Here is a 57,356-nt window from a genome sequence, read left to right on the forward strand (position 1 = left end):
CTCTCAGGCCGGTTATCCGTCGTCGCCATGGTAGGCCTTTACCCCACCATCTAGCTGATGGAACGCAACCCCATCTCCAAGCGAAATTCTTTAATCACGGAACACGATCCGGGATCACATTCAGAATTAGCGTCTCTTTCGAGACGTTATGCTGAACTTGGAGGTAGGTCAGTTACGCGTTACTCACCCGTGCGCCACTAGAAGAGCAAGCTCTTCCCGTTCGACTTGCATGTCTTAAGCACGCCGCCAGCGTTCACCCTGAGCCAGGATCAAACTCTCCATATAATGGTTTCAAACACGTTTTGCGAGCAAAACGAAGTTGATAAGTTTGCCTTTGCTAGTTCTCGCAATGGCTTGAGTCCGTAGACTCGTTTTGCATCCGAGGATGCGTATTTGCTTTGAGCGGCTAAGGCTCTCAGCTATTTTACAAGTCTGGAGTCTTTTCGGGGGAAAAGACCGCTTGTATTGCCCTGTCAGGCAACCCTGCTCTCTCACTCATCTCGCTTGTCATGCTTCCCGCCTCACTCGGAGGCTCAGAAACAATACAGCCCAACTGCGTATCTGTCAACCCTGAGCTGAGGCACTTTTCCAGCGGTGCGGGACAGTAGCACCGGAAACGTCTCGTTGCACCCTCTTCGGGCCCACTCCATAAAGGGTCGGATGTGCTTAGATTCGCCCGTCGAAGGGGGTTTACTTCGCTCGCTTGTCCCCTCTATATCCCCTATGAAGAGGAAAGTCGAGAAAGCCAATTCAACTCGTTGGAATCCAGCCGTTGAGCGGCTGAGCGCCAAGAGCGGCCAACATTTCCTTTTGAGCTTTGGCTTTGCCACTACACTGAGCTTCATGCCTGCCCCAGTCCCCTCCTTCGCCGCTATGGAAGCGTTTTTGCGCGACACCTTGGGCAGCGGAGTGGCACTTTTGCACGAGGACACGCCTGCGCTGGCCAACACCGTGAGGGCCAACGAGCTGGGATGGTCGGCGGCCTTGCAACGGGGCTTCGGCTTTGGTGAGGTATTTAGCCACCAAGCCGAAACGTACCGCCGCCTCAAAACCGGAGAGCACGTCATCGTGACCACGCCGACGGCCAGCGGCAAGACGGGAGCCTTTTTTCCAGCGGTGTTCGAAGCGCTCGAAGAGGATCGGCAGGCCACCGCGCTGTTCGTTTATCCGCTGGTGGCGCTGGGGCAAGATCAGCGTGAGAAGCTGCTGGCCTTCAAGCAGCGCGGCGGCTACGACTGGGACGTGGCTTCGTTTCAGGGCAGCGCCCAACCGGATCAGGTATTTTTACCAAATGTCAGGATGGTGACGGCCACGCCCGACAAGCTGCATTGGAGCCTAACCCATCCACGGATGCGGGCCTTTTTGAGCAAGCTCAGGTTCGTGGTACTCGACGAGGCCCACAGCTATAGAGGCGGCTTTGGCAGCGAGGTGGCGGGGATGCTCCGGCGGCTGCTGGACTTGTCGCGGGCGCTGGGTGGGCAGCCGCAGGTGGTGCTGAGTACCGCCACCATTGGCAATCCAGCACAGTTTGCCCGCGAACTCAGCGGCGTGGACGTGACCGAGGTGCGCGAATCCGGCGCGGCGCGGCACGGCAAGCGCTACTACCTGGCCGACCACAAAGGGCAGCCGCGCCGCTTCTGGGACGCGGTGATGTCGGCGGCCAGCAGCCGCGACCTCAAGGTGCTGTCGTTTTTTCGGGGACGCAGCCGAGCGGCGCGTCTCTATAGCACTTACCGGGCGCATCCCGTCTACCAGCAGCAAGCCCACCTGTATATGGCCGGAACCAGTGACCGCGAGGGCCGCCTCAGCGACTTCCGGCGGGCCAGCAGCGGGGTGATGTTTGCCACCAACGCGCTGGAAGCTGGCGTGGACATTGGCGACCTCGAAATCGTGATCGTGGACGGCTATCCCGGCTCGCGGATGGCCTTTCGGCAGATGTCGGGCCGGGCCGGGCGAATCGCGCCGGGGATCGTGCTGTATATGCCCTCGCTGGATGACCGGGGCGTGCCGCTGGCAGTGGACGCCTTTTACAGCAACCAAGGCAACTTCAATGAGCTGCTGACCGGGCAGATCGAGAAAGCGGTGGTGGAAGCCGCCAACCCCTACCTCGCGCCGCGCCACAAGGAACGTGAACAGGAAGAACTGTACTTGGCCGGACTCAACTTCGAGCGCCAGCCAGGTGCACCGACCAAATATTGGAACCTGCGCGGCGAGGGCAGCGCCAAGTTCGTGGTGATTGAAGAGGACGAGTGGAACAAACACGGTGAACGGGCTCTCCTTACTCCGCTGGAAAGCCCCAGCCACCACTACGCGCTGATCGAGAAGCATCAGGAAGCGGTGTTCAGCCTCGACGGGCAAGGCTACAAGGTCAAGAGCTGGCTGCCGACTTCGGAAGCCACTGCCATTCTGGTCGAGAAGTACGACAACCAGCGCACCTTTACGCGGGGGCTGCACTCCACTCTGGTGACACCGCGTGAAATGGGCGCGTGGCAAAAACGCGGAGCGCTGGCCTACCGCTTCGGCACCGTCACCATTCAGCGCCAGTACGGCGGCTACCTGATGATGCGTGAGGTGTTCGAGCGGGCGTGCAGCAGCTGTGACCGCGAGCCGGGGCTGGCCGAGCGTACCTGCCGCCACTGCGGGGGGCGCATTCAGGACAAGATGCAGGCCAACAAGCTCAGCGAACACCTCTACGACACGCCGGTTCAGACCACGCCCTTTCAGACGGCGGCGATCGAGTTAGGTTTGGACGCCCGCGCCACCGAGCAGCCTACTGCCGTGGCGCACACGCTCAAGCACCTGTTGCAAAAGCTGATTCCCGAACGGGTGGCCTGCGACGAGGGCGACCTAGCTGGAGTGTTCCGGGAGGGCCGCGACAACTATTTCTTTTTGTACGACGATTGGCGGGGCGGCCTAGGCGTGGCGCGGCGGGCCTACGAGCAACTCGACGACCTGCTCAAACGGGCGCTGGAACTGTGCCGCAAACCGTGCTGTCAGAAGGGCTGCTTTGAGTGCATCGCGGTCAGCCGCTGCTTCTCACCGTTTCTGGCCAGCGGGGAGCGCCGCCCCACAGACAAGGCCGCCACCCGCGCTTACCTCGAAGCCTTGCTGGGCGTGCCGCCGCAGGCTGCCGACACCTTCGAGCCGGAATTGGTGCCGCTGGTTGCCGTGACTGAGAGTCTACCTTCAGGCCCGATCTCTTGGGCGGCTCAGGCCCGCGAACTGCTCGACTTGCAGGGCCTGTCACTGCCGGAAGTTAGCGCCCGCCTCGGCATTCCCAGCCGCGAGATTCAGAAGGTGGTGGCCAAAACCAAACCGTTGCGGCTGAGGCACGCCAAATTCGGCGACGGGGTATTCACTCAGGGCTTTCACCAGGGCGACAAGCGTGAAGTGTTGGTGTACTTTCCGGGCGTGGGGCAAAAACGCCTGATCCTGAAATACGCGGGGCTGACGGTGCTGGAAGAAGTGGCGGGCTAAGAGGTCCGCTCAGCACGGGTTAGCGGCAATCCAAGAAAGCGCGGCTCCCGAAGGAACCGCGCTCTTACTTTGAACGTCAGGCTTATTCTTCGCTGACAGGTTTGCCGGAGCCGTCGCCCTCGGCTTCTTCCTTGGCCATCGCTTCGCTGGCTTCGGACTTGACGTCCTCCAGGGTGGCCTCGCCTTCCAGAACAGCTTCGGCGGCGGCTTCGCTGAGTTCGCCGGACGCGACCATACCCGCAACCTGCGCGGCCTGGGTTTCGGCTTCGGCTTCCTCGGCGCTGAGGCGCGGCGGCAAGACGCTGATGATCATGATGCTTTCGTCGACGGCCAGCTTGACGCCTTCAGGCAACTTGAGGTCGCCTGCGGTGATGTGATCGCCGATGTTAAGCTTGCTGACATCCACCACGATTTCTTGGGGAATGCGGCGCGGGCCGGGGGCGATGATGCTGAGGCTGTGGGTGACGATATCCACCAAGCCGCCCATGACTTCACCCTGGCTCTTGCCTTTGATGTGAACCGGCACGCTGGCTTCAATCGGCTGGCCGTACGTGACCATGAAAAAGTCGACGTGCTGCGCGACGCGCTTGCGCTTATCCATCTGCACGGCTTTGACCAATGCGGGGAAGGTTTCGCCGCCTTCGATGGTGATGTCGAACAAGCCCGCCGTGCCCTGAGCGCGGAAAGCCCGGTCAAAGGCTTTGAGGTCAATGGTGAACGAGACATTGTGCTCTTTGTTGTAAGCGACGGCGGGGATCATACCCTCCGGCAGCTTTTCCTGGGTGGTTCTGGGGGTAGCTTTCAGTTCCATAGTGTATTTCTCCCTCTGGGACGGGTTTGCCGCTCGCGTTTTGGCACCTGCGCTTGGTGAGTTGGGTTCAAGCTGGCAGGGCGGGGCGGCAACCGTGCAACTTTAGCAGTGTAGCAAAGAGGGGGCGGGTTCTGGAAGGGGTAAACAGGGAGCAGCGTGAACAGCCCTGAGTGTGCCCAGCTCCACCAAGCTCCGGCTTACCAGGACCTGAGCTTTTCCCTCTCCCCTGTTCCCACTGTCTCTAGCATTTGCATCAGTTGCACGAACGCCTGAGCCGTCACCTGCACGTCCCCGAAGCTGCGGTGGCGGCCTCCCGGGGCAAATTCTAGATTGAGGCGCTGGGCCAAGACGCCCAGGTTGTGTGCCCGCTCACGGGGGAAGGCGCGGCGTGAGAGCTGCACCGTACACAGCTCGTGGGTGGGGGTCCAACTCAGGCCGTGCCGACGGGCCGCCACCCGCATGAAGCCGCCGTCAAAGGAAATGTTGTGGGCCACCACTGCCGCGCCGCCCACGAAAGCCAGAAAGTCAGGCAGCACCGCGCCCAGCAGCGGCGATTGAGCCACCATCTGGTCGCTGATGCCGTGAACGCGCTGGGCCTGCCAGGGAATCGGCATAGCCGAGCCGTCGGCCCGCTGCGGGCGAATGAGCGACTCGAAACGCTCACTTTCCCGAACTTGGCCGTCTCTGATTTTGAGTGCGCCGATTTCTACGATGGCGTCTTTTTCGGGACTCAGGCCCGTGGTTTCGAGGTCAAAGACCACATATTCGTTTAACACCCCTGTATTTAACACCACCGCGCCCGCTCTCTATTGTCACCGACTGCCTGAATTCAATCACCTCAACCTGCCGCCGGGTGCTCCACTTTGGAGGCGGTGCTGAACAGCAAAGCCGCGCCGATCACTAGCGCCGCACCGAGGAGAGCCGGAGGGCTGAGGCGCTCGGCAAACAGCAGGGCGGCCAGCACAGACGCCACCACCGGCTCCAAGCTGGCAATCACGCTGGCGCGGGTGGGATTGAGCCGCCGGAGGCCCAGGCTGTAAGCGGTGTAAGCGGCGAAGGTGCACAGCAGGGCGATGCAGCCCAGATTGAGCCAAGCGGCGGACGTTTTGGCAGCAAAAGGCACGAACGGCAGCAGGCCCAGCGCCCCCACGGGCAGCGCCACCGCGTAGAGCGCCTGCGGATCGTAACGCTCAAAAAAGACCCGCCCATAGAGGTAATACAAGCTGTAGGTCAGGCCCGCCGTGAGGCCCCAGCCCAGCGAGAGCGCCGACACCTGCACGCCCGAGCCGCCCCCCAGCGAAATCAGCGCCACGCCGCCCAGCGTGAGAGCCACCGCGCCGAGTTCACGCGGCCCGAGGCGCTCTTTCCAGAACAGCCAACCGGACAGCGCCACGAACGCCGGAGCGGTGTAGAGCAATACTGATGCCAGACTCGCCCCGCCTGCCCGCACCGCCAGTTGGTAGCTGCCGTAAAAGATACTGACGCCTGCCAAGCCGAACAGCACCGTCAGAAGCAGATCGCGCCCACGCGGCAAGCGGGAGCGGCGCAGCCCGGCGCTGAGGGCAAAGCAGCCCCCGCCCAGCAGCGCCCGCCAAAACGCCACTTCCAGCGGGCCGAGGCCCTGGGCCTGCGCGAACTTGCCGAAAATACCCAGTAGACCCCACAGAAAAGCCGCCAGCAGCACCCAGCCCGCGCCGTTTTGAGCATTCTTGAAACTTAGCTTGCCAAGCCTCAAGCGCCGCGCCGCCACGCCAGTACGCTCAGCACAGCCGCCGCCAGGAGTCCGGCAATGGCCAGCCCCAGCAAAATCACGGAGCGGGTGTCACGGATTTGACCGACAGCGGGCAAAACACCAGTCGCGTAGACCTGTTTTTGATCGCCGCTGAGCAGCACGTCCACTGGAACGGGCGTGCCTTCTCGGGCGCTCCGAAGACCGCTGGCCGAAGTGTCGCCGCCGGGCCGCAAAAGCCCGTCGGGACTGAAAGGGCTATAAACGCTGCTGGTCACCCAGTAGCTGTATTCGCCTGCATTAAGGTCAGTGTCCAAGATCAGCTCGGTGCCTTGCAGCGTGACTCGCGGCGCGTCGGGAGCCAGAACGGGGCGAAGAGGTTGGCCAGCGGCTTGGTCGGCCTGCGGCGGAGCGCTGAAATGCTGAACTTGAAAACCGTCGAGGCGGTAATGCTCCTGCCAACCCGACGACCCCGCCACCCGCAGGCCCAGGCCCGTCAAGTCACTGATACCACCCGGAGCCGTTTTGACAAAAATGTCCAGCACCGCGCCGGAATAGCCCGCTGGCGCGTTCCAGGGATTGCCGATGGCCCCGAACGACACGCTCAGGCGCAATTTTCCGCTGACGTTTTCGGCCTTAAACAAGCGCAGATCGAGTGCCGAAGCGCTGATGGCCGGGCGGGTGGGCAATTGGTAACTGCCGTCGCCGCTGGCGTCCCCTGCCGGATCGGGCACACTCAGCAGCAAGGCCGGCGGCGGAGCAACGGCCGCAGCGGGGAGAGGCAGGAGGAGGGCGGCAAGCAGCGAAAACACGCCGGTCAGTATAGCGGCGCGAGCTGAGGCGGCGGCTAGCCAGCAGATGAGCGGGCGGCAGCGACCTTGGTGACCTTAGCGACCCTGATCGGTTGACTCTGATATGCTGACAACAGAATGAACGCCGCCGATCCCACCCAGCAACACTTGACTCCCCAAGCTCAGCATCTGCGGGTGTCGGGCAGCGTCAACAAAGTCCGTTACCGCGCCGACAGCGGCTTTACCGTGCTGTCGGCGACCCTCAAAAACGAGGAAGGCGAGGACGACGACGCCACCGTGGTGGGCTTGATGCCGCCGTTGGACGTGGGCGACAGCTTCACCGCCGAAGTCAGCATGGAAGAGCACCGCGAGTACGGCTATCAGTACAAGGTGCTGAATATGGTGCTGGAAGCCGCGCCCAGCGACCTCACCGAAGAAGGCGTGGCGGCCTACCTGGAAGCCCGCGTGGGCGGCGTCGGCAAAGTGCTGGCGGGGCGCATCGCCTCGCACTTTGGTTCCGCCACCTTCGAAGTGCTCTCGGAGACGCCGGAAAAAATGCTGCAAGTGCCGGGCATCACTCAGGCGACCCTCTTCAAGATGACCCAGAGCTGGAGCGTTCAGGGCGGCGAGCGGCGCTCTCTGGCGGCGTTGCAAGGGCTGGGCCTGAGCATCTCGCAGGCGCAGCGGGCCACCAAGCACTTTGGCGATGCAGCTGCCGAGCGCCTCAGCGCCGACATCTACGCCCTGACCGAAGTGGAGGGCATCGGCTTTTTGACCGCTGACAAGCTAGCGCAGGAGCAGGGCATCACGAGTGACGACCCGCGCCGCCTGACCGCCGCCGCCGTCTACGCCATTCAGCAAGCCGCTCAGCAGGGTGGGCACAGCTTTTTGCCGCGCACCCGGGCTGAAAAAGGTGTCGGCCACTACGCCCGCGTCTCACCGGAGCAGGCGATGCTGGCACTCGACAACGCCATCGAGCTGGGCCGTCTCAAAGACGACGAGGGCCGGATTTATTTGCCGCCCGTGCTGCGGGCCGAGCGGCGGCTGGCAGGCGTGATCCGCACCCTGATCGCCACGCCGCCCACCGGTGAGTGGAATGTGCCCAAAGGGGCTGACAAGGGACTCTCGGCGGAGCAGGCCACCGTGCTGCACCTCTTAGAAGACAACCGGCTGGTGGTGCTGACCGGCGGCCCCGGCACTGGCAAAAGCACCACCACGCGGGCGGTGGCCGACCTCGCCGAATCGCTTGACCTGGAAGTGGGATTGTGCGCTCCCACCGGCAAAGCGGCGCGGCGGCTGGGCGAGGTCACAGGACGCAGTGCCAGCACCATTCACCGCTTGCTCGGCTATGGGCCGGAGGGCTTCCGGCACAACCACCTCGAACCTGCGCCCTACGACCTGATTATCGTGGACGAGGTGAGCATGTGCGGCGACGCTTTGATGCTGAGCCTCCTCAACGCCGCAGCGCCGGGAGCGCGGGTGCTGCTGGTGGGCGACACTGACCAGCTCCCGCCAGTGGACGCCGGATTGCCGCTGCACGCCATCACCCAAGTCGCGCCCACCATTCGGCTTTCGCAGGTCTACCGGCAGGCCGCCAAAAACCCGATTATTCAGGCGGCGCACGGTCTACTCAGTGGCAAAGCGCCGGAGTGGGGGCCAGCCGAGCTGCACCATGTCGCCACCGACGCCGACGTGGGAGCGCGGCGGGTGGCGCTGCTGGTGCGCGAACTTGGCGGCCCCGGCAAAGTACAGGTGCTGACCCCCATGCGAAAGGGGCCGCTGGGAGTGGAGACGCTCAACCACCATTTGCAGGGCATCTTTAACCCTGGAGTGGGCGGCGTCCGGATTGCCGACGGCGAAGCGCGGGCGGGTGACATCGTGGTGCAGACCAAAAACGATTACCAGAATGAAGTCTTTAACGGCACGCTGGGCACCGTCTTGCGCGAAGACCGGGGGAAGTTACAGGTGGACTTTGACGGCAACGTGGTGGAACTCGCCGGGGCCGAACTGTTCAATTTGCAACTCGGCTACGCGCTGACCGTCCACCGCGCTCAGGGCAGCGAGTGGGACACGGTGCTGGGCGTGCTGCACGAAGCCCACATGCCGATGCTCTCGCGCAACCTCGCCTACACCGCCCTGACGCGGGCCAAAGAAAGATTTGTCAGCGTGGGGTCGCAGAGCGCCTGGGTGAGGGCGGCGAGCAAGCAAAAAGATGAGCGGTATACAGCGCTGCTGGAGCGGATTCGGGGGTAAAGTCGCTCCAGCACAGGACGAACTTCATTTTCTGGGGGGAGAGACAAATCACCTGTTTGTTTTTCGGTCCACCCTCCCGAGTGAATTGACCTGTCTTCACAATGAGAAGCCTGTAAGATGGCACACGTATACTGAGGCCAATGCCTCGCCGCTCTTTCTTCTTTTGTGTGGGCCAACGGCTCTGCCGGACACGGCAAGGGAGGCGGACTTGAAATCTACCCTCGTCAAGTCTGCGGCCCCGAATCGGCACCGCTCCTCCGGGCCGCACCGTCCCAAGCCCGGTGTGGAGGCGCAGACGGTGGTGCTGCTGGCCCAGTCTTCCGAGGATGTCTTCCGGCGCTGCGTCAGTCTGGCGCTGCAAATCACGCGGGCCACCACCTCGATGGTGCTGCTGTACCGGCCCGGGCTGGACGTGCTGGAAGTGGTCGCCGCCAGCGGCCATCTGGCCGAGGAGGCCACTGGACGGCAGCTGAGGCGCGGCGAGGCGCTGGGCTGGCGGGTCTTTGACTCGGGCGAAGTGCAGAGCGTTGAGCGGGCGCAGGACATAGCCGAGGCGTATTTCGTCTCTGGGCGTGCTCAGCCGGGCATGTACCTGGGAGTGCCGCTGCTCGACCCAGAAGGTCAGGTGCTGGGCGTGCTGTCTGCCGATACCACCGACAGCCCTGAGCGGCTGGACGCGGCAGACGCTCAGGCGCTGCTGCTGCTGGGACAGGCGGCTGGAGTGGCCTACAGCCGCTGGCTGGCGCTCGAACACGCTCAGGTCACCGCGCGGCAATTCGAGCGCCTCGCCACCCTGACGCCGGAGCTCGACCGCCTGACCCGGCCTGAAGAGATTGCCCGGCTGGCCTTGCAAGCGCTTATCGAGGTGAGTGGGTTTACTTCCGGAGCGGTGTTCGGCATCGATTCCCAGGGGCAAGCCACCTTGACGGTGCTGGAGGGCGAAGAGTATGAAGGCCCACCCAGCGCTGCCCAGTTACGTGAGCCGCATCCACCGGCGGGCTTGGTGGCGGAGGTGTTGCGAACCGGCAGCCCGCAGTTGGTGCCCGATTACATGAGCTGGAGCGGCGCACGTGTACACAGCATTTACACCGCCGCCGCCGCGCCGCTGCGTTCACGCGGACAGGTCGTGGGCGTGATCGGCCTGATGCATACCCGTCACCGTCACGAAGCCCCCGGCGAAATCATGACCCTGCTCGGCATGGTCGCGGCCCGCATCGATCAAGCGCTGGAACGCGCCTCCGGACTCGAATATCTGCATCAGACGCGCGAAGCGGCTTTGCGGGCGCTGGGACGGGTACTCGAAGGCCGCGACGGCGACACCTTCGGCCACACCGACCGCGTCACCACACTGGCGCTGCAACTGGGCGAAGCGCTGGGACGGTCGCCGGAAGACTTGCAGCATCTGCGCTGGGGCGCGTACCTGCACGACATCGGCAAGGTGGCGGTGGGCGACGACGTCCTGCGTAAGCCCGGTGAATTGACGGCGGCGGAGCGGCGGCTGATGCAGCGCCATGTGGTGGTCGGAGACGACATGCTCCGTGACGAGGTGTTTGTGCCGCGTGCGGTCAGGGAGGTGGTGCGCCATCACCATGAACGCTGGGACGGCTCAGGGTATCCGGACCGGCTGGCAGGCGAGGCAATTCCGCTGCTGGCCCGCATCTTCAGCGTGGTGGATGTTTACGACGCGCTGGTCAGCGAGCGGCCCTATAAACGGGCCTGGCCCCAGTCGGAAGCGCTGGCCGAGCTTGAGCGCTGCGCGGGCAGCCAGTTTGATCCGCAGATCGTGGAGGTCTTCGTGAATTTGGAGAAAGCGTGTTCGGTGTTGCTGTGATGCGGAGTCGCTACGGCGCTGCGGGGCGGCGGGCGTGAGCGGCAGCATGTCGGCCCGCTTAATGGCCTTGTCCCGGCGCACAGCCCTGCAAGAGGTGGAGAAGAAGCTCACCCAGTCGGAGATCAGTGATGCCGAGCGTACTCTGCTTCACCGCGACGCCGTTTACATTGCTATCGATCTGGGAGAAGCCGCCTGCGCTATGACGCACGCTCTCAGTGCGCTGGAGCTGGCTCGCGCTTGCCAAGACGGGCCCTTGCAGGTCAAGGCGCATGTAGCCCTGGCGCTGGTGCAGGCCGAATCCTACGACGACTTGGGAGCGAGCGTGCAATTTGCGCTGGCGGATGAGCTGGCCCGCGAACATCACGATGACCGTGGAGTGGCATTGGTCGCCGTGAATACCTCGCACTACGAACTTGAGCGCCGCAACTACGCCGAGGCGGTGCTGGTGCTGATCCGGCTGCTGCGCTCCGAGCACGTCCGGGGACTAGCGCTGCCCGAGTCGGTCGGTCTGCTCAACACCTTCCACATCAACTTTGTGGTGGGAGCCGCCGAGGCGCTGCTGAGCAATCAGCTTCCGCTGGCCGAGCAACCAGAGGCGGCGGAGCAACTACGGCTCTCGGCGGCGTTCCTGCGCGGCATGGAGCGTGAGGGCAATGACGTATCTTCACTGGAAACCACCGCCGTTCTGGACGCCCTGACCCGCTACGCGCTGTGGCAGGGCGACCTGACGGCGGCTCAGCAACTCGCTGACGAACATGTGCGCCTGACCGGGCAGGCCGACGTGCCGGTGCTCTATGGCCGTGCCCTGCTGGACCGCAGCCGGGTGCGCGGGCAGATCGGCGATTTGGAGGCGGCCATTGGTGACGCTCAGCAGGCCATTGAGCACTTCAAGGCGGCGGCCAACGGCTTGTGGGAGACACGCGCCCGCGAAACACTGGCCGAGGCTTACGCCCACGCCGGACGCTTTGAGCAGGCGTTCGAGACGCAGCGGGCAGTGACGCGCGGGGTGGAGCGACTGTTTCGCGATTACCACCAGCAGCGTGCCCTGGTCGGTCAGATCGCGCAGCAGGCCCGTGAAGCTAAGGTCCATGCTCAGGCGATGGCGCAGGCGGCCCTGAGCGATCCCTTGACCGGCATTCCCAACCGCACTCAGGCGATGCAGGTAATGGCACGACTGCGTGACCGGACGGCGAGCGGCGGCCCGGTCAGCGCCATCGCGCTGATGGACCTCGACCACTTCAAGCGTGTCAATGACCTGTACGGGCACATCACCGGAGACGCCGTGCTGATCGAGGTCACCCGCCTGCTGACGGCGGAGTTGCGCAGTGATGACATGCTGGCCCGGTTGGGCGGCGAGGAGTTTGTCGTGATCCTAACGGGAGCGCCGCTCGATGAGGCCGTGCGCCTCTGCGAGCATCTGCGCGACACCCTACACCGCGCCAACTGGGAACACATCGCGCCAGGACTGAATATGACCGGCAGTTTCGGAATCACCGTGCTGAGCGGCGAGCTTGATCTGACGGCCACGTTGCAAGCCGCAGACCATGCCCTTTACGCGGCCAAGGCGCTTGGGCGCAACGCTGTGCAGGTGGCCCCTCAACTGCAATGCGTATGAGATGAAGTGTGAAGCGCTCGCTGCCAGACTGATGAAGGGAGCGGCTAAAGACTAAGTAAAACGACGTCTAGCTTTGGATAAATCGGGCGGAGCAGGCAGGCCTGATAGGTGCCGCTTCGCCCAAGAGGTGCTCCCGTGAAAGAGTGGCATCCTCAAAGAGAGGAATGGCCTCTAACGGTAGCCTGATTGTACTCAGGGGGCAAGCTGCGCCCGCAGACTGTCCACATCTGCCCACGAGCTGCCCGGCGAGGCCGCACCGTTGCCCACTGTGCCGCCGACGCTGATACCGCCAAAACCCAGCGAGCCAGTGATATTGATGGCCAGCGTGTTCCAACCTGCTGAGGCGTTGACGTTGACCTGCACGGTGGTCGGGTAGCCGGTGGCCACCGCGCAGTTGAGTTGGCCTTGCAGGGTAGTGGTCTTGTCGGCGTAGATGTAAGCGCGACCTGTCAGGGTGCGGGTGGTCAGTGTTTTGGACACCGCAGCATCGGCAAACTCTTTTCCCGCTGTCAGGGTGGCAAAGGCGTACCCTTGAGCACTAGGATCGCCAAGCGTCAGCGCCCCCGTGCAGCCCAGATCGGCCAACAAGCCCGCTGACAGCGAGGTTTTAGAGTCGGTGAGCTGATCAGAGGTGGGCAGGGTCAGAGTGAAATTGCCCCCCACGTCTACTGAAGTCGAGGCCAGGGTCTTGCCGCTACTGCGGAGAAGAACGATGGTGTTGCTCGCACCGACCAACCGCCCACTTAACACAGGCGTCACTTCGGCGGGCGTGGGCGCAGGTGCGGGGGTGGAGCTGTTGCAAGCGCTGAGCAGCGCGGCGGAGCAGCCCGCCAAAATCAGTAAACGAAGCGAAGTCATGGCTCAAGTTACCGCTTCAAGTCGGCGCGAACCTGATGACGGCCTGATGGCAAGCGGGGCGCTCCGAGCTCAAGCAACCGCCTTCACAGACTCCAGAGGGAAGCGCCGCCTTGGCCGTCTCTCCACATCAGACCAGCTAAACTGGATGTCAGCAACTCAGCCACAACCCACCTCGGAGGTTTCAGCATGATTCTTTCACACGGCACTTTGACGTTTCCGGCGGCCCACCTCGATACCGCCCGCAGCATGATGCGCGACCTCGCCGCTCAGACCCGCACCGAACCGGGCTGTTTGCTTTATCAGGTTTCGGAGAATCTCGAAACGCCCGGCGGATTTATTATCAGCGAGCAGTGGGAGAGCATGGACGCCATGCAAGTTCACCTGAATCAGCCGGAAGTCGGTGAGTTGGTGGAGAAGGTCAAGGGAATGGGCGTCAACGATCTGAGCATCACCGCCTGGTCAGCGGGTGAAGCGACAAAAATCATGTAGGGAACGGCTGACGCACAAACCCGCCCTCAGCGGCAACCGGCATGGCACAATAAAAGCCGATGTGCTGCTGAGCGGCTTCTGTATAGCTGACCTTTGCGTGAGATTGTTCGCCTCAACTCCGCTTCGTTTCATCCGCTCTCCTGCCCAGAGGTCACTATGATGCCAGTGCCTACTCACCCTTCGCCTGCCAATACCCCGCTGCCGCCTCACACCGCCCGCCCCGAAGAATTCACTTATGATCTGCTGGTGATCGGCTCTGGCCCCGGCGGGCAGCGGGCAGCGATTCAGGCAGCTAAACTCGGCAAAAAAGTGGCGGTGGTCGAGCGTAAGGCGGTCATCGGCGGGGTGTGCATCAACACCGGCACCATCCCTTCCAAGACCTTCCGCGAGGCGATCATGCACCTGAGCGGCTACAACGAGCGCGGTCTGTACGGCTCCGCCTACGCGGTCAAAGACGACATCACCGTGCAGGATCTGCTGCTTAGAACCAGTAGCGTGATGTCACACGAGCTGGACGTGGTTCGCAATCAACTGCACCGCAACCGGGTGGAGAGCATCAACGCCGAAGCTTCATTCATGGGCCCGAATACCGTGCGGCTGCGCGACGTGCGCGGCCACGGCGACGGCTGGCGCGACGTGACCGCCCACACCATCGTCGTGGCGGTGGGCACCAAAGCGGCCCGCGACCCCAAAATTCCCTTCGACGGCCAGAGCATCATCATCAGCGACGACATTTTGGATTTGCAGAACTTGCCGCGCACCGTCACGGTCATCGGCGGCGGCGTCATCGGCTGCGAGTACGCCAGCATGTTCGCTGCGCTGGGGGTGCGCGTCACGCTGATCGACAAGCGCCCGCGCCTGCTGGAGTTCGTGGATCATGAGATCACCGACGTGCTGGCGTACCAGATGCGCCAGAACCGCATGACCCTGCGGCTGGGCGAAGCGGTGAAAGTGGTGGAGAAGGTTCAGGACCGCCTCGGCGAGCGGGTCAAGGTGACGCTGGCGAGCGGCAAGGAAATTCTGAGCGACATGGTGCTGTACGCGATTGGCCGGGTGGGGGCCACCGAGCGCCTCAACCTGGAAGCGGCGGGCCTCAGCGCCGACGAGCGGGGCCGCATCAGCGTCAACGGGCACTATCAGACCAGCGTCAGTCACATTTACGCGGTGGGCGACGTGATCGGTTTTCCGAGTCTGGCCAGCATCAGCATGGAGCAGGGGCGCTTGGCGACCTGCCACGCCTTCGGCATCCCGACTCAGAGCGTGCCGGAATTGTTTCCCTACGGCATTTACACCATTCCTGAAATCAGCACCGTGGGCAAAAATGAAGAGGAGCTGACCTCGGCGGGCGTGCCTTACGAGATCGGCAAGGCCCAGTACCGCGAAATTGCGCGGGGCCAGATCATCGGCGACGAACAGGGCACCCTCAAGCTGATCTTCCACCTAGAGACACGGGAACTGCTGGGCGTGCATATCATCGGCACCGGAGCCAGCGAGCTGATTCATATCGGGCAGGCGGTGATGGCGTTTGGCGGCACGGTGGATTACTTCGTCAACACGGTGTTCAACTACCCCACGCTGGCCGAGTGCTACAAGACCGCCGCCTTTGACGGCATCAACCGCCTGGGCAGTGCGCCCTTGCTGGAGCCGAAACTGGAACCGGCCAAGGAAGTGGGGGAAGTGATCTAGGCTTCTGGCCAGATAAACCCCTCGCTCCACGCCTCGCCTCGCCGCAGAAACGGCACCTTCGTCCCCAGCACCCGGCTCCCTCCTTTGACCGCCGCCCGCACGATCAGGCGGGGGTCGAGGTTGGCATGAATGCGCCGCGCTGCTAGGGTTTCGTCAAAGATATTCAACGTTTCGCCGCTCGCCACGCTATCGGTGCCAAGTGCCACGTCCACACCTGCCGCCACGAAAGCCGTCCAGCGGAAGGTGCCGCACTCCAGATTGGCATTGCTGCGCGGACAGGTGACGACGTTGGCTCCAGCCTGCGCCACCGTGCGGATGTCCTCATCGGTGACGTTGACCATGTGAATCAGGGTGGGTTTGGCGTCCAGCACGCCCAAGTCAGCTAGGTAAGAGACGGGCGTCAGGTCTGAACTGGGAGCGCGGCCCAGCACTTCCGGCAATGTCAGGCTAGGTGAGGTAAATGAAATCATGCGGGCAAAGCTCTCGGCCAGTGGGCCAGTACCACTTTGAAACAGCTCCACTTCACTTGGATGCTCGGCCACGTGGATTTGCAGCGGCAAGCCCTCGCGCCGGGCAAAGTTGGCCAGGAGGCGATGCAATTTGTGCGAAACAGTGTGGGTGGCGTGCGGCGACAGGCCCAGCCGCATCCCGCCGGGGCGTTCCAGTTTGCGGAAACGCTGCACATCTTGCACCACCTGAGCGAAGGTGGCCTCGGCGGTGGCCGGATCGGGGTCAAGCACTTCCCAGTAGGCCACTCCGCCGAGTTCAGCCTCGCTCAGCAGGTAGTCCATGACTTCCGGGGTGCCGGGCCAGACTATGTCGCCCAGAGCCGCCGCACCGCTTTGCTGGACTTGGGCCAGACCTTTTTTGGCTCCGGCTAGACCGCGTGAGAGCCGCCCAGCGATCACCACTTCAGGAATCCACTGGAAATACGGCAGCGCCTGAAAAGCGTAATCCGACATGTCGAGGTGCGCGTGGGCATTGACAGGCGGCGGGGCAATCACGCCCACTGTGCGGCGCAGCTCGGCCTGCGGGTACTGGCGGCGCAGGGTGTCCAGATCGCCCGCCGCCGCAATGGTCTGGCCGCCCATGACCACCGCGCCGTCCCGAATGGGAAGACCCATGCCGGTGTAGAGAATGTCGGCGTGAATCAGTTCCAACTCGCTCATACGGGTTCCGGCGTGTTGACCATCGCGGCAGCAGTACGGGTCAGTGCGGCAAAGAGTTCGGCGGCAGCGTCGGGCGCGAGGTCGGGAGTTTCGTGTATAGCCGTATTCATGCAGGCCAGCCACGCTCGCGCCCGCGTCGGGGTGATTTCAAACGGCAAATGCCGCGCCCTCAAGCGGGGAGGCCCGAACTCCTGATGGTAAAGCGGCGGCCCACCCAAAAAGCCGCTCAGGAAGGCTTCCTGCTTGCGGGCGGTAAGGCTCAGGTCGGTGGGAAAAATGGGAATCAGGTCGGGGTGTTGGGCGACGTGGCCGTAAAAGCAGGTCACCAGATCGTGAAGCACCTCAGGGCCGATACGCTTGTACAGCGTGTCTTCGGGCGAGGCGGCCAGTTGTAGGGGAGCGGTCATACTCTGAGGGTAGCGCAGGGAGCCGGGGCCGTTTGGGAGTGCTCCAACCAACAGAGCCTCAACTGCTGGCACTGGTGTAACTGCCCAGCGCACGCAGCCAGAACACCCGGCACAGCACCAGCAACACTAGCGCCACCAACGGACTGAACAGCGCCGCCTGCCCCAACTCGCCGCGCAGAGCCTGAGCTGGAATGGTCGTAATGAAGGCCACTGGGATCACAAAAGTCAGCACCGGGCGAATCCACAGCGGCAGAGCTTGCAGCGGATAGCGGCCCGCGCTGAAGACGCCCTGAAACAGCTCGGTGACATTTTGGACGTTGACCAGCCAGAAGGCCGAGGTGTTGAGAATAAACCAGATCGCGTAGACCATCGCCACGGCACTGAGATAGAGCACGGCGGCCAGCAGCGCCCCGCCGAGCGTGACCGTGCCCAGCGCCGCCGCCGACCAGATGATCAGGCCAAAACCCAGCAGCATGTCGGGCAGCCGCAGCAAATTGAGATTGCGGGCCGAGAGCTGAAACTGCGCGTCCACCGGCTTAAGCAGTAAAAAGTCCAGCGTGCCGGTGCGGATGCCTTCGGAGAGCTGGGTGAGGTTGGGCCGCAGCCAGACGCTGATCAGGCCCTCAGTGAGTGTGAAGAAACCCACTACCATCAGCGCTGCCTCCAGATTCCAGCCGCCAAGCTCCTTGATTTCGGGACGGCTGTAAAACAGGTACACGCCCAGCAGGCCGGTGGCGAGGTTGGCAAAGCTGCTCAGCAGGGCCGCGAAGAAGTTGGCGCGGTAAGCCAGTTGCACGCTGAGACTGGCAGAAAGGTAGATTCGCAGGAGGCGGAAGAATCTCATTTCATACCCTTGAGGAGAGGAACTTCACCATGTTCACCACGCCTCACGCTCCCACTGCTCCGTATTTCCGCACGCCGCGCCGCCACAGCACCGCCTGCAGGACCGCAAACGCCAGTGTCCAGCCCAGCAAAATCAGCCAGCCGCGCAGAGCGTCGCCCAGATCGGCCTTGCCCGTCAGGAGGTTGCAGGGCAAGCTCAGCATGTAGGGAAACGGCGTGGCGTAGGCGATCATCTGCACCGCCGCCGGATACAAACTGATCGGAGCCAGCAGCCCGCCCAGCGCGGCGTAGAGCACCCAGACGAGTTCCTGAAAGTTCTCGGCGGCCTCGAACCAGAAGGCCAGCAGGCCGATGGAATATTCCAGCAAGAATCGCAGAGTGAAGGCCAGCGGCACCAGCATCAGGTACGCCAGCCAGCGCGAAACGTCAGTGGTGTAGTGCGCCCCGGTCAGCAGGGCGAAGATGACCAGCAGCACGAACATCAGCGGCAGACGGACGATGCGCTCGGCCCAGTGACCGACGTAGTGCATCCAGAACGGATCAATCGGGCGCAGCAACTTGGGGGATAAGGTGCCCTGCCGCACGTCGAAACTGAGTTCCCAGGCCACCCACACCACCAGAATCTGCGCCGTGCCCCAGGTGGCGATGAAGTAGGAGGCAAAATCCTGGGCCGTGTAGCCGCCGATTTCACCGTTGGGTGACGAAGCCGCCTGCTGCATCCAGATCAGACCCATAATCAGGCTGAGTGTGCCCGACAGCATCCAGATCACGATTTCAGCGCGGTAGACGGTCATGTGGGCAAACTGCACCGCCATCAGCACTTTGAACTTTCGCCAGATATGGTGCGCGGAAGAAGAGTTCACGCCAGTTCCCTGACGGGTTCGGCTTTCTTCTCGCTTCTGAACAGTTGTCCGATTACCTGCTCAATCGGCGGGTCTTCCACGGTCAGGTCGGCCACCTCGAAATGGGTCAGCAGGGCGGCGGCGCGGGCGCTGACTTCGCTTCGGGGCACGGTCAATTCAGCGTCCAGACCGTCTAAGCGCACCACCTCACCGTAGCGGGCCAGCTCCTCGGCGGTGGCGGGCCTACTGAGTTGCAGACGCACGGTTTTGCGGGCGTCGGGGCCGGTGGTCAGGCCCGCCAGATCGCCGTCAAAGACCAGTTCGCCGCCGTCGATCACCAGAATCCTGCGGCATAGCGCCGTCACGTCGGCCATGTAGTGACTGGTCAGCATCACGGTGGCGTTGAAGCGGGCATTGTACTCGCGCACGAACTCACGGATACGCTCCTGCATGTTCACGTCCAAGCCGATGGTGGGTTCGTCTAGAAACAGGACTTTAGGGCGGTGGAGCAGCGCGGCAGCCAGCTCGCACTTCATCCGCTCGCCCAGGCTCAGTTTGCGAACCTGCTTGCTGAGAATGCCCGACAAATCCAGCACCTCGTCAAACTCGCGCATGGTGGCTTTGTAATCGCTGTCAGAGATCTCGTAGATCGCTTGATTGACCAGGAAGCTGTCCTGAGCGGGCAAATCCCAGATGAGTTGCTGCTTTTGTCCCATCACCAGCGTGATCTGTTTAAGAAAGGCTACCTCGCGCTTTTGCGGCGTGTGGCCCTGCACGCTGGCCGCGCCGCCGGACGGGTGCAGCAGGCCCGAGAGCATCTTGAGTGTGGTGGTTTTGCCCGCACCGTTGGGGCCGAGAAAACCCACCATCTCGCCGCCGGTCAGCTCGAAGCTGACTCCCCTGACCGCTTCCACCGTGCGCGTTTTGGGCCGCACGAAGGCCCGCAAGCTGCCCAGAAAGCCCGCTTCCTTTTCGGTGACGGTGTAGGCTTTGCGGAGTTGATCGGCCCGCACCGTTATGTTTGGGTCGGAACGATTAGACATCATGGTGCGTTACAGCTTAGCGGGTCGGGGAAGGGATGGCAGTAAGCATGATGGCTCAGCCGGGCAACGGTAACAAAGTGGCCGCCAGCTTGCGCCACTGATCCAAAGCTCACTCACCCAGCAAAAACGCCGCCGTTGCCTTATACAGCGTCTCAGTGCTTTCCAAGCTCTCGAAGGTGTGGGTGCCGTTAGGGATAGCAATGCAGTCGCAGCCGAGCGCCTCGGCGTAGCGCACACCGTACTCCGGCGGACAGGTTTTATCGGCGTCCCCGTGAAAGACGCGGGCCTGCCCACCAAATTGCCCGGCGGCTTTGAGCGGATTCAGGCGCGGCATTTCCAAAAAGAACTCGCGGCCAATCGGCCAGCCGCCCTGATCCATGATGGCGGGCGGCACAAACCCGCCGGGCAACATTTTGAGCCACAGCTCGGGCAAGGCCGGTGCCCACAGCGCCAGCCGGTGCGGACGCACTTGAGGCGCAGTGAGAGCCGCCACCAGCCCGCCCATCGAAAAGCCCAGCAGCATCACCCGCTCGGGGTCAATTTCGGGCAGGTCTTTGAAATATTCAACCATCGCCACGGCGTCTTCCACTTCTCGGCTGACCGTCATTTCCGAAAAGTCGCCCTCGGATTCGCCGCTGCCCCGAAAGTCAAAGCGCAGCGAGGCGATTCCGCGCTCGGCCAGGTAGCGCGAAAGCAGCGGCAGCAGACGGTGATCGCCGCCCCGGTTGCCGGTAAAGCCGTGCAAAATGACCACGCCAGCAAAGCCGTGCTGGGGCCTAGGGGTGCCGGTCAGATCGGGTTCGGGCAAGTGAACCATGCCGTAGATTTTTTGTCCGCCGACTTTGAAGGACGCGAAGGTTTCCATAGCCAGAATTCTAAGCAAGAAAGCGGCACCGGAAGCGGGACAGATCAGCCGGGCGGCCCGTTCACGCCGCCAACTTCATCTGAGTGTTATCTTTGGCGCATGAGCTTAAGTATGCGACTTCCCATTCTTGCCGCCGCCGCGCTGCTCAGCTCCGCTGCCGCCGCTTCCGCCGATCTCAAACAGGGCCAGAGCATTTATCAAACCAACTGCGCGGCCTGCCACGGAGCCAAAGCGCAGGGTGGCCTCGGCCCCAAGCTGTCGGGCGAGGCGGCCAACTGGAGCGCGGCGATCTTCCAGCGGGCACTGCTCAAAAATATAAACGACAACGGAAAAATGTTCAAAGCGCCGATGCCGTTTTGGGGCAAGGTCGGCTTCGCGGGTGACAAGGGCAAAGCGCCGACCAAAACCGAGCTGGTGGCGCTGCAAGCTTACTTAAAAACCTTCAAGTAAGCGTTTCTTACTTCCGCACCGCCCTGAGCACTTTAAAGCCGCCCTCCCGCACCACCTCTTCTACGGTGGCCCAACTGGAGAGCGGCTTTTCGTAGGGCAAAAAGTCGTTGGCGACAAAGTAAGCTACGCCCTCGGCATTCAAGCGGCGCTGGGCGGTGGCCAGAAATTCGGCAGCCACGTCCAGCACCACGCCGCGCCCCACGTGAAAGGGCGGGTTGGACAAAATCAGATCGAAGGTGCGTTCTCCCAAAGCCGCGTCCACGTCGCTGTGAATGACTTCTCCCGTGAGTTGGTTGGCCGCCAGCGTTTGCTCAGCGCTCCTGACGCTGCTCAGATCGGCGTCGGCCAGCGTCACGGCAGCGCCCTGCTTGGCCGCCCACGCGCCGATGACGCCCGCGCCGCAGCCCAAATCCAGCACGGTTTTGCCGCCAAGTTCCAGGCCCTCCACTGTTCTGAGCAGCAGCGCGGTGGCCTTGTCTATCTTCGCCGCGCTGAACACGCCGGGCAGGGCAACCACTTTAAGGCCGTCATGCTCGTAGGTTTCGGGTGCGGGCTGCGGCGGCGTGGGGCCGGGACGGCGCACCAGTTTGGCGACCCGGAGTCCGCCGTCCTTGGCGATGGTTTCACCGATGCCGAAAACGGCCGACGCCGCCCGCACGTAGCGGTCAAAGCCTTTGTCTTTGTCGCCGGCCAAGTACAGGATGCCGCCCGGCGGCGTGCAGGCGTGCGCCCAGGCCACTTGTGCCTGAATATAAGCGTTGCCCCTGTCGCCAGCCAAAATCAGCGTGACGGTAGGCGAGCGCTCCAGCGTGTCGCCGGGAGCGGCCACTTGCGGACTCAGGTTGGCCGCACGCAAAACGGCCAGCGCGGGGGCCGAACCCTCCACTGCCCGCAAGGTCACGCCGGTTAAGCTGGCGAGCAGGCCGCCCAGCGCCGTCAAATCCAGCACCTCGCCTTTGACCCGCTGGCGCATCAGGGTTTCAGTCAGGAGCGCCTGAGCGCCGTCAATACCCGGAGCGCCGCGCACGCCGGATTTGGTCAGGGCCGTCAGGCGGTCTAAGCGCGGCGGCAATTCGGCGGGGGTGATCTCAAAGTAACCCGCTTTGGGAGCCGCCGGAGCTTGCGGCTCGGGGCGGCGCAACTTGAGTTTTCGGGTTGGGTTGGACGTTTTGCGGGGGCCGGTCATGCGCCGAGTGTACGGGATTGAGGCGGCGCTTGGCCTACTCCGCGCTCACTGCCCCGTCCAGCGCTTCGCCTTCCGCACCGGATTTGCCGACCACCAGCAACCAGCCCGCGCCCAGGATCGCCGCCAGCACCGAGGCCAGCAGCACACCGAGTTTGGCCTGGGTCAGCAGCGCCTCATTGCCAAAGGCCAGATTGGAGACAAACAAGCTCATGGTAAAGCCGATGCCTGCCAGTAGCCCCGCACCGACCATGTGGCCCCAGTGGACGCGGTCAGGCAAAGCAGCCAGCTTAAAGCGCACCGCCAGCCACGCGAAGCCCACCACACCCAGCGGTTTACCGAGCAGCAGCCCCAGCAGCACGCCCAGTGACACCACACCCAGCCCCGCGCCGCCGCCAATGGCGACCCCAGCATTCATCAGGGCGAAGGCGGGCAGCACCGCGTAGGTGACGAACGGGTGAATGGCGTGTTCGAGTCGGTGCAGCGGGCTTTGGGAACGCTCCAGCAGGTCTTCGAGGTCGAGCAGGCGGGCTTCTTCTTCTTCGCCTTCGGTGGGCCTCGGCGCGGCGTTCAGTGAGGCCAAGTAGCCAGCCGGATCAGGCCTGCGAATCGGCACGGCCAGCGCCAGCAGCACCCCCGCTAGGGTGGCATGCAGGCCGGATTCCAGCACGAAAAACCACAGGAACGCGCCCAGCACCGCGTAAATTTTGAGGCTGAACAACCCGCGCCAGCCTGCAAAGAGGGCCAACCCCCAAGTCAGGGCGGCCAGCGCCAAAAAAGTCAGGTTGAGACCGGAAGTATAAAAAAAGGCGATGACCAGCACCGCGCCCAGATCGTCCACGATGGCCAGCGCTGTCAAAAAGATTTTGAGGCCCAGCGGCACCCGTGAGCCCAACAACGCCAGAACGCCCAGCGCGAAGGCGATGTCGGTGGCCATCGGCACGCCCCAGCCCGACGCGCCCACGCCGCCGCCGTTCACGAGCGCATAAAGGCCCGCCGGAAGCAGCATTCCGCCTGCGGCGGCGGCCACTGCCAGGGTCGCCTTGCGGCGCGAGGCCAACTCACCAATCAAGAGTTCGCGCTTGATCTCTAAGCCCACCAACAGGAAAAACACCGCCATCAAGCCGTCGTTGGCCCAGTGCTCCAGGGAAAGCTTGAGTTCTGAGCTGCCCAGCGTCAATTTGAAATAGGTGGAGCGCAGATCAAAATAATTGACAGCCCAAGGCGAATTGGCCCAAGCAAAGGCGAAGATGGCCACGCAAACCAGCAGTACGCCTGCGAACGCTTCATTTTGCACGAACCGAATAAAGGGCGTCAGTGCGGGCTTAAGGACGGACGGTAAACTCATCAAATCTCCCGAAGGGGCAACATCAAATCAACAAATCCCGCGTTGATCGCCGGTTGGGGCAATGCAGACGCGGGACTTAGGGCAAATCGGTCATTACTTGGTCGGCAGCGGCGGCGGATTGGTGGGCGTGGCGGTGCAGGTGCCGACCAAAACCGTGGATTCGCTTTGCCGCTTGAGGGTCAGCACGCCGGTCAGCGGCAAGCTCTCCACGTTCTTGGACAAGCACTCGTAGCGGTTGACGCCGCCGCCAGCCGCCGCTTCATTCCACACGAAGCTGGCTTTTTTGAGTTGGTCGCTGTTGGTGTACGACACGTACTGGTAACTTCCGCTCGGCACCTGCGCGGCGGTGGCCTGGTCAGCCACGCTGAGGGTGCCGCTGCCGTCCTGAACTTCGACCAGGGTCGGCACCGAGAGCGTTTTGCTCAGCGAAGTGCCGGAGAGCTGCCCGCTGATGGCCCACGTCTGACCAACGATCAGCGGCCCGGCGCTCTTGCGCGAAGGCGAGGTATCGATCACATTGCCCAGAACGGGCGCACAGGAGCTGAGCATCAGACCGCCCAGCAAAGCGGGCAGACCCAAGCGGGCGACGTTCTTATTCAAGCTGTTCTGGCTAGACATACGCTCAGCATACGGGGATTTGGTGAGGAGCGCCGAAAGTCGGTCAATGACGGGTGATGAGTGGCTGGGCCGCTTAAACAAATGTCTAAGCGGCCCGATGGTGTGAGTTGAAACTAAACCTCGCCCCGCGCAAAAGCGCTCATCAGGGTGGGGGCGGCGGTATCGAAGCCCACCACGTCGAGCATGTCGCTGCGCTGCGGATCGGCGATGCTGAACTCGGTGGCGGTCAGGCCCACGACGATCAAGCGGGCGGCGGTGCCGGTTTTCTGGCGGTAGCGGTCTAAGGCGACTTTGGGGTGAACCTGGCCCGCCCACGTTTCGTTGTCGGTGTAGATGACAAACGTGTCCACGTCCACGCCCGCCCCCGCCGCCCACAATATCGGCTGGGCGCAGTCGGTGGCCCCAAAGCTGGCGGACTGGGCCTTTTTCATGGCCGCTTCCAGCGTGTCGCGGGGAGTGATGCCCAGCGCCCGGAACTGATCCGCAAAGCCCATCGTCAGCGCTTCAGGCTCGCTCCGCAGGGCCAACATGCTCATGGCCGCCGCCGCCATGTTGGGCGTCAGGTTCGGCACGCCCGCGACCTGGCCGCCGGTCATCGAGCCGCTGACGTCCAGCGCCAGCAGGTGACGGGTTCCGGCAGGCTGCACCATGCCGAAGGAGGTGTAAAAGGCGTCTTCCAGCGCGTCCACGATGCGGGGAACCGGCAACCAGGTGCCGCTGCCGCGCACGCCCTGACCTGCCGAGTAGACCAAACGAGCCTTGAGCGCGTCCAGCGGGTGAATGCGGCCACGCTTGAGGGCGGCGGGGTCGGTCAAGCGGGCGATCAGCGCGTCGATCAGGGCGCGGTCATTGACGGTCAGCACCCCCACGCGGCTGAGGTTGCCGAGATTGCGCAGCAGCCAGGTCAGGCCGCCGGTCTGGGTGGCTGCCCGGTAGACTTCTGCGCCGCGCAGGTGGGTCGGCACGCCCTCCATCGGCAGACCGTACTCCAGCATCAGCGTGGCCGCTTCGGCGTCGCTGGTGGCTGCTTGGGCCAGCAGATGCCCCTCGATGACGCGCAGGGCTGGAGCCGTATCGCTGTCCACTGGGTCGCCTTCCACTCGGTCGCCTTCCATTTTGTCGCCGTCCACTTTCAGTTCACCGCTCACCATGAACTTCAGCACGGCGTTGCGAATGGGATCGGCGGTTTTGGGGTGGGCCAGCCGCAGCGCGTCGGCCTGCGCCCAACCATCGCGGCTCTTGTACTTGACTGCCCACAGCGCCAGCTTCTCTACGCTCAGCGTTTCGTAGACATTGGCTACGCCGCGCCGGGTCAGCCGTCCCCAGCCGCCCAGCGCCCGCGTGAACGCCAAAAAGTGCAGCAGCATGGTGCCGGTGCGGGCCAGTTCCGGCAGCGCGTTCCAGGCCGCTTGCCGGTCGGCCACGTTGGGCGCAGTCTTGGAGATGAGGGCCAGCACCAGCAGCGCCGGCTCGGGCTTGGGTGCGCGGCCAGCGCAGGCCACTTCCAACGTTAAGCGCAGGGCCAAAGCCGCGTCGCGCTGCACCAAGTCGCGCACGAAGTCGGTGGCCTGCACGGTGTGGGCTTTCACTCCGGCGTAGAAGGTGCCGCCCTCGGTGCCCAGCACCAAAAAGCGGGTCAAGCGGGAGGCGTCGCTGAGAGCGTAAACGAAGCCGCCCGCGTTGTTTTGTACCTGAGAGGCGTCCAGCTTCTGGCGCTGGTGGCGCTGGAGGGGGTTGACGGCGCTGAGCAGGGTTTTCATGGCGGATGGGTTTTTCATGGTTGCGGCCCTCCTTATCAGGGCAAAAGGGTGGGGTGGGCGCGGGGTTCAGGTCGCGCCGAGACGGAAAGTGAAGGTGGGGCGGGTGGGGTTCGAACCCACGACCTTGCCAGTTACGAAGTGGATAACCCTCGCAGCTTCGGCCCAGCCCGTAGGCAAGGCAAGTGTGTGCCTGAGGGAAAACATGCTCTACCAACTGAGCTACCGTCCCAGGTGTTGTGCTTGAAGTACGCAGAAAATAAAGCAGGCTGAGCGGAGTTGCACCGCCGTCTCCCGACTGGTTGCCGGGCGTCTTGACTGCTGGACTAAACCTGCACGCCGTACCAAACCCAAAAGGAAAGATGCTGAGGACGAGGGGTTTGGGCCACGGTAAAGGGACATTTCAAGCCAGGAATCGAACCTGGAGCAGTTGAACGTTCTGCTTGCGCCCCAAAAGTGCCAACGTGGCGATCAAAAAAGGGGGTGTGGGTGAAATAACCGTGACCGCTTCGGCCCTTAGCGCCAGTTCATAGAAAAATTGGCCGGACAAGGAATGGAGCAGGGGGGATTCTTTTCATGAAGATAACCCTGAACCTTCGGCCCGACCAACTCTATTTCGGTTTGAATCAGGGGCCATTTCGGAGTGTCTACACCGCGCTTTGCCCCTGACTGCTTACTCAGTCTAGGGGCCGTTGGCGAGCTTGCCTATCGGCTGTCTGGCGCAGAAGGGTGCTAAGCCAAACGGCGCACTAGACTGCGCTCATGCCGCTGCTCACCCTCTCCATTGACGACACCCGCGCCCACGCCTTGATGCTTCAGCAGCAGCGCGAACTCCGAGTCCTCTACGGCGACACCGACGAGCGCACCGAGCCGTTTGATCCGGCAACGCTGGCGGGCGGCGTGCTGCTGGGCTACGAGGAGAACGGCGAACTTCTGGCCATTGGCGGCCTCAAACCCCTGAGCGACGACGATTTCTTGTTCAAGACTGCAGAGATTAAACGGATGTACACCCTGCCGAGCGCCAGAGGCCGCCAGCTGGGCCGCGCCGTGCTGAACGGGCTGATGGCGTGGGCACGCGAAAGTGGCCTGAGCCGCTTGGTGCTGGAAACCGGCGACCTCCAAAAGGAAGCGCTGGGCCTCTATGAAAGCGCCGGATTTACACGGATTGCCAACTTCGGTTACTACACCGGAATGGAAAACAGTTTGTGTTACGGGCTGGATTTCTCAGCCGATGCCCCCGCCTAAAGCGACACCTCAGCGTCTGAGCCGCTAAACTGGCCATTACATGAAGCCTCCCCTATCCAAACCCACGGCCAAGCAGCTTTGGAGCGCTGCTGGACTCGTTTTGCTCAGCGCCTTATTGGTCGGCTGTCCCAAAAAAACGGCATCGGGCGGCGGCGACAACTGCACCGACGAGTTCGCCGCCGGACAGCCGCAGGCCAATGTTGATGTCATCAAGCTGTGCCGCAACGAATACATCAGCGTCTACGACCCGCAGCGCAAAGTCCCGTTGGTGGTGGCCGAGAAGTTGCAGCCCAGCGAGTTTGACGGCTCGGTCAGCCGCGCCGATAACTTCAAGCCTGACCCCGACCTCAGCGCCCCGCAGAGTGCGTCGCTCAACGACTACCGGAAATCTGGCTACGCACGCGGCCACATGGCCCCCGCCGCCGACTTCACCAGCAGCGACGAGGCCATGAACCAGTCATTTTATCTGTCCAACATGGTGCCGCAGGACTCGGGAATGAACAGCGGCATTTGGGCCAGCCTGGAGAGTGCCACCCGCTCGTGCGCCAAGCAGCTCGGCAGCCTTTACGTGATGACCGGCCCCGTTTTTGAAGGCAAACCCAAGACCATTGGCGACGACCAAGTGGCGGTGCCGAGTTCCATTTACAAAATCGTGGTGTCCGGCAACGGAGCGCGGGCGTTTATTTTGCCCAATCGCAAATTGCCGCCCGCCCGCAGCAACTTCTTGCGCTACGCCGTCACAGTGGACGAAGTGCAGCGGGCCACCGGCCTGACCTTTTTCCCGAATGGCGGCGTCAATTTGCAGGCGCACGCCAGCTTTTGCGGCGGCAGCTACGGCAGCTAAACTGGCGAAATGACCCGCGCCCACGACCTTTTTACTGCTCCGAGCGACTTCGCACCGCGCAGCGCTTGGCAGCGGGAATGCAGCGGCTGCGGCGCGTGCTGCGCGGCCCCCGACATCGCTGCCCTCAGCAAGCCGCTGGGCGTGCCTTGCCAGCATCTCGGCGCAGGCTGCTTGTGCCAGATTTACCTGGATCGCCCCCCAATCTGCCGCAACTACGCGCCGGACTGGGTCTGCGGCGAAGTCTCGGCGCTGCCGACCTTGGCGGCGCGGGTGGCGAGGTTTCTGGCAATTTATGGATTAGACGATTAGGGCTTGAGTTCCAGCCGCGCCAGTATCTCATCCAGTTGCGCGGCGAGAGCGGCCTCGTCTCCCCCGTTGTCGAGCACTACGTCGGCCAGCTCACGCTTTTTTGCGGCGGGCATTTGGGCCGCGTCGCGGGCCAGGGCCGCCTCGCGGCTGAGATTGTCTCGGGCCAGCACACGCTCTAGGCGAACTTCGAGCGGCGCATCGACCAGCAGCACCACGTCAAACAGGTGATGGCTACCACCCTCGAACAGCAGTGGCACGTCTTGAAAGATGGTGCCTGCGCCTGCTGCGACGGCGGCTTGTTCCAGCGCGGCCATTCTTGCCCTGACACGGGGATGAACGATGGCGTTGAGTTTGGCAAGTTCTTCAGGATGGCCGAACACCCGGGCCGAGAGGGCAGGGCGGTCAAGTTCTGCGCCCACCACCACGCCCGCAAACGCAGCTTCAATGTCGCGGAGGGTCTGCGGCTCACGGGTCACCAAGCGGGCCTGCTCGTCGGCGTCCAGTACCGTGAAGCCGCGCTGACGCAGCAAGCGGGTCAGGGTACTTTTGCCCGCGCCGATAGAGCCAGTCAAACCGATGCGCCGAGGGGAAGGGGACATCCCTTGAGTGTAGCGGCAAAGCTCAGCGGTAAGTGCTCAAGTCACTTAAAGCGTCGTCGCACAGCAGCGTGAGCGTCAGCGTGAGCAGTAAAAGAGGCACCCACCAATTGACCGACGAGGTGGCCAGCAGGCCCGCACCAGTCAGCCACATCGCCGCCAAGCGGGGCCACTGACGCGGTTGCCGGGCCAGCCAAGTACTTTGCAGCAGGGCCGCGCTCAGCACCGCCGCACCCCAGAGGTGTACCGGCTGCGTCTCAGCGCTGATCAGGCCCAGCCAGCAGAGGATCATGCCGAGAAGGCCACTGAGCAGCAGCAGCAGCAGCGGCGCACCGAACGCAGGCCAAAGTGCGCCGCGCCGGAGCTTGGACGGATCTTGGTGACGCTGAGCCAGTTGGCGCAGGCGGGCCTGCATCAGCGCTGAGAGCCATTCCAAAGCGCCGAACAAAAGCAGCGGCAACACCAGCACGCCGCTGCCCACCCGCCACGCCAGCGCCACGAAAGCCAGCGCACAGGCCCAGCCGTAGCCGATCAGCGGCCAAGCGCTGAGGCCAGAGAACTGATTTTGCAACTCGGCCCAGCGGGCACCCAGCGGCAAAGGTAGCGCTGCGGCCTGCACGGGAGCCCCGCCTGCTTGGTCAGCTGGCCTGCCGCCCCACTGCGCTGAATCCCTCTGTACCAAACTCTGCTGCGCTGAACCTTGCTGCACCAAACTCGGTTGAGTGACCCACAGCGCCGCCCCCACTGCCGCGCCCACTAGGGCCAGCAGGAGGGCCACTCCCCAGTCCATACTCCCCCCACCGAACGCGGACGAAGACAGTAACGAGGCCAGCACCCAAACCGCGCCGAACACCGCGACCACCAGCGGCCAACGCGCCAGCGCCAGCAGCACGCCTGCCGAAATGAGCGCCGCGCTGTAACCGCCGCCCAGCAGCGCTCCCAACACGGCGCTGGACAGCGCGGGCGTCTCCGGCGAGGCTCGGCCCAACAGCAGCGCTGCCAGCGCCCCCAAAATGCCACCCGCCAGAGTTCCCCACAGCAAGCGGGGACGCAGCTGCTGGGGAGCGAGCTGCGAGACTTGCCGCAGCCACGAGAGCCGCAGGCCGGTGCCCCAAGCCGCCACCCCTGCGGCGGCCAAAGCGCTCAGCGCTTCTCGCAGACCCAAAAGGTGAGCGCTGCCCAGCGCCGCGCCGCCGATGAGCAGCAGCAGCGGCCCGCGCCACAGCCAGCGGCGAGACGGCAGCAAAAGAGCGATTAAACTCACCGCTCGGCGCGGGCCAATTTTGAGGGCGTACAACTGCTCGGCGGTGTCGAACAGCCCGCCGAGGTTGTAGCGTCCGCGCAAAATTTCGTCGCTGTAACCTTCCTCTTCCAAAATGGCCGCCAGTTCCTCGGGATCGGCGGCTTGGCGGCGCTCAAGGCGAAGCTGCTTTGCCAGCGCCCGAAGCAAGTCGTTGGGCAGCGGCTGGTCAAGATGCAGCGGCTCAGCTTCCTGGGGTGGTTCGGGCAGCGGCGAGGTTTCCAAAGTATCGGGCCCGCGCCGGTTGAACAAGTTCACTGATTTTCTCCAAAGTCAAAATCGCCGAGTTCAAGCTCATGTGGAAAACCGAGATCGAGTTTCGTCTCCGCCCAGGGCTTGTGGCCCCAATCGGTTTCGGCGGCGCTGCCAAAGATCTGTTCGCACAGCTCCCGCTGCAAGTCCAGCCAGCCGTCGGAGGAAAAGAGCACTGAGCGGGCGCGGGCCGATTCCCCCAAAGTGCGCCGCAGCGGAGCGTTTTCCAGCAGCCGCAAAATGTGCGACGACAGCGCCAGCAAGTCCTGCGCCGCGCACAGCACCCCAGCTTCGCACACCACTTCTGCCGAGCTTTCCTCACGCGGAGCGATGATGGCCCGGCCCAGCGTCATGGCTTCCAAGAGCGCTGAAGGCACTTCATAAGCCGAGCCCGTCACCACCACCACTTGTCCGGCGCGGTAGACCTCGGCCCGATCGTTGGGCAGCGCTTCCAGCGTGACGCAGCGCTCAAGGCGCAAGCTGGTAATCAACTCCCCAACCCAGGCCCGGTAAGCGGGAAAGCCCGCCACCGGCTGACCAAACAACTTCAGGCGGGCGTCCAGCCGCTGACGGCGCACCAAGTCAAAGGCCCTCAGCAGCGTTTCAAGCTGCTCTTCGGGCCGCCACTCGCCGCACCACACCACCGCCGCTTGTTCCGGCTCAGGGCTGATAGGCTGGTCTGCCCAAGCCGTGCGGGTCAGTTGCAAGCCACCGCTCCTGAGCAGTGTGCGGGCCGGAGGCGCACCCAGATGCTCTTGCCAGCGCCTCACCCGCGCCGAACCGGCCACCACCTTACTGGCCTGCCGGTACACCGCCCGCGAAAGCAAGCGCTCAAAGCGCAGTTGCATGATTTTTTGGCCCAGCGGCACGCGGCGGCGGCGAAATTCGAGGTAGTGCTGGCGCAAAGTGGCCTGCGGCTCCAGCAAGATAAACGGCGTGCCGCGCCGCCACAGGCCGTGCAGCGCCGCCAAACCTGCCGCGCCGCTGCCCTGCGCCTGCGCCAACTCGGCGGCGGGCGGCAAATACGCTAAGGGACGCAGCGCTCCGCAGAGCCACTCGGCGAGGGCCAAGGCGTCGGTAATGCTGGGCACCGGCAAGCGCGGGCGCAAATTGGGGCGGGCCACCTGCTGCCAGGCCCACAAAATTTGCCGCGCCGCTTGGCCGCTCAGCAATATGGCCGTCAGTGAACCTGAACCGGCCAGCTCACTCAGAGCCTGCAAACTCTCGGTGAAGGCGGTGGCGTCCGGCACACACAGACCCGTGACCAAACTGGCCAAGGCGTCTTCGACTTCACTTTTTTCGGCGGCTGAAAAAGTGGGGTGCTGCGGTTCCGGCGCAAAAAGTGACCAGACTTGAGCTTCGGCTGCGTGTGGCAACGGCTGATTGGAAAGCGCAGGCAGGGGCGCAACCATGTGGCCCGGGGCGGTGCGGGCCAGCAGCCGCACTTGAAAATGCATCTCCGGCATTCCTGTCAACAGCTGACGAAGCCAGCCGCCTTCATCGGTGAGCGCGGCGGCCTCCTCGGTGTAGAGGGTGATGACGCGGCGCTGCGCCCCGAGGAGCGGCGCAGGCTCGGCCTGAAAAGCGAGTGGCGCTCGGCTCAGCGGCATGACGCCGCCAGAATCCAAGATCTTATACAAAAGTTTACCCGCGCCACAGCGCTATCTTTTCATGTCTCCCCAAATTCTAAAAGCCAGTTTCTACACATAATTTGCCTGGGAAGCCGCTGGGCATCCGCCTTTGAGTGCAGACGCCTTCGCCTCTTCTTTAGGGATCGCGGTGGAAGCGGCGGCGGTAGCGCCCGCGCAGACTTTGGAGACGCTCGGCCACTGCCAGCGCCCCCGGGTCATAAATGATGCGGCCGCCCCGCGACGCCGCGCCGATGACGAGTCCGGCTGACACCAACACCAGATTTTTGATGATGTACTGGCCTTCGAGGGTGGGCACCAGGGGAAAGACATTGAACGTCTCGCGCTGAAAAAACAGCAGCGGCAAAAAAGTTCCGGCCATCTGCGCCAGCAGCAGCAGTAAGGTGAGGCGCAAAAATCGCCCGGTCAGCAGACCAAGCCCAATGACGCACTCCCACGTCGCCAGCAGCGGCAAACTCACCGCAGGCGGCATCAGGCCAAAGGTCAGCACCGAGATAGTATGGGTAGCCAAGTCCTGCGCCACGCTGATACCCGGGAAGAACTTGAGCACGCCGAACCAGAAAAACACCAACCCCAGTGAAATTCTCAGCAGCATGATGCCGTACAGCGCCCACCAATGAATTATGCGCTCTTCCAATGCATTGATCTTCCAAGTCAAGCTGTTTCCTGCCGGGGCAGGTAAAGCTTTGGCAGCTTCTATGTCGGCGGCTTCTAGGTTGAGATGGAGCGAACCTTCGATTTTTTCTAGGCTTTTTACAGATGGTTTCACGTTACTCTCCAAGAGCACAGGGGAGTTCAAATTCGTCTGGGCTTGCAGTAAAAAGACATAAGCGCCTTCTCAGCATTTAGATGTGCTGATGCTGCGCTGAGCCGAGGCATGCACTGTGCTAGCCTGACGCCGATGCCGATTTACGTCGTTGACAAACCGCTGGGCCTGACCTCGCACGATGTGGTGGGGCGGGCGCGGCGCATCCTGAAAACCAAGCAGGTCGGGCACACCGGCACGCTCGACCCGCTGGCCACCGGCGTGCTGGTGCTGTGCGTGGGCGGCAGCACCAAGCTGGTGCAGTTCATGGAGCGCGACAGCAAGGATTATCTGGCCTTTATCAGTTTGGGCGCGGCCACCCCGACGCTGGACGCCGAGGGGCCAGTCACCGAAACGGCTTTCGTGCCCGAACTGAACACCCACGCCGTCGAAGCGGTCTTACAGCGCTTCACCGGCCCGCAGCAGCAGATTCCGCCGCAGTACAGCGCCCTGCAAGTCGGTGGCGTGCGGGCTTACGCGGTGGCCCGGGCTGGAGGGCAACTCGATTTGCCCGCCCGCAGCGTGACGCTGCACGAACTCAAGTTGCTCGGCATTTACGGCAGCCTCAGCGCCGCGCCGCGCACCTTTTGCCCCGCGCCGGATGGACGTTGGAACGCCAGCCCAGCGGGGATCACGGTTCATTTGCCGCCGCCACTGGGCGACTTTCCCACGCTGCTGGTCTGGGCGCGGGTCGGCAGCGGCACGTACCTGCGCTCGCTGGCCCGCGATGTGGGCGCAGCGCTGGGCGTTCCGGCGCACCTGTCGGGCCTGATCCGCACTAGGGCAGGAAGGTTTGAGCTGTCTCAGGCCGCGCCACTTGAGCAGCTCGGTGAGGCGACGGGGCTGCCCGATCTCAGCGCCATCGACTTGCCGATTCTGGAAGCCACGCCCGAGATGGCCCTGCACCTGCGCCAAGGCAAGCGCCCCACCGACGCACGGGTGGGGCGATTCATGGTGCTGCTCAGCGGCGCACTGGTGGCGGTCGTGGACGGCGACGGGCAACACCTGAAAGTGGTGCGGGCCTGGAGCGAAGAAGCGGGAGAGGGCGGAACGTAAAGCACTGAAAAAAAGCGCAGGCTTCCCGCTCTCTGCCTGTACCTTGGGTAATGTCCGCTTTTTCTGTGAACGTTCAGCTCAAAGCACCTGCGCCAAAATAGGCGTGGTCGTCGGCTGAGCGCTGCCGGAAGGGGGCTCCACGCTGACCGCGAACGTCACTTTGCCGCTCAGCGGCGCGGTCAGGAAGCTGCGGCCATTGAAGACACCCAGCGACTCGGGGGCCGCGCCCAAAACTTGCCACGCTTGGTAAGCCTTGCCCGCCGGAGCGCCCTTGGCCAGCAGCACAAAGGCGCGGCCATCTTGGAGCCTGACGGCTGTACCCAGCTTCTGCCCGTCTTTGGTGTTCAGTTGGGTGGTCACGGCCCCGGCTTGGGTCTGGTAATTGGCGAGTTGCTGTTCGGGTGAGGAGCTGAGGTGCGGCAGCAGCAGCACGGCGGCCACAGCGGCGGCCAGCCCCAACGCGAGCAGCGGGCCGAGGTAAGCGGGGCGCGGTCTGGTGACAAGCGGTTTGGTGACAGGCGGCTCAGAGAGCGGCGGCTGGGGCATCGGCAGGTTGGCAGAGCTGCTGGCGGGCTGCGGGTGTTGCTGCTGCGGTGCGTGTTGCTGAGCCTCAGCCTGCACCCGCTTGAGCAGCCGCTCAGCGCTGCCCGCAGGCACGGGAGCCGGGTCAGCCAACGCTGAAAGCGTATCTTGAAAGGCCCGCAACTCGCTTTGCCAGCGCGGTTCAGAGGTCAGTCGACGCTCGACTTGGGCCGCGTCGCCTGCGTCAAGCAAGCCGAAGACATACAAGCTGAGCATCTCTTCAAATTCGCTCTCCGACTCTGATGGTTCTAATTGTACGTTATTCGGCATCTTGCTGACCTCCTTTGGCTGGATTGATAGACGGAACGCTCGGGGAAAGGGGCGGTGCGGAGGCGGGTGAGGCCACCGGCGTTTCCAAAAAGACCCGCATTTGCGCCAGAGCGCGGCGCAAGTAGGTTTTGATGCTGCCCAGCGGTAGACCGGTGCGCTCATTGAGTTCGCTGTGCGAAAAGCCCTGATAAAACGCCAAAATCACTAGCGTTTTTTCTGGTTCACCGAGGATGTCCACCGCCCGCTGAGCGATGACTTGCTCAATGCGGTCTGGCGAGGCCGTCGGCGCGTCCCACTCTTCGAGGTCTAGACCCGTTTCAGGCCGGTCTCGGAGCGCTTGGAGCATTCGGTTGTGAGCAATCGTGACCAGCCACGTCTTGACGCTGGCCCGGCCAGGATCAAAGCGGCCTGCGGCCTTCCAAGCATTGAAGAAAGCGTCTTGTACACAGGTTTCCACGTCGTCTTGCTGACGCAGCATCCGGCGGCCCAGGCCGTAAAGATACGGAGCGTAGCGCCCGTACAGCGCCGTCAAGGCCGCTTCGTCGCCGCCAGCCATTCGGTTCATCAGCACTTCGTCAGTGTCTTCCACGCACTTTCAGCGTATCACCTTGCTTCCTCTGTGCGCCTCAGCCGCTCGCTCCTGCTGGAGCGGGACTTTAAAATCCACCGGATCAGGCGGCACGACTTCCACTTCCAGGGGTCTGACCCGCCGAACTGGCCGAGCAGATCTGCTTTTTTGCCACCACATTAACGACAATCCCAGCACCGCAGCACCTCCAATAACAAGCTCCAGCATCCGCTTTGTCCTTATGACGAGTTGACCGGTGGAGTCCAATAGGTCAGTGAAAAGTGAAAGAGCGGGGGCCACCTCAAAAGAGGTGACTCCGCCCTTGCTTGAGCGCCCAAGGGGGTGAGCGGCTCATTATGTTTTAAGCGGGAGACGCGGGTTTGGATGTGGCGGGGCGTGAGCTGAGCTGGGGGGAGAGGAATACGGGGCCGCCGCAGCGTTCACCAACGGCAGTCAGTCGTCGGCTCTATTTGGCCAGCCACCTTGTCTCTACGCTGTATCCACCCCGAACTCGCCGACTTTTTCAATCAGAGCGGCTTGAAACTGGCGAGCAAAGTTCACCGTCAAAACGGCGCAATCAACAATCCCGACTCTTTAAAGTCCCAGCTTAAGCGCCCTTATTCAAGCCCCATTTCAAGACACCCAGAGCTGCAAAATTCCCGCCCCCACACAAGCAAAGTCTAGGATTTTGCGCTATACTGAACAGGTTGCCCAGCCGCTTTCCTATTCTGCTCACAGCATAATTTGTGGTAAACTTCGCTGACGGCTCATCTCACCCGTACGGACAGCTAGCAAAGCTCTTCCTGCGCGGCCCCAACTGGAGTATGCATGACTGGAATTCTACCTGTTGACATCACCACCGAAGTCAAGACCAATTTTATCAATTACGCCATGAACGTTATCGTTGACCGTGCCCTACCGGACGTGCGCGACGGCATGAAGCCGGTGCAGCGCCGGATCATGTACGCCATGTTGCAAGAAGGGCTGCTGAGCAACCACAAGCACGCCAAATCGGCGGCAGTGGTCGGCGAAGTGATGAAGAAGTACCACCCGCACGGCGACAGCTCTATCTATGACGCGATGGTGCGCCTAGGGCAGTGGTGGAACATGCGCTACACCTTGGTTGACCCGCAGGGCAACTTCGGCAGCATGGACGGCGACGCGGCGGCGGCCATGCGTTACACCGAAGCCCGCATGACCAAGCTGGCCGAGGAAGTGCTGGCCGACTTGGAAAAAGAAACCGTGATTTCCAAGCCCAATTACGACGAGACCACCGAAGAACCCAGCGTGCTGCCCGCCGCCTTTCCGAATCTGCTGGTCAACGGCGCGTCGGGCATCGCCGTGGGCATGGCCACCAACATCCCGCCGCACAACCTGACCGAGATCATCAACGGGCTGCTGGCGATTACCGAAAAGCCCGGCGACACCGCGCAGGAAAAAGCCGCGCTGATGACGCTCGACGAAATGATGACGCACGTCACCGGCCCCGACTTTCCCACCGGAGGCCGCCTTTCCAAGAGTGGGATTCGGGAAGCGTATTTGACCGGACACTCCGGCCTGAAGGTGCGCGGCAAGGCCCGCATCGAAGAGAAGAATGGACGGCACCAAATCATCATTTCCGAGATTCCTTATCAGGTCAACAAAACCAACTTGATTCAGACCATCTCGGCCATGTACAAAGCCGGCAAGATTCCTGATATCTCGGCTCTGCGCGACGAATCAGACCGCAAAGACCCCGTCCGCATCGTGGTCGAACTCAAACGCAGCGCCATGCCGACGTTGGTGCTCAATCAGCTTTATAAATACACCCAACTGCAAACCACTTTCACGGTAATGAACCTCAGCATCGTGGACGGCCAGCCGCGCGTGTTGCCGCTGATCGACACCATGATGTACTTCCTGGCCCACCGCGCCGACGTGGTAACGCGCCGCACCGTCTACGAACTCAAGCAGGCCAAAGCGCGGGCGCACGTCCTGAACGGGCTGCTCAAAGCGCTGGATCACATCGACGAAGTGATCGCCCTGATTCGCCGCAGCAACACCGGCAGCGAGGCCAAAGACGGTTTGATGCTGCGCTTCGCCTTAGACGACATTCAGGCGCAGGCGATTTTGGATATGCGCCTCCAACGCCTGACCGGCCTAGAACGTGAGCGCTTGCAAGGCGAGTACAACGAACTGATGACCATCGTGACCCGCTTGGAGAGCATCCTGGGCGACAAAAAGCTGCTGTGGCGTGAGATTCGCAAAGAACTGCGCGAGTTGCGCGAGAAGTACGGCGACGAGCGGCGCACCGTGGTCACTGAAGACGAAGAGGACATCAACCGCGAAGATTTGATCGCCGTGGAAGATATGGTCATCACCATGACTCGGGCAGGCTATCTCAAGCGCACCAATCTGGACGCTTACCGCGAGCAAAAACGCGGCGGGCGTGGCTCGTCGGGCGGCAAACTGCGCGAGGAAGACATCAACACCCGCGTCTTTGTCGGCAGCACCCACGATTACCTGCTGTTCTTCACCGATAAAGGCCGCGTCTTCCACGAAAAGATTTACGATCTGCCGGAAGCTGGGCGCGACGCCAAGGGTTCGCACATCCGTAATTTGCTGCCGGGCCTGCGCGAAGAAGAAAACATCGCCTCGGTGCTGAGCGTGGGCGGTTTTGACGAAGCGGGCTGCTTTGTCTTTGCCACCAAGAACGGCATCATCAAAAAGACCCTGATTACCGAGTATTCCAACATCTCCTCGGCGGGATTGATCGCCATCAACTTGCAAGACAACGACGAGCTGATCGGCGTCGGCATCGTCCAAGACGGCGACCATGTGGTGCTGGCCACCAAGAACGGCAAGGCCATGCGCTTTGACTCTGCCGAAGTACGCGACACCGGACGCGCCACCCAGGGCGTCATCGGCATCCGCCTGCGCGAGGGCGAAAGCGACCGAGTGGTCAGCATGACGCTGGTACCGGGAGGCGACGAGAACAGTGAACTGTTGGCCGTCTCGGAATACGGTCTGGGCAAGCGCACCCCTGTTGGCGATTACCCCAGCAAAGGGCGCGGCGGTTTGGGCGTGATTACTTTGGACGTGACCGACAAGACCGGCAGCTTGGTGACGCTGACCCGCGTGGGCGGCAACGAGGAACTGATGGTGCTGACCGAGAAAGGCACCGTGATCCGCACCCGCGTGGACGACATCCGCGTGACGGGCCGGAATGCGCAGGGCGTCAAGGTCATCAATATTCAGGATAAAGACCGCGTCATCAGCGCCTTCTCGGTGCGCCGCGAGGATGAGTTGTAAGCGTCGTAAAGTCTACAGATTGGGCAAAGGTTGCGAGTGGCCTTTGCTCTTTTTCATGGGTGCATCGGCCACTTATTCTCCGACTCATCAAGAACACATCATCTGTGGTTTTGCTCACGTTCCGCTTTAGAAATTGCTCATCAAACTTGAGCGCCCAGCGCTGCTTTTCCTGAGCACTAATGGATCAGAAGGCATGGAACGTGAGGCATGTCAGATTTCTTACGTTTGTGATCTAAACATTGATTAAAGAAACAAAACTGTTTACAAAATTGTGACTTAAGTGTAGACTGTGTTCATCGCCAGGATTGACTTGGCTCCGCAACCACTCAGCCTCAGGAGGCACAAACATGCTCCTCGAAAAAACTTTTGTTGACACCATCACCTATCGCCCCGGCGTCGTGATCCTCTACCCCGGCAAGTCCGAAATGCTTTACCGCGTGGCCAGCGGCCTCGTCCGAATCCACACCATGGACGATGACGGCAATGGCCTGACCCTGCGCTACGTCAAGCCTGGCCAGTATTTTGGTGAAGAAGCCCTGGCCGGTTCAGACCGCCAGTACTTCGCTGAAGCTGTGACCGACAGCACCGTGGACGTGATCAATCCCGCGCTGATGAGCAACGAGGACAATCTGGAAGTCACCACCCACCTCGTCCGCACGCTCGAACGCGCTTACGAAAGCATTTACCGCCTCGTGGGCAAGCGCCTGCGGGCACGCATCGCCGGCGAACTCTTGGAACTCAAGGACACGGCACTGGCCAGCCAACTCGATAGCGGCGAAACCATGATCTACGCCACCCATGACGAACTGGCCGCCGCAGTCGGCAGCGTGCGCGAAACCGTCACCAAAGTGGTCGGCGAACTCAGCCGCGACGGCGTGATCAGCGCGGGCTACGGCAAAATCACCCTGCGTGACGAAAAAGCGCTGGCCCGCATCTCCGCCGAGTAATCGACAAGCCGTAAAAATCAGTAAGAAAACCGCCTCCGAATGTGGGGCGGTTTTTTTGTGGTTGGTAAACGGGGACGAAATTGGTTTTCAGATCTTGAAACAAGCCACCATTCCCCTCCCCACTCTGCGCCATCCTGAAGCGTGTCTCGCCGTCTACCCCACCCGGATTGGCCGCCGCCCACCGACGCGCCGCGCTGCGGCCTATGCCAGCGGCAGACCCCCAGCCTGACCGAGCACCACCTGATTCCCAAATCCCAGGGACGGCGGCGCGGCGTCAAAATCCACGCCCTGCCCACTGCGATGCTGTGTGGAGCTTGCCACAAGTTCCTGCACAAGACCTTCAGCAACGCCGAGTTGGCTGGAGAACTCGACTCAGTGGACGCGCTGCTGGAGCAGGAGAGTGTGCAGAGGTTCGTGGCTTGGCTGAGCAAGCAGCCCGCGACGAAGGGAGTGAAGGTGAGATAGCGCTTAAGCGTCGACTCCCACCGCTTCGCTGATGTGCGTCAAGCCGTCGCGGCGCAGCAGCCCTAGCAGCCCGGTATTGAGGCGGCTGGGCAGCGCTGGCCCTTCGTAGATCAGGGCGGTGTAGACCTCCACCAAGCTGGCTCCGGCACGAATTTTGGCGTAAGCATCCTCAGCCGTGAACACGCCGCCCACGCCGACAATTGGCAGAGTTCCACCCGTTTGTCGGTAAGCCTGCTTGACCAGTTCGGTACTGCGCCGGGTCAGCGGTTTGCCGCTCAGGCCACCGATTTCGCTTTTGCTGGAATGGCTCAGTCCCTCACGGCTCAGGGTGGTGTTGGAGAGGATCAGGCCTGAGGCTCCCGCCCGCTCTACGGCGTCCACGCTGGCTTCAAAGTCGCGCTCATCCAAATCGGGGGACAGCTTGACCAAAATGGGCAACTTGGGTTTTAAGGTCTTGAGGCGCTGCTCCTCGGCCATGTCCAGCACCGCCGACACCAAAGTGTGAAGCTCGCCCGCATGTTGCAGCGCCCGTAGGCCCGGCGTGTTGGGGCTGCTGACATTGATGACGAAGCCGTCGGCCACACCGTAAAGGGCACGCACAGCGGCGCGGTAATCGTCCGCCGCCTGTTCGTTGAGCGTGTCTTTATTCTTGCCGATATTGGCCCAAATCGGCACGGCGTGGCGGCCTCGCAGGCGGCGCTCCAGCGTCTCCAGGCCAAGATTGTTAAAGCCCATCCGGTTGATCAGCGCTTCATCGCTCGGCAAACGGAACAAACGTGGCTGCTCGTTGCCCATCTGAGGACGCGGGGTCACGGTTCCAACTTCCAAGAAGCCAAAGCCCAGATTGGAAAACAAGCCCACTGCCTCAGCGTTTTTGTCTAGCCCCGCCGCCAATCCGATGGGCGAAGCGAAGGAGAGGCCCCACAGGTTTTGGCTCAGCTGGCCCGCAACAGGGCGCGTAAGTGCGCCGAGCAGCGCTGGCAAGGCCGGAACATGCCCCGCGACCGCGCAGGCGGTCATGGTCAGGTGGTGGGCTTGTTCGGCGTCTAATTGAAAAAGAAGCGGTTTGAGGCGAGCGTACATACCGAGCAGGATAACGCGGCTCGGCTGCCTACTTTGCCCTTCAGTTCCCTACAGGTGTGGCGGCAAGGCCCCGAACTGCACCAGTTGCCCGTGCTGGGCCTGCACTTCTTCGGCCATCAAATCGGCCAAGCTGGCATTGCCCAGAACGCCGCGAATGGCGTTGTCGACCCGCCGCCACAGCCCCTCAGTGGAGCAGCCGCCGGTGCGGTCACACGAATGCTCGTCTTCCACGCAGGCCACCGGCGCGATGCTGCCCTCCATCGCCACCACCACGTCCCAAGCGCTGATCTGCTGCGGCGGGCGCGACAGGATGTACCCGCCGTGAGCGCCGCGCACGCTGCGAATAAAGCCGGCGCGGCGCAAGTTGGCGGCGATTTGCTCGAGGTAATGCTGGCTGATGCCCTGACGGTCCGAGACATCTTTGAGCGGCACCGCTGCGCCAGGACGCTGGCCGATGTCGATGAGTGCGCGGAGGCCGTACTGAGCTTTGGTCGAAACCCACATGCAGCCATTCTACTCCCAAAACCCGTACAGGTAATGTGGGATTAGAAGAGGGAGCAGGCGTAGAAAAACGAAACCGAAAATTACTTCTTAGGCGTCCACTTTTTGCGCCCTGTTTCAGGCTGGGTGACGGCGTCGGGCTGGGCCAAATTTTCGGCGGCTTTAGCTTGAACGGGTTCAATGTTCACCGTCTGCGTTGGCGCTGATGTGGCCTCCACTTTGGCTTTTGGCTGCCACTTGGGGCGCTCAGCGGGGGCGGCCTCCGGGCTGAGCTGCACAGGTTCCGCTTGAGCGGCTGGCGTAGGAGCAACTTTAAGTTCGCTGACCTCGGGCGCGGGCGCTTTGGCAGTAGCGGGCTTCCATTTGGGGCGCTCTGCATTTTGGGCAGGGGCTTCAACTGGGGGAGTTGTTTCCGCTTGGAGAGCCATTTCAATTTGAGCAGGCTCAACCTCTGTTGCAACTGCCTCGACTTTGGGTTTATTGGCTTGCCATTTGGGGCGCTCGGTGGGAGTGGGCACTGGTGATCTCCCCGCCTCTCCCCCAGTTTGAGCAGGCTCGACTTTGGCCTGAGCGGGTTTCCATTTGGGACGCTCGGCAGCGGATGAAGTTGGTTCTGTTTCAGCCACAGGCGCGGCGCTTACGTCATCTTGTGAAGCCTCGCCCCACTTTTTGCGGACGGGAGCCGCTTCAGTACTGAGCGCGGCGGGTTCACTGGGCGGCAGCTCAACGCTGATGTCGTCTTGCTGGCCCCACTTTTTGCGGGTCGGCGCAGGCTCGGCCCTGCTCACCGGCTCAGCTTCAACCGGCGCGACTTCAGCGCTCACGTCGTCTTTTTGGCTCCATTTCTTGCGGGTAGGTGCGGGCTGGGCGGGTTCTTCCGGCTGCTCGTTAATCACTTCGGAGGCCGTCTCCCCCACCACCGCTTCCGGCGCGTCGGCACTGATCTCGCCGTGTCCTTCAGCGACGGGAAGCTCGGCAATCGGCACGGCCACTGGCTCAGCGGCGGGGGCAGGCGCGACTTCTTGCCACTCGCCCGCCGCCCGCTGCACGCTTTCCAGCAGGAGTTCGGCCACGTCCTTGATTACGATGTCGTCGCGGCCCTGCTTGGTGGGAGTGCTCGCCAGCATGGATTTGCAAAAGGGACAGCCCACCGCCAGCACTTTGCCTTCCTTGGCGGCGGCAGTTGCACAGTCCAAGCGGTTCTGAATTTCCTCGAAGCGGTTGTCGGAGATGCGCTGCTCGCCTGCTTCCTCTTCCTTCCAAAACTGCGCTCCGCCCGCGCCGCAGCAGAACGAATTCTCACGGCTGCGCTCCAGCTCCAAAAGTTCGATGCCCATGCTCTGAATGACGTGGCGCGGCGCGTCGTAGACCCCGTTGTGGCGGCCTAGATAACAGGGATCGTGGTACGTCACCGAAGCAGAGAGCGGCGCGGTTTGGAGCTGCCCGCCCGCCACCAATGTTTCTAAATACTCGGTGTGGTGCATGGTCTGGTAATGTCCGCCGAGCTGCGGGTATTCGTTGCCGATGATGTTCATGCAGTGCGGGCAGGTCGCCACGATCAGCTTGGGCCGCACCTGATTGAGCGTCTGAATATTTTCCTCGGCCAGCGTCTGATACAGAAACTCGTTTCCGGCGCGGCGGGCGCTGTCGCCGGTACAGGCTTCTTTTTTGCCCAGCACCGAGTAATTCACCCCGGCTTTGTCGAGGAGTTGCACAAAGCTGCGGGCCACTTTCTGAGCGCCTGGATCGTAGCTGGCCGCGCAGCCCACCCAGTAGATGATGTCGGGTTCGGGGTTTTCGTCGATGGTCGGCACTTTCAGGCCGTCGGCCCACTCGAAGCGCTTGTCCCGCGACAGACCCCAGGGGTTTTGCGCCCGCTCCATGCCCCGGAAGGCACTTTGAAGCTGCGGCGGGAACTCGCCCGCGACCATCACTTGATGGCGGCGAATATCGATGATGTCGAGCATCTGTTCGTCCTGAACCGGGCAAACTTGCATACAAGCGCCGCAAGTGGTGCAGGCCCAGACCGCCTCTTCACTGATGGCAAACTCAAGCATCGGCAGCTCAGTCAGGCCGCCCTGCTCAAAGCTGGCGGTTTTAATCGTGAAGGGACTGGGATGCGAAGCAATTTCATTGAGCTGCATCCGTTTGTTGATTTCCAGTGCCGCCGGACTCAGCGCCTTGCCTGTGGCATTGGCCGGACAAACATCCTGACAGCGGTTGCACTGAATACAGGCGTAAGCATCTAACAAACGCGGCCATTCCAAGTCTTCTAACTTTTCTACGCCGATTTTGGGATCTTCACTTTCCATCGCCGCTTCTAAACCTTTCATCGGCGGCAAAGTGCCGGAGTTGGCAGTGCGCTTGAAAGCGTAGTTGAGCGGAGCCATGAAGATGTGAATATGCTTGGTGTAGGGAAAGTAGGCCAAAAAGGCCAACACTGAGCCGAGCGCTCCCCAGTAGCCGAAGACCCGCCAGTTGTAGAGCGCCGAATCAGAAGCGCCGCCGAACAGTGTGCTGCCAACCAAGCTTGAAAACGGCTGCCAAACGTCACCGCCTTCCAGTTCTAATTTAGCACCCTGACCCAGAATACGGCTGCCGACGTGAAAACAAATAAAAGCACTGACAATTAAAGAATCGCGCAGAATATAATTGTTTTTGACCAATGGATGAAGCAGGCTTTTACCATTAAACCGGAAGTCGCGCTTGGAAGGCAAGAAAAGACGGCGCACCACCAAGCCGACGACGCCCAGTAGAACAAGGAAGCTCAGAATATCCGCCAGCGAATTGTAAACTTTGCCCCAGACATGGTTGGACGTAATCACAAAATGGAAATAGCCTTCCAGACCGTCCACCAGATTGACCAGCAGGTAATAAGCGAAGCCGTAGAAAATAAAAGCGTGAAAGATACTGATGGTGCTGCGGCGGCGAAAGGTGCGCTCCTGGGTCAGTGCCACCACCAGCGCCGAGACGATTCGCCCGCCCAGCACGTCAAAGCGCGTTTCGGAAGCGGGAGCGCCGCGCCGAATTCGCAGATAAAGTCGGTAAAAGCCCCAAGCGCCGAGACCCCCAAAGACGAGCGCGAACACAAAAAACAAAATCTTAGAACTGAGCGGCAGCACGGGTAAACCTCCGAGGCAAACGGGAACGGGAAGGAGAGTGAAGTCAATTTGAACTGAGTTAAAGTATAGCGGCTAGAGGGTTTGGACTTTTGAGTGTTGGCACGGTGTTTGGACGTTGCCACCGTGAACGAAATGAAGCGGCCCGTCATGGAGCAGGCGGCGGCGCAAGGACGCCCAACTCTAAAGCACTTTTCTGACCCCGCCTTATGACTTGCGGCCTCACTGCCCTTTTGCCGCAACCCGCAGGCGCTAAGCTCGTACCTGACTTTGTGGCCCGCGACAGTGAGCCGCGCACCGGAGGAACTTCTTTGTCCCTGACCCCTGTTGAATTGCAACGCTACTTATCGGCCATCGTCGAGCAAAATCTGCCGCTGTCCACCATGATCTGGGGGCCGCCCGGCGTGGGCAAATCCAGCATCGTGGCGCAAATCGCCGCCGCCAACGACCTCGAATTCGTGGACGTGCGCTTATCGCAACTCGCGCCCACCGATCTGCGCGGCTTGCCGGTGGCCGAGCACGGCATCTCACGCTGGTATCCGCCGGAATTTTTACCGACCGGCGGACGCGGGATTCTCTTTTTGGACGAAGTCAACATGGCCCCGCCCACCATGCAGGGGATGGCCCAGCAACTCATTTTGGACAGGAAAGTGGGCAGCTACGAATTGCCGCCGCACTGGTTTGTCTGGGCGGCAGGCAACCGCAAAGAAGACCGCGCCAGCGTGTTTGATATGCCCGCGCCGCTGGCCAACCGCTTCCTGCATTTGACGGTTCGCAGCGACTTTGATTCGTGGCGCAGTTACGCGCTGGGCCGCGACCTCCACGAACAGATCATCGCCTTTTTGACTTTCCGGCCCGAACTGCTGCACCGCCTCGACCCCACCCAACCGGCTTGGCCCAGTCCCCGCGCCTGGGAAATGGCCTCGGCTTTGTGGCGCGGCAAGCTGGACGTCGCTCCAGCAGTGGGTGAAGCGGCGGGCGCAGAGTTCGTGGCCTTCGTGCGCCTCTACGAGCAGCTTCCCGACTTGGGCGACGTGCTCGACGGCGGCGGGCTGGGCCTGAGACTGCCGCCGGAACCGAGCGTGCGCTACGCGGCGGTGGTGGGATTGGCTGCACGCGCCAGGGACGCTACCCAGGCTTACAACGCCTTTCGCTGGCTGGCGGCGGGCGCGGGGCCGGAGTGGTTGCAACTTTACGTGGCGACCCTCGTGAGCAAATTTCAGGCGCAGGGCCACCTGGCCGACCTGGTGGAACTGATGCAGCGCGACCCCGAACTCGCCGATTTAGTGGGAAACGCGGCTGAACTGGCGGAAGCGTGAGTGGAGTCGCCTTCAGAGCAACTTCCCCACTCCCTCACCTGCCCCCTGCCCATGTCTGATCCCCAGTTCGAGCGCCTCGTCTCCGGCTCGCGGCTGAGGCTACGCGGCAAGAGCGCTTTTTTTGCCACTTTGCTGCTGCACGCCGACATCGTACCGAGCCGCGAGGTGCTGCTGGCCGGAACCGACGGCGAACGGGTCTATGTCAACCCCGAAAACGCCGCCACCCTCACGCCCGACAGCTTTGACGGTTTGCTGCTGCACGAAGTTCTTCACGCGGCCCTGTCTCACGTGCCGAGGCGCGGCCCCCGCGAAAAAAAGAAATGGAACCGCGCCGCCAACCTGATCGTCAACGGGATGGTGGCGCAGGCGGGCTTGCCCATCCCGCCGGACGCGCCGCGCGACGGCCACATGGAGCAGCTCAGCGTGGAGGAGGTTTATACCGCGCTGGGTGAAGGTGAGGGCGAAGACGGCGAGGGCAACAGCGGCAGCAGTGATGGGGACGACGATTTGATGGACGGCCCGCCCAGCGACGCCCCGCCCAAAGGCCAGCGTTCTGGCGACGACGCCAAGCGGCAATGGGGACAGGCGCTGGCTCAGGCCCGTAGCGTGGAAGCCATGCTCGGCAAAGGCGACGACCCACTGGGCCTGCACCGTGAGCTGCGCCGCCTGGAACCCGCCAGACTCGACTGGAAATCGCAACTCTGGCGTTTTCTGGCCCGCACCCCGGTGGATTTTGGCGGCTTTGATCGGCGCTTTATCGGACGCGGGATGTACCTGGAGGCGCTGGACGACGAAAGTTTGCGTGCCTTGATCGCAGTAGACACGTCCGGCAGCGTGGACGACGAGGCGGTGCGGGCGCTGATTGGCGAAGTGCAGGGCGTTCTGGGCGCGTATCCGCACGTTCAGGCCACGCTGTACTACGCCGACACCGAAGCCTACGGCCCTTACGAGCTGCGGGCAGGTGACGAGGTTCCCACGCCCCAGGGTGGCGGCGGCACCGACTTTAGGCCGGTCTTCAAGGCCGCCGAAACTGCCGAGCCGGACGTGATTATTTACCTGACCGACGGTTACGGCGACTTCCCGACAGCCGCCCCCCGCGTGCCGACCCTGTGGGTGGTGCCAGCGGGCGGCTTGGAGGATAACGGCTTTCCGTTCGGGGACGTGCTGAGGTTAGAAGACGGGCAATAATGTGGGGCTAAAAGCGAACAGCCGCAGTCATGAGACAAAGAGCCGGACATGAATGCTCTGAACCTCACAGAAATGGAGGACGGCACAGACAGAAAGGAACTGACCTGAAGCGCTTTATTCCACAAAACTCGGTAAGCTTTTCTTGAGATTGAACACCACCAACTGCAACTGATCGGGTAAATCACGGCCAAGTACCGGCAGCGATAGGCCGTAGCTCTCGGCCAGCCCCTGCACATCTTGAGAGGTAAGCAGCACGGGCAAGACAATATCCGTTCGCTGAAACGGCCAGTCCGTTAAGAGCCGCGTGATCACTTCTTCGGCACCTAAACGCTCAGCCGCTGGTTCAGCCAACGCCCAAAACGAGGCGAGATGCTGACTACCTTGCACGGCCACCATCAATTGCCCGCCCACCTTGAGAACGCGCCAAGCCTCTGCGAGTGCCCGCGCCGGATCCGTGACATGCAGCAACACGCGAATCAGCAGCGCCGCGTTGAACTGGGCGCTGGGGAAGGGCAAGTTTTCAGCGTGGCCGGCTATTTGCCCCGGTCTCGGTACAGGGTCGAGACTGATCAGCAGACCGCTGTGCCCACGCTGGCGCAAACGCTCAAGGAGTTGGCCCTCCCCCGCGCCGATATCCAGAATGGCGGCGGTGTTCGGAAGCGCAAAAGCGCCCAACAACGGGTCAAGCGGCCAAGCCAAGGCGGCCAGCCGCGAGAGCCGGGCGTCACGGCGGCTGAGCTCACTCACCGCTTTAGCTTAGGACGAGCAGCAAAAAAGAGCGCCGAAGCGCCCTCTCCTGTTACCTCATTGACCTCACACAGACCCAAATAGTGATGAACAAGCCCAAAATCTTACATGTCCATACGGGTTTTGAGGAAATTGGTCATCACTGCGCCGCGCTTGTAAAAGGGATTGTCCATAATGCGGATGTACAGCGGAATGGTGGTTTTGGGGCCGCCGATCACCGCTTCTTGCAGGGCGCGTCTCATGCGGGCGATGGCCTGATCGCGGCTCTCGTGCCAGACGATCAGCTTGCCAATCAGCGAATCGTAATGCGGCGGAATGCTGTAGCCCTCATACACGTGGCTGTCGACGCGCACGCCGGGGCCGCCAGGAAAATAGACTTCCTGAATTTTGCCCGCCGCTGGCCGGAAATCCTTGTCGGGGTCTTCGGCGTTGAGGCGGCACTCGATCGAGTGGCCGCGCAACACGATGTCCTCTTGCTGAAGGGGCAAGCCTTCCCCCGCAGCGATTTGAAGCTGCATTTTTACGAAATCGAGCCCCGAAATCATTTCCGAAACGCAGTGTTCGACCTGAATGCGGGTGTTCATTTCCATGAAGTAAAAGCCGCCGTCGCGGTCAACGATAAATTCCAGCGTCCCGGCTCCGGCGTAGTTGACATGCTTGGCCAGCCGCACGCCCGCGTCCAGAATTTCCTGGCGCAGCGAAGCGGGCAAGTTACTGGGCGCTTCTTCGATCAATTTTTGGTTGCGGCGCTGAATCGAGCAGTCGCGCTCGCCGATGTGGATGACGTGGCCCTGCCCGTCGCCCATCACCTGCACCTCAATGTGCCGGAACTCCTCCAGGAACTTTTCCATGATGAGGTCGGGGTCGCTGAAATACAGCCGCGCTTCTTCCTGCGCCTGCGCGAAGCCTTTTTTGAGTTCGTCTTGCGTGCGAATGATCTTCTGGCCGCGCCCGCCGCCGCCCGCGCTGGCCTTGAGCAGCACCGGATAGCCGATCTGCTTGGCGGCCAGAACAGCGGCGTCCAAGTCCGCCAGAATGCCGGTGCCGGGAACGACAGGCACGTTGCTGAGCGCGGCGATTTCGCGCCCGCCCGCTTTTGATCCCAGCGCCCGCATACTTTCCGGCGTCGGGCCAATAAAAACGATGCCGTGTTCGCGGCACATCTCGGCGAAGTCGGGGTTCTCGGCCATAAAGCCGTAACCGGGATGAATGGCTTCCGCGCCGGTCATCAGCGCCGCCGAGAGGATATTGGGAATGTTGAGGTACGAAGCGGAGCTGGCCGCCGGGCCGACGCACACCGATTCGTCGGCCAGCAGCACCGGCAAGCTGGATTCGTCGGCCTGCGAATAAACGACCACCGTCTGAATGCCCATTTCCCGCGCCGTTCGCATGATTCTCAGGGCAATTTCGCCACGGTTGGCGATGAGTATTTTTTTGAACATGCAGTGTCCTTCAAAACATAAAGAAGAAGCGCTGAGCAACAAGCGCTTTAAACTGATCGCCGAAGCCGGAACTCAGCTTGTTTCAGACCCTAGCTCACTCGATCAAAAACAGCGTTTGCCCGTATTCCACCGGCTCGGCGTTCTTCACGAGGATTTCGCGCACCACGCCGCCGGTCTCGGCTTCGATTTCGTTCATCAGCTTCATGGCTTCGATGATGCACAGGATTTGTCCGGCGGCCACCGTATCGCCCACTTTGACGTAGGCGGCAGCGTCGGGGCTAGAGCTGGCGTAAAAGGTGCCGACAATCGGAGCCTTGAGCGGGGTGCCGACAGCGGCAGCTTTGGCAGGCGCGGGAGCAGTTTCGGGAGCAGCGGCAGGAGCGCTGGCCGTACTGGCGACAGGCGACTCGGCAGCCACTGGGGCAGCGGAGGCAGCCGGAGCGGCGGGTTGAGGCGCAGCCGAGTGAGCTGCGGGCAAATTGGCCGACGCGCCACTCATGGCCTGCGGGCCGCGCCGGAGGCTCAGATCGAATTCTCCTGTCTTGAGGGCAAATTCGCGGACATCGGCTTGACTCAGGGCGTCTAAAATCTTTTTCAGGTCGTCAGGGTTCATAAGCTCTTTTCCCTCCAAGGACTGCGCCGCATCCGGCATGAATTCCAGCGGCGCGGTGAGCGGGCGTGAGCAGTCTGTATTGCGAGTTCAATTGTAAGGGCTACCGGCACTCAGAAGCGTACGGGCGTAGGCGCACTGGTTCGGTATAGCCGTCAAAGGGAGCACTTAGCACAAGGCGAGCGGGGCGGCCAGCACGACCACCCCGCCCGCAGTGAAGAGGCTTACGCCCGGCTGAGGTATTCGCCGGTACGGGTATCCACTTTCACCGAGGTGCCGTTTTCGACGAAGAGAGGCACCTGCACGGTCGCGCCGCTTTCGAGTTTGGCGGGTTTGGTGCCGCCCGAAACAGTATCGCCGCGCACGCCAGGATCGGTTTCGACAATTTGCAAGATGACTTGGTTGGGCAAGGTGATTTTGAGCGGCTTTTCACCGTACATAGTCACTTCCATCTCCATGTTCTCTTTCATGAACTTGGCGGCGTCACCGGCCAGCACAGGCGACAAATGGATTTGCTCGAAGGTTTCCATGTCCATGAACATGTAATCTTGGCCGTCTTTGTAGAGATACTGCATCGGCTTACCTTCCACATAGATGTCCTGCAGCTTTTCAGTGCTGTTGAAGGTGCGGTCAACAATGCTGCCCGTTTCCATATTGCGGAACTTGGTCACGACTTTCGCGCCGCCGCGCCCCATCTTGAGGTGCGAGTAATCGAGGCACTCCCACAAGCCGCCGTCCATTTCCACTTTGGTGCCGTTTCTGAGATCCGTTACGCTAATCATTTGTCTTGCTCTCCTTCAGCCGCGAACGCTTGAGCCCACTCAGGGCTGGCAGCGTCCCCCGGCAGCAGCCGGTATTCTAACTTGCTCGGGCAAGGCGAGGCAAGGATACAGGCTACGCAAAGACCGAGCGATGCAGAAACTGGACTAAGCACAAACCGGGCCACGCTTCAGCGCAGTCCACCTTCACGGGGTAAATCGTCACGCGGCAACTCGTCACGCCGCAGGTGTTCGAGGTAACGCAGCAAAGCGGCCAAGTCCCCGAAGAGCAGTTTTTCTTCGGTGCGGACATTTTGCAAACTGATCTGCCACTGTCCGGCGACCCAAATCAGCCGCAGCACATAAGCAAGGCGTGTTGGTCGGGGCAGTGAAGGCATGACCCAGCCTAAACGGGCCGCGTCTCAGGCGCGTCTCAAGGGTCAGGGCCGGTGTAGCAAGGCCGCCGCGATTTGATCCGACAAGCGCTGGGCATGCTCAAGCTCAAATTGAAGCTCGGCGGCGCGGGCCAGCCCAACGTCTGCCCGGCTGTGCGGGCCTGCCAAATGTACTCGACCCGATACCAGATATAGCGCCGCATAAGCGCGGTGATAAAACATCCGGGCCATTAGAGGCGTGTCCGCGCCCAGCGAGTAAGCGCTCAGCAGCGCCCGCGCCTGCACGTCGCGGCCTTGGAAAGCCAGCACCGCAGCGTAGACGCAGCCCACGTACATCTGCCGAAAAGGGTCGCCCACCGCCTGCATCAGCTCGTGGGCCTCACGCAAAAGAGCCAAGACCGCATCCCAGTCGCCGCTCACAAAGTGGATTCCCGCTTGGCGGTGCAGCACGTCGGCCAAGTAAGTATTTGAATTGATCTGCCGGGCGAGGGCGGCAGCCTGCGCCAAGTGCTGCTGAGCTTCAGGCAAGCGGCCAGCGTAGAGTTCAAGTAGGCCCATATTGGAATGGCCGAGCGTCAGGGCGTGCAGGTTGCTTGTGCGCTCAAGGCTGGCAGTCAGCGCTGCGCGGCCTGCGGCAAGGTCGCCCAAAAAGACGTGGCACAGTCCCAAGTCCGCCTCCAAGGTCTGAACATGGGCCAGTTCAGGAAACCGCTTAAGCAAAGCCGCCAAAGTTTGAGCGGCGCGGCGGTAGCGCCCCGCGTAGAAATCCAAATGCGCTTGATAGACCCTGAGCATGGGCCAGAGCGCAGCTTCAGCCGCCAAAAGACGCTGCACCTCGCTAAACGCGCCGCCCCGAAAGCCGGTTTCGATGCGCTGCTCGGTCAAAGATTGGGCGAGCAGCGTCGGCAAGCGCTGGCCTACGGTTTCGAGTATCGCAGCTTGCTCGGTAGCAGCGTTCAGCCACTGCCGCGCTTGGGGAACGTCTCCCCGGTAAAGTGCCAGCTCCGATAAACCGATCTGGGCCTCAAGCTTGAGGAGGGCGGCTTGATGCTCGCCTGCTTCTTCGGCTCCGTCTCCTTCAGCTTGGAATAGCAAGTCTATGGCAGCCAGCAACTGCTGACGGCCCTCATCCAAATTTTCCCACAGTAACAACCGGCCCAGCCGCACACGGGTTTGGCACTCGAGCGGGTAAGCGGCGGGAAACGCAGCCAGCAGGCCGCGCCAGAGTTCGGAGGCCGCCGCGTACTGCCCCCGATTTTGCAATTCCTCGGCCCAGCGCACCTTGGCGGGCCAACTGTTCTCCGGCTGCCCAGCTTGCTCCCAGTGACGGGCGACCACTGCGCTCAGATTCTCCATCTGCCACTGCGCCGGTCGCTGCTCCAACCACGCCGCCGCGCCTGCGTGCAAATACCGCCGACGTGCCGGAGAGAGCGCAGCGGAGATGGCCTGACGCAGCAGATCGTGGGCAAACGACAAGCCCAGGTCTTCGCCCGCCGCTCCCTGGTCTTGGCGCAGTAGCGCCGCTGCCTGAGCAGCTTCAACGCCGTCGAGCACCTCCAATTCGCTCAGCTGCAGCAGTGCGCTGAGCAGGGGCCGCTGCGCCGCCGCGCCCACATCGCCCAGCATACTGAGCGCTTCTAAAAGCCGCTGAACCGGCAGCGGCAAGCGCTCCAAGCGGGCCTGCACCAGTTGGCGCAACTTGGGCGGCGGCGGCAACTCGGCGTAATCCTTGGTGCGCTGATCGAGGTCGGTGTGCCAGTCATGTTGACCAAGGCGCAGCACGCCCGCTTCAAATAAAGACCGCAGCGTTTCTAGGGCGTACAGCGGATGGCCGCCGCTGTGCCGGTGCAGCCAAGCGGCGAAGTGGTGCGGCACATCTGGCCGGTCGATCAAGCTTCTGAGCCACTCGCCCAAGTCGTCTTGACTCAGCGGTTCGAGCGTGAGTTCGAGTGCTCCCGAGCGCCAAGGCCCCAGCCAGCGGCTGAGCGTGTGCTGCTCTTCTCGCCGGTAAGCAATCACCACCGAGAGGTCGGGGCGCTCACGCACATAACTCAGCCACTCCAAGGTGGCGTCGTCGGCCCACTGGGCGTCATCGAGGACTATAGGTCTGCTGTCAGCGGTCAGGGCGCGGGCCAGCGCTTCGAGGAGACGCAAGCGGGCCGTGTGCGGATCGAGCAGCGGGGGCAAGTGTGACGACAGTTCCGGCAACACCCGTGCCAAATCTTGGGTATAAGCGCCCACGTCCGGCAGCGGCTCGCGGCGCAGATGCGCGATCAGCGGATGGTAAGGCAACCCAGTCAATCCCTCCATACCACTTAAAAAGCGGGCCTGCGGCAAAGCGTCGCGCAGCAAATGGCTTTTGCCCACCCCCGCCTCACCGCTGAGCAGCACCCACCCCGGCAAAGCGGAGCGCAAGCGGGCGCGTTCGGCGGCGCGGCCCACCAGATGCGCTGAGCCTTGCAGCGAAGCGGGCAGCGGCGCAGCGCGGGGCAAGGCCTTTGCTCCCCGCCGCAGCGCTTCCACCAGTGCCCAAGTAGGCGGCAGCGGCTCAAGCTGGGTTTCTGTGAGCAGTTCCTGTGCAAAGCGGGCGTAGAGCCGCACGCCACGTTCGCGGTCTTCGAGGCTCAGGCACAGCGACAGCGCGGCCTGAAGAGTCCGTTCCGAAAGGGGTTCGCGCACAAGGCGCTGCTCCAAGCAGTCCAGCGCTTCACGGCTGCGTCCGGCGCTGCGGAGCTGATCGGCGCGGCCACTCAGCGCGTCCAAAAACACCTGCTCGATGCGGGCACGTTCTTCTTCGGCCCAGGCCGCGAGCGTGGGAAGGTGACTCAGCGGAAAGCCCGAGAGCAGCGGCGAGTGGTAAAGCGAAATCACCTGCTCGAACTCGCGCTCCTCGGCGGCCCGCTCGACCTCGGCCACGTCGGTGCGTGCGGCAAAACGCAGCCGGGAGGATTCGACCTCCACGCCCCGCGCCCAGGGCAATTTGAGCGCTCTGGAGAGATTGAGCCGCAAGTTGTGACGGGCCTGCTGCTCGCCCGCTTCGGGGAGCAGCAACTCGGCCAGCACGTCGCGGCTGACCCAGCTTCTCTGAATCACCAAGTAAAGCAGCAGCGCGGCGGGTTTGCTGGGCCGCACTTCAAAGGCCTGAGCACCGATCAGCACCTTTGGACTGCCCAACAAGCGAAATTCAAGCACGCCTTAGATTTTAGTGCTAGAGAAGCCGCGCGTGGAGAAGAGAGCAAGGTCTTCTCCACGCGCGGCGCTGGGGGCGGGGTTTATTTGCCCGTCACCTTCACCGTCCCCACCGGGAGCTGGTCCAAAACATTGGGAATCAAGGTGATGTACAGGCGTTCCAGGTCGGCGCTGGCCGGAATATTCAGCGTCACCGAAGCCGCGCCGGAGCTGGGCGTCACGTCCGCCAGCGTGGTCAGGGTGCCGCCCGCCGACTTCTCGATCAAGCGCACTTTTTTAACGTTATAGCCGAGGCTGAATGGAGCCACCAGGGTGTAGAAATTCAGGCGGCTGGCGTCCATATTGACTGTCACCTGCGTTTTGGCGGCGTTGAGATTCAGGCTCTTGATCAGCGGCGACTGCAAAGTTTGTTCTTCCAAGTTGATATCCGGCAGGCCGCCGACATTGACCCCAATCGCAAACTTGACCAGATCTTTGATAAGCGCGAACGGATCAACTTTGGCATACAGTCCCATCTTGTAGTCGCTGGGATTGCCGCTGCTGATTTGGGTCGCCAGCGGCGCGAAATCGGTGTTGATTCGGTAGCCTTCGGTAAAGCGGATCAAATCGAACGTCTTAATGGGAGTTTGAACTTCCACGCCCGCGTCCATGAAGACACCGGCCTTGAAATCGCGCAGGGTTCCGGCGAGGTCGCCTGTTCCGCCAAACGAGACTGCTCCGCGCACCGTGCCCAGGCTGCCCTGCGACAAAGTGGTGCAGCCACTCGGAGCGCGGCAATCAAAGCCCACCCGGATATTGCTGCTGACACTGCCCACTGCCGATAAAGTGCGGGTGCCCGCGCCGAAACTGCCGCCCAGGGTGACACCGGGTTTCATGCGGGCCGCGAAGCCCAGACCGAAGGCAGAAAACCCCACCCGCACGTCGTCTCTGTAGCGGCACGTCACCGATTGGTTGTTGAAATTGCCAGTGATGCTGTGGTTGCCGCTGCGAACGGTCAGCGTAGGTGTGGCGGTGAACAGCACCCTCAGCCTGCCTGCCCGCCCATCGGTGATGAAGGGAATGGCGGGCAGCGGCGTTTGCCAGATAAAGTTCCACTGCGGACTGCCGGGATTTAAGCTGAAGCTGGGCGTGCCGAGATTAAAAGCCGCGTCGGGCAGCGAGCCGTCGCAGCTAAACGGCCCCACGTTAAAGCTCAGCGGCGCAAGGTTGCCGGCCAGCGTGTTGGTGTCTTTGGGCGTGAACACGAAGGTGTCGTCGGCCTGACGAGTGATGGTGTAAGCGGCCTTGGTGGCGGCACCGAACTCCACTTCCTCGGCCTTGACTGCTATATCCTCACTGATGCTCATATCTTTGAACACGTCGCTGATCGGCACGATTTCCAGCGTGACCTCAGTGCCGCTGTCTACTGGGCGGCTGGACAGCACCTTGCCCTGCACCGTCATCCCGTTGGGCGCTTTGCTGAACCACAGTTTGCCAGCGGTGGGCGACACCTCTTTCAGCACCACCGTGTAGGTGCTGCCCACGCTAAACGGCGTCACCCCTTCGGCAAACTGCGGCGCACCGACCACTTTGCTGTCAGGAATCCTGACCACGTTGTCCGCCAAAATGGCGCTGGCCGCGATGGCCGGACTGGAGCGCACCCCGCCCGCCACCGCCACGATCTGGCTGCTGCCCACGCTTTTGGCCGCCGCCTGTCCACTGGCGTCTACAGCGATCACGTCAGGCTTACTCGACTGATAGCTGATCGGGGTATTCACGACATTGCCCTTTGCGTCGAAAGCTTGGGCAATGATCTGCTGGCCTGCTTTGCCGTTTTCAAACACCAACGACGCCGAATTGATCTCGACCCGCGCCACCGAATTGATCGGGCCAGGATTAGGACCGGGGCCGGGGCCAGGTTGAGGCTTGGGCGCAGCGGGGCCGCCGCAGGCCAGCAGCAGGGTGGGCAGCACAAACAAAAGTGACGCGAGACGTTTCATTTTCGGTTTCCCTTCCTTTCTCAAGCGCGGCGCAGTTCGGAGCCCTATGCTCCGGTAGCGACTCAAGTGCGCTCAGTCTGGCGGGGAAGCGTCTCAGCAGCGTCTCACCTTTTTTAGCCGTCTAAACCGATCCCGAAACCCTCATCCAGCGCCGTTTCGCTGTAAGCGCGGAAGGCCAGCATGGTCTGGGTCTTGACGATGCCGGGGAGTTTGCGCAGGTGGGCGGTGACCACGTCGTCGAGGTCGTCGTAACTCGGCAACTTGAGCATCGCCACGATGTCCCAGTCGCCGGTGACGCTGTAAACCTCGCGGACGTGCTTGACCTGCGCGAGCAGCGCGGCAGTTTCGGGGATAAGGGAGCGCTCGGCTTGCACCAGAACAATAGCTGTGACCATACCTGAGTGTAGGCTGCGTCGGCTCAGGCCTGCAACGCGGCGCTGAACTGCTGCTCGAAAAGCGAAGTCGCTTGAGTCATCACCTGTTCCAGCACGCCGCCGTCGAGGTCGGCCCACTGGGGCGGCTGATCAAGCACCGACCAGGGCATCGCCAGCGCCGTCAGTTGGTCGTGGAGAAGGTCAAGGGCGGCGCTGCGGCTAAGCACCGGGTGGCCGAACTTCAAAAGACCCTGGGCCAGATCCATACTCAAGTTCCAGATGCCCAACAGCGCGGAGGCGTCGGCTTGAAGCTGCTCGCCGCGCAGATGCCGAAGAACCGCCGTGAAATCGCAGGTGTTTCCTATCGTCAAAGTCCAGTTTTTTGCCGCCGCCCAAATCTGCGCCTCG

At 62.3% G+C, this 57,356-nt stretch carries 49 protein-coding genes, 2 tRNA genes and 1 rRNA gene (1 of these 52 running past the window's edge); 16 read left to right on the forward strand and 36 right to left on the reverse strand.

The features are described 5' to 3' along the window. A 16S ribosomal RNA gene (locus FNU79_RS05605) occupies nt 1–285 on the reverse strand; the annotation flags it as partial. Between the two features lie 558 nt (nt 286–843). Between FNU79_RS05605 and FNU79_RS05610 the strand changes: the two genes are divergently transcribed. Continuing rightward, the gene (locus FNU79_RS05610; protein ID WP_143719921.1) at nt 844–3,477 is read left to right on the forward strand and encodes a DEAD/DEAH box helicase; all 2,634 of its coding nucleotides are present in this window, start codon (nt 844–846) and stop codon (nt 3,475–3,477) included. A gap of 82 nt (nt 3,478–3,559) precedes the next feature. On the opposite strand, the gene FNU79_RS05615 is transcribed toward FNU79_RS05610, so the two are convergent. The 4 genes from FNU79_RS05615 to FNU79_RS05630 all read right to left on the reverse strand — a co-directional run bounded on the left by FNU79_RS05615 (nt 3,560) and on the right by FNU79_RS05630 (nt 6,829). Further along, nucleotides 3,560–4,288: a 50S ribosomal protein L25/general stress protein Ctc gene (locus tag FNU79_RS05615; protein ID WP_143719922.1), complete on the reverse strand. Its 729-nt coding sequence runs from the start codon at nt 4,286–4,288 to the stop codon at nt 3,560–3,562. Nucleotides 4,289–4,485: 197 nt separating this feature from the next. Next, on the reverse strand, nt 4,486–5,064 hold the full coding sequence (locus FNU79_RS05620) for a 3'-5' exonuclease (protein ID WP_143719923.1): 579 nt from the start codon (nt 5,062–5,064) through the stop codon (nt 4,486–4,488). A 62-nt stretch (nt 5,065–5,126) separates the two neighbouring features. Continuing rightward, nucleotides 5,127–6,023 carry a DMT family transporter gene (locus tag FNU79_RS05625; RefSeq protein WP_143719924.1) on the reverse strand — a complete coding sequence of 299 codons (897 nt, stop codon included), beginning with the start codon at nt 6,021–6,023 and terminating at the stop codon, nt 5,127–5,129. Then, complete coding sequence (locus FNU79_RS05630) at nt 6,020–6,829, reverse strand: glucodextranase DOMON-like domain-containing protein (protein WP_225429902.1); 810 nt, start codon at nt 6,827–6,829, stop codon at nt 6,020–6,022. Before FNU79_RS05630 ends, FNU79_RS05625 begins: the two co-directional genes overlap by 4 nt. 117 nt (nt 6,830–6,946) lie before the next feature. Here FNU79_RS05630 and recD2 point away from each other — a divergent pair, with 117 nt between their 5' ends. The 3 genes from recD2 (at nt 6,947) to FNU79_RS05645 (ending at nt 12,507) form a co-directional block, all read left to right on the forward strand. Beyond that, a complete protein-coding gene (gene recD2, locus FNU79_RS05635; RefSeq protein ID WP_143719925.1) occupies nt 6,947–9,061 on the forward strand; it encodes an SF1B family DNA helicase RecD2 in 2,115 nt (704 codons plus the stop codon). A 208-nt stretch (nt 9,062–9,269) separates the two neighbouring features. Next, nucleotides 9,270–10,892 carry an HD domain-containing phosphohydrolase gene (locus FNU79_RS05640; protein WP_185974619.1) on the forward strand — a complete coding sequence of 541 codons (1,623 nt, stop codon included), beginning with the start codon at nt 9,270–9,272 and terminating at the stop codon, nt 10,890–10,892. A gap of 46 nt (nt 10,893–10,938) precedes the next feature. After that, complete coding sequence (locus FNU79_RS05645) at nt 10,939–12,507, forward strand: GGDEF domain-containing protein (RefSeq protein WP_225429903.1); 1,569 nt, start codon at nt 10,939–10,941, stop codon at nt 12,505–12,507. A gap of 192 nt (nt 12,508–12,699) precedes the next feature. On the opposite strand, the gene FNU79_RS05650 is transcribed toward FNU79_RS05645, so the two are convergent. Beyond that, the gene (locus tag FNU79_RS05650) at nt 12,700–13,365 is read right to left on the reverse strand and encodes a hypothetical protein (RefSeq protein WP_143719927.1); all 666 of its coding nucleotides are present in this window, start codon (nt 13,363–13,365) and stop codon (nt 12,700–12,702) included. Between the two features lie 186 nt (nt 13,366–13,551). Here FNU79_RS05650 and FNU79_RS05655 point away from each other — a divergent pair, with 186 nt between their 5' ends. After that, nucleotides 13,552–13,854 (forward strand): putative quinol monooxygenase, encoded by a 303-nt coding sequence (locus tag FNU79_RS05655; protein WP_143719928.1) that lies wholly within the window; start codon nt 13,552–13,554, stop codon nt 13,852–13,854. A gap of 165 nt (nt 13,855–14,019) precedes the next feature. Further along, a complete protein-coding gene (gene sthA / locus FNU79_RS05660; RefSeq protein WP_225429904.1) occupies nt 14,020–15,540 on the forward strand; it encodes a Si-specific NAD(P)(+) transhydrogenase in 1,521 nt (506 codons plus the stop codon). Here the strand turns inward: sthA and FNU79_RS05665 are convergent. The 6 genes from FNU79_RS05665 to FNU79_RS05690 form a co-directional block, all read right to left on the reverse strand. After that, nucleotides 15,537–16,709 carry an amidohydrolase family protein gene (locus tag FNU79_RS05665; RefSeq protein WP_143719929.1) on the reverse strand — a complete coding sequence of 391 codons (1,173 nt, stop codon included), beginning with the start codon at nt 16,707–16,709 and terminating at the stop codon, nt 15,537–15,539. The genes sthA and FNU79_RS05665 overlap by 4 nt on opposite strands. Further along, nucleotides 16,706–17,116, reverse strand: coding sequence for a globin domain-containing protein (locus FNU79_RS05670; RefSeq protein ID WP_143719930.1), 411 nt, complete (start codon nt 17,114–17,116; stop codon nt 16,706–16,708). Before FNU79_RS05670 ends, FNU79_RS05665 begins: the two co-directional genes overlap by 4 nt. Nucleotides 17,117–17,174: 58 nt before the next feature. Next, nucleotides 17,175–17,960 carry an ABC transporter permease gene (locus FNU79_RS05675; RefSeq protein WP_143719931.1) on the reverse strand — a complete coding sequence of 262 codons (786 nt, stop codon included), beginning with the start codon at nt 17,958–17,960 and terminating at the stop codon, nt 17,175–17,177. A 43-nt stretch (nt 17,961–18,003) separates the two neighbouring features. After that, nucleotides 18,004–18,822 (reverse strand): ABC transporter permease, encoded by an 819-nt coding sequence (locus tag FNU79_RS05680; RefSeq protein ID WP_225429905.1) that lies wholly within the window; start codon nt 18,820–18,822, stop codon nt 18,004–18,006. Further along, nucleotides 18,819–19,847 (reverse strand): ABC transporter ATP-binding protein, encoded by a 1,029-nt coding sequence (locus FNU79_RS05685; RefSeq protein WP_143719932.1) that lies wholly within the window; start codon nt 19,845–19,847, stop codon nt 18,819–18,821. Before FNU79_RS05685 ends, FNU79_RS05680 begins: the two co-directional genes overlap by 4 nt. Nucleotides 19,848–19,953: 106 nt before the next feature. Next, nucleotides 19,954–20,709, reverse strand: coding sequence for an alpha/beta hydrolase family protein (locus FNU79_RS05690; protein ID WP_143719933.1), 756 nt, complete (start codon nt 20,707–20,709; stop codon nt 19,954–19,956). A gap of 111 nt (nt 20,710–20,820) precedes the next feature. On the opposite strand from FNU79_RS05690, the gene FNU79_RS05695 reads away from it, so the two are divergent. Then, on the forward strand, nt 20,821–21,159 hold the full coding sequence (locus FNU79_RS05695) for a c-type cytochrome (RefSeq protein ID WP_143719934.1): 339 nt from the start codon (nt 20,821–20,823) through the stop codon (nt 21,157–21,159). 7 nt (nt 21,160–21,166) lie between these two features. On the opposite strand, the gene FNU79_RS05700 is transcribed toward FNU79_RS05695, so the two are convergent. The 6 genes from FNU79_RS05700 to FNU79_RS19045 all read right to left on the reverse strand — a co-directional run bounded on the left by FNU79_RS05700 (nt 21,167) and on the right by FNU79_RS19045 (nt 26,401). Beyond that, a complete protein-coding gene (locus FNU79_RS05700) occupies nt 21,167–22,345 on the reverse strand; it encodes a class I SAM-dependent methyltransferase (protein ID WP_143719935.1) in 1,179 nt (392 codons plus the stop codon). 34 nt (nt 22,346–22,379) lie between these two features. Beyond that, nucleotides 22,380–23,690, reverse strand: a complete 1,311-nt coding sequence (gene nhaA / locus FNU79_RS05705; protein WP_143719936.1) for a Na+/H+ antiporter NhaA — start codon at nt 23,688–23,690, stop codon at nt 22,380–22,382. A gap of 93 nt (nt 23,691–23,783) precedes the next feature. Then, the gene (locus tag FNU79_RS05710; RefSeq protein ID WP_124867351.1) at nt 23,784–24,308 is read right to left on the reverse strand and encodes a hypothetical protein; all 525 of its coding nucleotides are present in this window, start codon (nt 24,306–24,308) and stop codon (nt 23,784–23,786) included. A 113-nt stretch (nt 24,309–24,421) separates the two neighbouring features. Further along, nucleotides 24,422–26,086, reverse strand: coding sequence for an RNA-binding protein Rsr (rsr, locus tag FNU79_RS05715; protein ID WP_225429906.1), 1,665 nt, complete (start codon nt 26,084–26,086; stop codon nt 24,422–24,424). A 77-nt stretch (nt 26,087–26,163) separates the two neighbouring features. Further along, nucleotides 26,164–26,297: transfer RNA gene (locus FNU79_RS19040), tRNA-OTHER, on the reverse strand. A gap of 31 nt (nt 26,298–26,328) precedes the next feature. Next, a tRNA-Gly gene (locus FNU79_RS19045) sits at nt 26,329–26,401 on the reverse strand. A gap of 426 nt (nt 26,402–26,827) precedes the next feature. Here FNU79_RS19045 and FNU79_RS05720 point away from each other — a divergent pair. The 3 genes from FNU79_RS05720 to FNU79_RS05730 are packed head-to-tail and all read left to right on the forward strand — an operon-like array spanning nt 26,828 to nt 28,463. Beyond that, nucleotides 26,828–27,310, forward strand: a complete 483-nt coding sequence (locus FNU79_RS05720; protein ID WP_143719937.1) for a GNAT family N-acetyltransferase — start codon at nt 26,828–26,830, stop codon at nt 27,308–27,310. A 40-nt stretch (nt 27,311–27,350) separates the two neighbouring features. Next, the gene (locus FNU79_RS05725; protein WP_143719938.1) at nt 27,351–28,154 is read left to right on the forward strand and encodes a DNA/RNA non-specific endonuclease; all 804 of its coding nucleotides are present in this window, start codon (nt 27,351–27,353) and stop codon (nt 28,152–28,154) included. Between the two features lie 9 nt (nt 28,155–28,163). Beyond that, on the forward strand, nt 28,164–28,463 hold the full coding sequence (locus FNU79_RS05730) for a YkgJ family cysteine cluster protein (protein WP_143719939.1): 300 nt from the start codon (nt 28,164–28,166) through the stop codon (nt 28,461–28,463). Here FNU79_RS05730 and coaE read toward each other — a convergent pair. The 4 genes from coaE to FNU79_RS05750 all read right to left on the reverse strand — a co-directional run bounded on the left by coaE (nt 28,460) and on the right by FNU79_RS05750 (nt 33,029). Then, nucleotides 28,460–29,062 carry a dephospho-CoA kinase gene (gene coaE, locus FNU79_RS05735; protein ID WP_143719940.1) on the reverse strand — a complete coding sequence of 201 codons (603 nt, stop codon included), beginning with the start codon at nt 29,060–29,062 and terminating at the stop codon, nt 28,460–28,462. The two genes, FNU79_RS05730 and coaE, sit on opposite strands and share 4 nt — an antisense overlap. Before the next feature lie 22 nt (nt 29,063–29,084). After that, nucleotides 29,085–30,617 (reverse strand): hypothetical protein, encoded by a 1,533-nt coding sequence (locus FNU79_RS05740; RefSeq protein ID WP_143719941.1) that lies wholly within the window; start codon nt 30,615–30,617, stop codon nt 29,085–29,087. Continuing rightward, nucleotides 30,614–32,221, reverse strand: a complete 1,608-nt coding sequence (locus tag FNU79_RS05745; RefSeq protein ID WP_143719942.1) for a glycosyltransferase — start codon at nt 32,219–32,221, stop codon at nt 30,614–30,616. Before FNU79_RS05745 ends, FNU79_RS05740 begins: the two co-directional genes overlap by 4 nt. 157 nt (nt 32,222–32,378) lie before the next feature. Further along, nucleotides 32,379–33,029 carry a DoxX family protein gene (locus tag FNU79_RS05750; RefSeq protein ID WP_225429907.1) on the reverse strand — a complete coding sequence of 217 codons (651 nt, stop codon included), beginning with the start codon at nt 33,027–33,029 and terminating at the stop codon, nt 32,379–32,381. 132 nt (nt 33,030–33,161) lie between these two features. Here FNU79_RS05750 and truB point away from each other — a divergent pair, with 132 nt between their 5' ends. Next, a complete protein-coding gene (gene truB / locus FNU79_RS05755) occupies nt 33,162–34,121 on the forward strand; it encodes a tRNA pseudouridine(55) synthase TruB (RefSeq protein ID WP_143720094.1) in 960 nt (319 codons plus the stop codon). Between the two features lie 78 nt (nt 34,122–34,199). On the opposite strand, the gene FNU79_RS05760 is transcribed toward truB, so the two are convergent. Together FNU79_RS05760 and FNU79_RS05765 are read right to left on the reverse strand one after the other, a co-directional pair. After that, nucleotides 34,200–34,973 (reverse strand): anti-sigma factor, encoded by a 774-nt coding sequence (locus FNU79_RS05760; protein WP_185974620.1) that lies wholly within the window; start codon nt 34,971–34,973, stop codon nt 34,200–34,202. Further along, nucleotides 34,963–35,562: an RNA polymerase sigma factor gene (locus FNU79_RS05765; RefSeq protein WP_225429908.1), complete on the reverse strand. Its 600-nt coding sequence runs from the start codon at nt 35,560–35,562 to the stop codon at nt 34,963–34,965. The genes FNU79_RS05760 and FNU79_RS05765 overlap by 11 nt, the downstream gene beginning before the upstream one ends. Before the next feature lie 807 nt (nt 35,563–36,369). Here FNU79_RS05765 and gyrA point away from each other — a divergent pair. The 3 genes from gyrA (at nt 36,370) to FNU79_RS05780 (ending at nt 40,244) form a co-directional block, all read left to right on the forward strand. Continuing rightward, the gene (gyrA, locus tag FNU79_RS05770; RefSeq protein ID WP_143719944.1) at nt 36,370–38,832 is read left to right on the forward strand and encodes a DNA gyrase subunit A; all 2,463 of its coding nucleotides are present in this window, start codon (nt 36,370–36,372) and stop codon (nt 38,830–38,832) included. Nucleotides 38,833–39,179: 347 nt separating this feature from the next. Next, a complete protein-coding gene (locus tag FNU79_RS05775; protein ID WP_143719945.1) occupies nt 39,180–39,779 on the forward strand; it encodes a helix-turn-helix domain-containing protein in 600 nt (199 codons plus the stop codon). A 141-nt stretch (nt 39,780–39,920) separates the two neighbouring features. Then, a complete protein-coding gene (locus FNU79_RS05780) occupies nt 39,921–40,244 on the forward strand; it encodes an HNH endonuclease (RefSeq protein ID WP_185974621.1) in 324 nt (107 codons plus the stop codon). A 3-nt stretch (nt 40,245–40,247) separates the two neighbouring features. On the opposite strand, the gene FNU79_RS05785 is transcribed toward FNU79_RS05780, so the two are convergent. The 3 genes from FNU79_RS05785 to FNU79_RS05795 form a co-directional block, all read right to left on the reverse strand. Beyond that, nucleotides 40,248–41,327 (reverse strand): quinone-dependent dihydroorotate dehydrogenase, encoded by a 1,080-nt coding sequence (locus tag FNU79_RS05785; protein ID WP_143719946.1) that lies wholly within the window; start codon nt 41,325–41,327, stop codon nt 40,248–40,250. Between the two features lie 48 nt (nt 41,328–41,375). Continuing rightward, entirely contained in the window at nt 41,376–41,831 is a 456-nt protein-coding gene (locus FNU79_RS05790) for an RrF2 family transcriptional regulator (protein ID WP_124867337.1), read from the reverse strand. A gap of 80 nt (nt 41,832–41,911) precedes the next feature. Further along, nucleotides 41,912–44,950, reverse strand: coding sequence for a (Fe-S)-binding protein (locus FNU79_RS05795; protein WP_143719947.1), 3,039 nt, complete (start codon nt 44,948–44,950; stop codon nt 41,912–41,914). Between the two features lie 308 nt (nt 44,951–45,258). On the opposite strand from FNU79_RS05795, the gene FNU79_RS05800 reads away from it, so the two are divergent. Beyond that, nucleotides 45,259–46,266, forward strand: a complete 1,008-nt coding sequence (locus FNU79_RS05800) for an ATP-binding protein (protein WP_143719948.1) — start codon at nt 45,259–45,261, stop codon at nt 46,264–46,266. 51 nt (nt 46,267–46,317) lie between these two features. Then, complete coding sequence (locus FNU79_RS05805; protein WP_143719949.1) at nt 46,318–47,454, forward strand: vWA domain-containing protein; 1,137 nt, start codon at nt 46,318–46,320, stop codon at nt 47,452–47,454. A 114-nt stretch (nt 47,455–47,568) separates the two neighbouring features. Here the strand turns inward: FNU79_RS05805 and FNU79_RS05810 are convergent, their stop codons facing one another. From FNU79_RS05810 to FNU79_RS05850, 9 genes are all read right to left on the reverse strand, one after another. Further along, the gene (locus FNU79_RS05810) at nt 47,569–48,201 is read right to left on the reverse strand and encodes a class I SAM-dependent methyltransferase (RefSeq protein WP_143719950.1); all 633 of its coding nucleotides are present in this window, start codon (nt 48,199–48,201) and stop codon (nt 47,569–47,571) included. Between the two features lie 104 nt (nt 48,202–48,305). Continuing rightward, entirely contained in the window at nt 48,306–49,643 is a 1,338-nt protein-coding gene (accC, locus tag FNU79_RS05815) for an acetyl-CoA carboxylase biotin carboxylase subunit (protein WP_124867333.1), read from the reverse strand. Between the two features lie 94 nt (nt 49,644–49,737). After that, nucleotides 49,738–50,256, reverse strand: a complete 519-nt coding sequence (gene accB / locus FNU79_RS05820; RefSeq protein ID WP_143719951.1) for an acetyl-CoA carboxylase biotin carboxyl carrier protein — start codon at nt 50,254–50,256, stop codon at nt 49,738–49,740. A 221-nt stretch (nt 50,257–50,477) separates the two neighbouring features. Further along, entirely contained in the window at nt 50,478–51,035 is a 558-nt protein-coding gene (gene efp / locus FNU79_RS05825; RefSeq protein ID WP_143719952.1) for an elongation factor P, read from the reverse strand. A 167-nt stretch (nt 51,036–51,202) separates the two neighbouring features. Then, nucleotides 51,203–51,409 (reverse strand): hypothetical protein, encoded by a 207-nt coding sequence (locus tag FNU79_RS05830; protein ID WP_143719953.1) that lies wholly within the window; start codon nt 51,407–51,409, stop codon nt 51,203–51,205. A 42-nt stretch (nt 51,410–51,451) separates the two neighbouring features. After that, nucleotides 51,452–54,598 (reverse strand): ATP-binding protein, encoded by a 3,147-nt coding sequence (locus tag FNU79_RS05835; protein ID WP_143719954.1) that lies wholly within the window; start codon nt 54,596–54,598, stop codon nt 51,452–51,454. Between the two features lie 80 nt (nt 54,599–54,678). After that, entirely contained in the window at nt 54,679–56,574 is a 1,896-nt protein-coding gene (locus FNU79_RS05840) for a hypothetical protein (RefSeq protein WP_143719955.1), read from the reverse strand. 113 nt (nt 56,575–56,687) lie between these two features. Next, on the reverse strand, nt 56,688–56,969 hold the full coding sequence (locus FNU79_RS05845) for an Lrp/AsnC family transcriptional regulator (protein WP_124867327.1): 282 nt from the start codon (nt 56,967–56,969) through the stop codon (nt 56,688–56,690). A gap of 23 nt (nt 56,970–56,992) precedes the next feature. Beyond that, on the reverse strand, nt 56,993–57,356 hold the 3' portion of the coding sequence (locus FNU79_RS05850; protein WP_143719956.1) for a hypothetical protein. The gene runs 131 nt beyond the window's last position; only the last 364 of its 495 coding nucleotides appear in the window; its start codon lies off the right edge, out of view; it ends in the stop codon at nt 56,993–56,995.

Source organism: Deinococcus detaillensis, from assembly GCF_007280555.1.
Taxonomy (GTDB): Bacteria; Deinococcota; Deinococci; order Deinococcales; family Deinococcaceae; genus Deinococcus; species Deinococcus detaillensis.

Coding starts and splice junctions, on each gene's coding strand:
- nhaA (WP_143719936.1), bottom strand. CDS start 23,690: ATGAGTTTACCGTCCGTCCTTAAGCCCGCACTGACGCCCTTTATTCGG.
- FNU79_RS05615 (WP_143719922.1), bottom strand. CDS start 4,288: ATGGAACTGAAAGCTACCCCCAGAACCACCCAGGAAAAGCTGCCGGAG.
- FNU79_RS05775 (WP_143719945.1), top strand. CDS start 39,180: ATGCTCCTCGAAAAAACTTTTGTTGACACCATCACCTATCGCCCCGGC.
- FNU79_RS05720 (WP_143719937.1), top strand. CDS start 26,828: ATGCCGCTGCTCACCCTCTCCATTGACGACACCCGCGCCCACGCCTTG.
- accB (WP_143719951.1), bottom strand. CDS start 50,256: ATGAACCCTGACGACCTGAAAAAGATTTTAGACGCCCTGAGTCAAGCC.
- FNU79_RS05710 (WP_124867351.1), bottom strand. CDS start 24,308: ATGTCTAGCCAGAACAGCTTGAATAAGAACGTCGCCCGCTTGGGTCTG.
- FNU79_RS05685 (WP_143719932.1), bottom strand. CDS start 19,847: ATGATGTCTAATCGTTCCGACCCAAACATAACGGTGCGGGCCGATCAA.
- FNU79_RS05840 (WP_143719955.1), bottom strand. CDS start 56,574: ATGAAACGTCTCGCGTCACTTTTGTTTGTGCTGCCCACCCTGCTGCTG.
- FNU79_RS05670 (WP_143719930.1), bottom strand. CDS start 17,116: ATGACCGCTCCCCTACAACTGGCCGCCTCGCCCGAAGACACGCTGTAC.
- recD2 (WP_143719925.1), top strand. CDS start 6,947: ATGAACGCCGCCGATCCCACCCAGCAACACTTGACTCCCCAAGCTCAG.
- FNU79_RS05650 (WP_143719927.1), bottom strand. CDS start 13,365: ATGACTTCGCTTCGTTTACTGATTTTGGCGGGCTGCTCCGCCGCGCTG.
- FNU79_RS05760 (WP_185974620.1), bottom strand. CDS start 34,973: ATGCCGAATAACGTACAATTAGAACCATCAGAGTCGGAGAGCGAATTT.
- FNU79_RS05845 (WP_124867327.1), bottom strand. CDS start 56,969: ATGGTCACAGCTATTGTTCTGGTGCAAGCCGAGCGCTCCCTTATCCCC.
- FNU79_RS05745 (WP_143719942.1), bottom strand. CDS start 32,221: ATGCCGCTGAGCCGAGCGCCACTCGCTTTTCAGGCCGAGCCTGCGCCG.
- FNU79_RS05695 (WP_143719934.1), top strand. CDS start 20,821: ATGCGACTTCCCATTCTTGCCGCCGCCGCGCTGCTCAGCTCCGCTGCC.
- FNU79_RS05725 (WP_143719938.1), top strand. CDS start 27,351: ATGAAGCCTCCCCTATCCAAACCCACGGCCAAGCAGCTTTGGAGCGCT.
- FNU79_RS05805 (WP_143719949.1), top strand. CDS start 46,318: ATGTCTGATCCCCAGTTCGAGCGCCTCGTCTCCGGCTCGCGGCTGAGG.
- FNU79_RS05690 (WP_143719933.1), bottom strand. CDS start 20,709: ATGGAAACCTTCGCGTCCTTCAAAGTCGGCGGACAAAAAATCTACGGC.
- efp (WP_143719952.1), bottom strand. CDS start 51,035: ATGATTAGCGTAACGGATCTCAGAAACGGCACCAAAGTGGAAATGGAC.
- FNU79_RS05830 (WP_143719953.1), bottom strand. CDS start 51,409: ATGCCTTCACTGCCCCGACCAACACGCCTTGCTTATGTGCTGCGGCTG.
- FNU79_RS05730 (WP_143719939.1), top strand. CDS start 28,164: ATGACCCGCGCCCACGACCTTTTTACTGCTCCGAGCGACTTCGCACCG.
- FNU79_RS05645 (WP_225429903.1), top strand. CDS start 10,939: ATGTCGGCCCGCTTAATGGCCTTGTCCCGGCGCACAGCCCTGCAAGAG.
- FNU79_RS05790 (WP_124867337.1), bottom strand. CDS start 41,831: ATGTGGGTTTCGACCAAAGCTCAGTACGGCCTCCGCGCACTCATCGAC.
- gyrA (WP_143719944.1), top strand. CDS start 36,370: ATGACTGGAATTCTACCTGTTGACATCACCACCGAAGTCAAGACCAAT.
- rsr (WP_225429906.1), bottom strand. CDS start 26,086: ATGAAAAACCCATCCGCCATGAAAACCCTGCTCAGCGCCGTCAACCCC.
- coaE (WP_143719940.1), bottom strand. CDS start 29,062: ATGTCCCCTTCCCCTCGGCGCATCGGTTTGACTGGCTCTATCGGCGCG.
- truB (WP_143720094.1), top strand. CDS start 33,162: ATGCCGATTTACGTCGTTGACAAACCGCTGGGCCTGACCTCGCACGAT.
- FNU79_RS05675 (WP_143719931.1), bottom strand. CDS start 17,960: ATGAGATTCTTCCGCCTCCTGCGAATCTACCTTTCTGCCAGTCTCAGC.
- FNU79_RS05700 (WP_143719935.1), bottom strand. CDS start 22,345: ATGACCGGCCCCCGCAAAACGTCCAACCCAACCCGAAAACTCAAGTTG.
- FNU79_RS05665 (WP_143719929.1), bottom strand. CDS start 16,709: ATGAGCGAGTTGGAACTGATTCACGCCGACATTCTCTACACCGGCATG.
- accC (WP_124867333.1), bottom strand. CDS start 49,643: ATGTTCAAAAAAATACTCATCGCCAACCGTGGCGAAATTGCCCTGAGA.
- FNU79_RS05610 (WP_143719921.1), top strand. CDS start 844: ATGCCTGCCCCAGTCCCCTCCTTCGCCGCTATGGAAGCGTTTTTGCGC.
- FNU79_RS05655 (WP_143719928.1), top strand. CDS start 13,552: ATGATTCTTTCACACGGCACTTTGACGTTTCCGGCGGCCCACCTCGAT.
- FNU79_RS05785 (WP_143719946.1), bottom strand. CDS start 41,327: ATGTACGCTCGCCTCAAACCGCTTCTTTTTCAATTAGACGCCGAACAA.